Source organism: Pseudomonas sp. 3296 (assembly GCF_031456615.1).
Lineage (GTDB): Bacteria > Pseudomonadota > Gammaproteobacteria > Pseudomonadales > Pseudomonadaceae > Aquipseudomonas > Aquipseudomonas mucoides.
In genome coordinates, this window is record NZ_JAVDUY010000002.1 from 402,369 (window position 1) to 460,039 (window position 57,671).

Genomic DNA, 57,671 nt, shown 5'->3' on the forward strand with positions numbered 1-57,671 from the left:
AGGTCGCGTTGCACCTCACGCAGGCGCAGGTCGCCATCGAGCACGTAGTCGACCGCCAGGCGTTCGAGCGTCTCGATTTCCTGGCGCATGTGGGCGATGCGCCAGTCGGCCGGCAGGAAGCAGTCACCCGAGTCCGGGTGCAGTTCGCCCCGGATCAAGGCGAACAGGCTCGATTTGCCGGCGCCGTTGGCACCGATGAGGCCGGCTTTGTGGCCGGCGTGCAGGGTCAGCTCAGCGTCTTCTAGCAGACGTTGAGGGCCACGCTGTAAAGTCAGGTTCTGAAGTCGAATCATAATGGCGGCGGAGTCTACCAGCTTCGCTCGCAACTGGCGCGAGTAGCACTATGTCCTCTGACCTGTGGAGCTTTTCCCTGAACACTTACGCCCGTCCCGGCGTCGAACGCGCGTGCCTGCAGTTGCAGTCAGCCGGCGTCAATGTGTGTTTGCTGCTCTGTGGAGCGTGGCTTGGACAGCGTGGCGTCATCTGCAATGAACAGCGAATCAAGCTACTGCGCACCGTGGCGGAGCCTTGGGATGGAGACATTGTGCAACCGTTGCGCGCCTTGCGCATGCGATGGAAAGTCGTCGCGACTGACGATGCCGAGCTGAAAAAGCTGCGTGAACAAGTGAAGGCGCTGGAGCTGGAAGCCGAGCGGCATCTGTTGTTGCGGCTGGAGCGAACGGCGCAGAGCTGGCCGCAGGGTGAGGCGACCGATCTGAAGGCCTGGCTGGAAGGTGTGGCGGCAGGCGCCGCCAACCTGGACCGCGACGCGCTGCATCAGCTGCGCGTCGCGGTAACCGGCACTTAGGAAGCGCTGGTTGGGGTGGTGCTGGCGCTCGACGGTGCGGCTGGCGTTGGCGCAGCCGTGGCTGTCGAGGTGGTTGCTGCGGGTACAGCCGATGCTGCTGGCGCCGGAGTCACTGGCTTGGCAGCAGGCGCTGGAGTCGGCTTGGCAACGGCAGGTTTTGCAGCAGCTGGTTTTGCAGCCGGTTTTGCAGCGGCAGGTTTGGCGGCTGGTTTTGCAGCCGGTTTAGCAGCGGCAGGTTTAGCTGCTGGTTTGGCAGCGGCTGGCTTGGCGGCAGTAGCGGGTTTCGCGGCAGCCGTTTTGGCGGCTGGTTTAGCAGCCGGTTTGGCAGCAGCTTTTACAGCGGGTTTAGCAGCTGGTTTGGCAGCAGCTTTTACAGCCGGTTTAGCGGCAGGCTTGGCAGCAGCGGTTCGCGCAGCAGCTGGCTTGGCAGCAGGTTTTGCAGCAGCCGTTTTGGCGGCTGGTTTAGCAGCCGGTTTAGCGACTACGGCTCTTGCAGCAGCAGGTTTGGCAGCAGGCGATTTTGCAGCAGGCTTGGCAGCAGCGGTTCGCGCGGCGGCTGGCTTGGCGGCAGGTTTCGCAGCGGCTGTTTTAGCCGCCGGTTTGGCAGTGCTGGCAGCGGCTGGCTTTTTCGCAGCGGCAGGTTTTGCAGCAGTTTTCACCGCTGGCTTGGCAGCAGGCTTGGCCGGTGCTTTTGCAGCAGCTGGCTTGGCAGCGGCTTTCTTGGCCGGTACTGCAGCAGGTTTGGCTGCACGCAGGGACAACGCCTTGCCGACAGCCTCTTGTACACGACCGACGCCTTGGGCCAATTTCAGGCTTTCTTGAGCATCGCGTTTGAGTTGCAGAATGTAGGCACGAGTGTCGGACTGACGATCCTTGAGGGCGTCGAGCACGTCTTCGAGTTGCTGCACGCCGTCCTTCGCCTTGGCTTGTGCCTTGGCCTTGCCGGCCGACGCAGCGTCCTGCAATTTGGTACGGGACTTGTGTAATTTTTCCTGTGCTTTTCCGCGCTGTTTTTCCAGTTTGGCGAGCAGTTTTTCAGCATCAGCCAAGGCTTGGGAACAAGCGTTTTCCAAATGCTCGAGCAGGCTGCCCGAGAGTTGTTGGAGTAAGTGCAACGGGGTATTTACAGGCTTCTTGGTGGCCGACATGGTTTACCTCCTGGCTGACGTGGGTGCGGCTCATACTAGACCTCTGCTGCTACCGCCGCTAGGGCATGTTGACAGTATCGAAAGCGTTGCGTTGCAACGGATCGAAAAACTTCTGCGCTTGTGCAAAACCAGTTCACCTTTGTGCGCATTCTCACTGGCATAATCCACCGCATTCCAGGTCGGAGAGTGCCCATGTCGCGCTACCTTTTTTTATCGCTGTGCGTGTTTTTTTCAGTGGCTCAAGCCGACGAAAAAACCTCCGCAAATAACCCTCACGATCTTGCTTACAGCCTGGGCGCCAGCCTCGGTGAGCGCCTCCGTCAGGAGGTTCCAGATCTACAACTTCAGGCACTGCTGGAAGGACTGCAACAAGCGTATCAAGGCAAGCCACTGGCGTTGAAGGACGAGCAGATAGAGCAAATCCTGGCCGAGCATGAAGCCCAGCTCGCCGAGCAACCGGCGCTCGCGCAAAGCGAAGCCGCACTGGAAAAAGAGCAGCGATTTCTCACCGAAGAAAAAGCCAAACCGGGTGTTCGCGAATTGGCCGACGGCGTGTTGCTGACAGAGCTGACTCCCGGCACCGGCACCAAGGCCGGCCCAAATGGCAAGGTCCAGGTTTTGTATGTCGGGCGCCTGCCTGACGGCACGGTGTTCGATCAGAACAGTCAGCCGCAGTGGTTCAGTCTCGACAGCGTGATCAGCGGCTGGCGCAGCGCACTGCAAAACATGCCGGTGGGTGCGAAATGGCGCCTGGTGATTCCATCGTCTCAAGCCTATGGCGCGGACGGTGCCGGCGACCTGATCGCACCTTTCACCCCACTGGTTTTTGAAGTTGAATTGCGCGGCGCTACCAGCTGAAAAACAGGCATAAAAAAACGGCGCGCAGTGCGCACCGTTTTTAGCTTGCAGGGAGGGATTCAGACCTGAACCGAATCCTCCTCCTTGTGAGCGGTATGCAGCACTTCGATCAGGCAATCTTCCAGTTCGAAGCGTTCATGCAACAAGCCGCCCAACTCCTTGAATTTCTCCGCGACGCACTTGCCTGCATCACACAGGTCGTTGAACGCCAGCAGCTTCTCGGTGATGACATCGATACGCGGGTAGAGGGTCTCGGCCAGCTCCAGACCACGCTTGTCGTTGAAGGCCTTGGCCTCCCCCGTCAACTGCTCGTAGATCTCGAAGTGCCCGGCAGACACGTAATCGACCAACACTCCGCAGAACTCCTGCAAGGGTTTTCGGTCCTCGCTTAGTGCTTCAGGCTTTGCACCGAGCTTGTCGTAGGCATCAATCAGATCTTTGCGCTCCTGCAACCAGCGATCGATCAGCAGGTGCACTCCGCCCCAGCGTTCCTGAGCATTCTGACAACTTTCGAGCATGGTGATCTCTCTTCCCTTGTGGGTCAGCTGCTCTATGCCTGCTCGCCTCTTGTTACGTCAGTGGGCGGTCGGGCAGAGCGTCATCGAGCAACATAATTCCAATGACACGTGCGGGCCAGATTATGCCCGCGCGACTGTGGCTTCAAGGTACGCAGGAGATAAAGTTCATACAAGTGTTTAATCACCCATTTACACCCGGTGCGACGACACGCCGCTGAGCGGTCGCTCACACGCGAGCCAGACGACACGCAGCCACTGATAAACCCCCAGAATCGTCACCCCGACAAAGAACAGCAGGCTCCATTCCGGAATGCTCAGGTCGAACAACGTCCAGGAAATCTCGGCACAATCGGTGTTCCCCTTGAACATCTCCGTGACCCGGCACAACCAGGGCATGTTCTCGTACAAGCCTTCCAGGTCTGGCGGGCACGTCGACAGCACATGTGATGGATCACTTTGCAGCAAAATCTGCCGCCACGCCGTAACCATGCCCGCGAGGCTGCAGAAGAATCCAAGTAACCAATACAGGAACGATCCAAAGCGCCCGGGGCCCTGCACGGAGGCTGACAGGCTGATACCCGTGAGCAACGCCAGACAAACCCGCTGTAAAACGCACAGGCCGCAAGGTTTGAGTCCGACCGCATATTCCAGGTAATAGGAAACGCCCAAGGCCAGGGAACCTGTAATGAAAACCATGAAAAACAAGGAGCGTGAGCAGGCCAAAGACATGGCTTTTCCGTACCAGTAGAGACAAGTGGTTACGGTAGAGGAAAGCGCGTCAGCCTTTCAAGGCAGGCCGGCACGGACACTTCACCAGAAGTGTAGGGAATTCCCGACAGTGTCGAGAAGAATCGGTGTAGTCCTCTGTAGGACGTTGCCGATCAGGGACTACAAAGCCAAACACGCGACGGGTTTCGAGCCCAGAGAGGACCGCCCTGCCCTTGTGGCTGCTGCCGAAGACTGCGCAGCAGTCGTCGCAAAGACAACGCGGTCGACCTGATAAATCAGAGCGCCTGAGTTTACGACTGCTTCGCATCCGGACGCAGCCTTCGGCAGCTGCTACAGACCAGCCTCAGGCGTAAACGGGAGCGGGCAACGGTGCCGCCAGCAGGCGCTCATCGAGCATGCCCAGGCCTTCCTGGAACAACTGATTGCTGCGTTCCGTATCGCCCAGTTGCGCCAGCAACCGCGCCAACTCCGCACAGGCTTCCGGATTGCGCTGAACCCGCAGACTGCTTTCAAGATAGTCTCGCGCCTTGCCCCACAAGCTGTTTTGCAGGCACAAGCGGCCCAGTGTCAGCAACAGGCCTGGGTCAGCCGGATGATCCTTGAGCCAGCCCTCGGCAGCCTGCAGTTGCCGAGCCGGATCGCTGCCGCGAACCAATCCATACAGGCGCGCCAGATGGCTGTCGTAATTGCGCTTGAGGGCCGTGCGCAGAACCTCCTCCGCCTCGACCTGCGCCCCCAGCTGTCGTAGTTGCTCGGCATAGGCCAGCACCAATTGCGGTTCCTGACGCTGAGCCGACGTAAGCTGTTGCCAGGCGCGAGTGAGCGATTGCAAACCGACCTTGCCGTCTTCTTCCTGATGCGCCGCCAGCGACAGGTTTTCACCCCACGCGCGACGCTCCAGTTCGGCCAGTTCGGCGGGCGGCAGGACTTTATCCTTGCGTAGCTCGGGCAACAGGCGAATCACCGCCGACCAGTCGCCACGCTGCTGAAGCAGGCGCTGTAACTGGCGCAATGTCTGGGCGTTATGGGGATGACGCTCATGCATGGCCTCAAGGGTGGCCAAGGCTCCGTCCGTATCGCCACGGTCGGTCTGCAATTGTGCATGACTCAAGGCAATCGCCAGTTCAGCCTGCGGCTGGCGCTCGAGGGCACGCTCAAGCAAGTTGTCGCTTTCTTCGTAATGACCCTGCTCGTTGGCGGCACGTGCCGCGCCGAGGTAGTAGAGCAGTGGCTGGCGCTCGGCTTCGGCCGCCCGATGCAAATGACGCTGCGCACTGGCCCAGCGACCTTCCGCCAGATCCAGCTGACCGTGCTCGATCGCCACTTGCACCCGACGGCTGCGATTGCGCCGCGACCAGGGATTGACCACGCCACTAGAGGTCATCACCAGCTCAACCAGCACCTTGATGCCCCAGAACAGCAGCCACAACACCGCGACCAATGCGAGGGTCGCCCACAGGCTCGATTCGTAACGAAAACTCTTGTAGGCAATCAGCACGTATCCGGCATGCTCGGCAATCGCCAGTCCCAGTGCGGCAGCAGCGGCGATCACCAGGAACACGATCACATAGAGGCGTTTCATGGCGTGGGCTCCTGGGCGGTGCCTGCAGCAGGCTTGGCCATTGGCTTGATCGAGTCTTCAGCGTTGACATTACGCCGCTCCAGATACCCCTGGACCGCGCTCAGCGTACCCGTCAGATCCGGTGTCACGACCGTGACCCGTTGCTTGCTCAACTCGCCAACCTGCTCCAGCATCACCTTGCTCTGGGGGTTGTCCGGGTTGAAGTTGCCGGTCAACACGTCCCGCGCCTCCGCCAGCGCCTGGGTGTAAACCGCGGCCTGGCCATTGAGCGCGGCCCATTGCGCCTGTTCCAGCGCCAGGCTCAGGGCAAGGCGCACCTGGCTCAGGCTCTGTCCGGCCAACAGTGGACGGACATTTTTGTCAGCATTGAAGTCGATGCGGATGTAACGGGAGATCTGATCCCACCACTGCGACCAGCGACTGGCACCGTCGCCATCAGCGGTCAGGCCCAGCAGTGATTCACCCCGGTCCTTGTACTCGGGTGCCAGCTCGGTAAGGTCGATCACTTGATCACGCAATGCGCCCAGGCGCAGGAACAACCCGGTGCGATCCGGCTGCTCAGTGCTGCGCAATGCCACGAGGGTTTTGGCCACTTGCTCGCGAGCGGCGAAGGAACCCGGATCGTTCTGTTCACGGAGAATGTCGTCGGCACCCTGCACCAGCGCCTGCGCGCTGCTGATGTCCTGCAAGGCAGAGAGGCGCAGGCTGGCCAGACGCAGCAAGTGCTCGGCCTCGGCCAGGCGCCAGTCCTTGCGGCTGGCACCGAGGACGGTTTCCAGGCGCTGGTTCAAGCGTTGTTGATCACCCTGCAACTGCGTGACCAGACGGGCGCGCGCATCCAGTTCATCAACGGCGGGCAACTGCTCCAGACGTGCGTTGATGCGCTGCTCATTGAGCTTGAGGCTTTGCGCCTGGTCGTTCAGCGCTTGCACCTGAGCCAGTTGCTGCTGGTTATTGGCTTGCAGGTGTCGCACCTGCCAGACACCCCAACCGCCCACGGCAACACCGGCAGCGCCGAGCAGCAGCGCGACGATTGCCAGGCCGTTGCCTCGGCGCTGCACGTCAGCGGGTGTCGCGGTTTCAACCGGAGTTTCAACCGGCGCATCAAGCACTGGCTGGACGTCATCTTTAGGCAAGGCAGTTTCGCTCACGTATCCATCCTTTGCATTAGAGAACGGGTTCGGGATGCTCCCGTAACGCCGTCAGCAAAGCCGCGGCACTGGCGCCGCGACAATCCACAACTGTTTGAGCCCCGGCGGCACGTGCCAGCCCGGCGACCCTGGGGCTTGGAACAAACAACGGCAACCGCGCCAATTGTGGCCAGGCAACGCCAGCCAGTTGATGCAGGTGCTCAAAACCTTGTCCACTGCTGACCACCAGCCCGTTCAAGCGTTCCGCTTCAATCCGGTCAGGCAGTGCCGCCGGCGGGTAATGCGGCAAGCCGCGACGGTACAACTCCAGATACTCGACACTAGCACCAAGCTCGCGCAAACGCTCTGCCAGGAGTTCACGCCCGCCTTCCCCGCGCATGATCAACACGCGCGGATCGGGCCGGTTGATAGCCTCGCGCAACCCGGGAAGTTCCAGCAAGGCTTCGCTGTCATCACCCTCGGCCGGAAAGCTTACGTCCAACCCGCTGTCCTCAAGGATCTGCGCAGTGGCTGCGCCGACACTGAACCACTTCAACGCAGGTGACTGCGGCCAATACCGGCCAACCAGATCAACACCGATTCTGGCCGCGGGTTTGCTGACCACGATCACCGCACAGAAACAATCCAGTGTCTGAATCAGCGCGCGCATTGTGTCAGAGACCGGGACTGGCTCGATTTCCAAAAGCGGCAAGCTGCTGCTGAAAATCCCCGCTTGCGCCAGAACATCGCTCAGCGCTGAGGATTCATCCGCAGGGCGCGTCAGCAGCAAGCGCCAGCCAGTCACTCGTGACCTGCCTCGCCATACACCGCTTTCAGGATATCGTCGGCGCCCTGGCTCAAAAGGTCCTCGGCGACTTGCACGCCCAAGGTTTCAGCGTCAGCGCGTGGCGCACGGGCCTCTGCGCTGAGCAACAGGCCGCCATTTGGATCTCCGACCAGGCCACGCAACCAGATCTGCTCGCCTTCCAACACGGCGTAGCAGGCGATCGGCACTTGGCAGCCACCGTTCAAATGTTTGTTGAGCGCACGTTCGGCGGTCACGCGAGTGGCAGTGTCCAGATGGTGCAGCGGTGCCAACAAGGCATGTATTTCGCTGTCGGCGGTGCGGCATTCGATACCGACTGCGCCCTGGCCACCGGCCGGCAGGCTGTCGTCGACACTGATGGCCGAGGTGATGCGGTCTTCGAAGCCCAGGCGAATCAGGCCAGCGGCAGCGAGGATGATGGCGTCGTACTCACCCGCATCGAGCTTGGCCAGGCGCGTATTGACATTGCCACGCAGGAAGCGGATCTGCAGGTCCGGACGACGGGTCAGCAGTTGGGCCTGACGGCGCAGACTGGAAGTACCGACGACGCTGCCTTTCGGCAACTCGTCAAGGCTGGAGTAGGAGTTGGAGACGAACGCATCGCGCGGGTCTTCACGCTCGCAGATGCAAAACAGGCCAAGGCCTTCGGGAAAGTCCATCGGTACATCTTTCATCGAGTGCACGGCGATGTCGGCTTCATTTTCCAGCAACGCGGTTTCCAGCTCTTTGACGAACAGCCCCTTGCCGCCGATCTTCGACAGCGGCGAGTCCAGCAGCTTGTCGCCACGACTGACCATGGGCACCAGCGTCACGAGCAGACCGGGATGGGCCTCTTCCAGACGGGCTTTGACGTATTCGGCCTGCCATAAGGCCAGGGCGCTTTTGCGGGTGGCGATGCGGATTTCGCGAGAGGACATGGATCAATCCGTACTGAATAGATACGGCGATAATAACAGCTCAGCCAAATCCACTTTGACTTGAATCAGATACTGCGTGGCCTCCCTGGCCTGTATGTCCGGCAAGCGGGTGTGAAGTTCGCCCCGTGAACGGCGAATTAAAGCTGCTGCATCATCTTGCGCACGCCGGCCACATGGCGTCGGCTGACGATCAATGCGTCGCCGTTCAGACCTTTGAGGAACAGCTGAAAATGCCCCAGAGGTGTGCGCTGCAAGCGTTCGATACGCTCGCGGGCGACCAGGGCGTTGCGGTGGATCCGCACGAATCGGTCACCAAATTCGTCCTCAAGGGCCTTGAGCGGTTCATCCAGCAACACTTCGCCGCTTTCATGGCGCAAGGTCACGTATTTGTGATCGGCAATGAAGTAGACCACCTGATCCAGAGGGATCAGCTCGATACCTTTTCGGGTTCGCGCACTGATGTGGCTACGCGGGCCGCTACCACTTTCGGCGGCGGGACGCGTCAGGGCGGCGAGCTGGAGACGATTGGGTCGCTCGGCTTTCTTTAATGCATCGTGAAGATGTTCAGTACGCACAGGTTTCACCACATAGCCTACGGCGCTGGCCTGTAAGGCTTCCACGGCAAATTCATCGGGTCCTGCACAAAACACCACAGCGGGTGGCGTTTCGCGTTCGCACAACCGCGCAGCCACTTGCAGGCCGTCAAGGCCTGGCATGCGGATATCGAGCAGCACGATATCCGGTTTGTGGCTGTCGATCAGTGCCAACGCCTCTTCGCCGTTCGTGGCGCTGGGTTCCAGGACACTGTATCCCTCGAGTTCACCGACCATTCGGCTCAGGCGCTCGCGGGCCAGGGGTTCGTCATCAACGATCAGGACATTCATATTGCGCTGGATTCCTGCGTGAGTCTCGCACAAGGATAGCGTAGACAGGTGAAGTGACGTCCGTCACCGCGATCCACGCTAAGACTAGCGCGAGGGCCGAAAAGTGCCGCAAGATCGGCGGCTAAATTTTCAACTGCCGCGTGACTGGAGGCTCTGGCCCGCGTTGGCGAGGGATCGCCGTAGGGTTTGCCGATACACAATATGAACACCCCCCTGTTCTTATAGTCAGTAATCGCACCAGAAAGTGCACTGATCCTACTGTCCAACTGTAGACGGTTGCCGGGACGTTATTGCTCAAATGAAAAATATCGTTGCGCAATTTCCCGAACGCTCACCTTGAGTATGGACCGCGCTATAAGAAAAAAACGTATCGACCAGTGTCAGCGACAGGATTGGCAACCCTGTTATTATCCGCGACAGCTTTCAACGTCACTTTTCTCCAGCCGATACGAGCGAATTCATGAGCACTGACAAGACCAATCAGTCCTGGGGCGGCCGCTTCAGTGAACCCGTCGACGCCTTCGTCGCCCGCTTCACCGCCTCCGTCACTTTCGACCAGCGCCTGTATCGCCACGACATCATGGGCTCGATCGCCCACGCCACCATGCTGGCCAAGGTCGGCGTGCTGACCGATGCCGAGCGCGACAGCATCATCGATGGCCTGAACACCATCCAGGGTGAAATCGAGGCCGGCCAGTTCGACTGGCGCATCGACCTCGAAGACGTGCACATGAACATCGAGGCGCGCCTGACCGATCGCATCGGCGTCACCGGCAAGAAGCTGCACACCGGCCGCAGCCGTAACGACCAGGTCGCCACCGATATCCGCCTGTGGCTGCGTGACGAGATCGACCTGATCCTCGGTGAAATCACCCGCCTGCAAAAAGGCTTGCTGGAGCAGGCCGAGCGCGAAGCCGGCAGCATCATGCCCGGCTTCACTCACCTGCAAACCGCACAGCCCGTGACCTTCGGGCACCACATGCTGGCCTGGTTTGAAATGCTCAGCCGCGACTACGAGCGTCTGGTCGATTGCCGCAAGCGTACCAACCGCATGCCATTGGGCAGCGCCGCGCTGGCCGGCACCACCTACCCGATCGACCGCGAATACACCGCGCAGCTGCTGGGCTTCGACGCCGTCGGCGGCAACTCGCTGGACAACGTGTCCGATCGTGACTTCGCCATCGAGTTCTGCTCGGCGGCCAGCATCGCGATGATGCACCTGTCGCGCTTCTCCGAAGAGCTGGTGCTGTGGACCAGCGCGCAATTCCAGTTCATCGATCTGCCGGACCGTTTCTGCACCGGCAGCTCGATCATGCCGCAAAAGAAAAACCCGGACGTGCCGGAACTGGTTCGCGGCAAATCCGGCCGCGTCTTCGGCGCACTGATGGGCCTGCTGACCTTGATGAAGGGCCAGCCGTTGGCCTACAACAAGGACAATCAGGAAGACAAAGAGCCGCTGTTCGACGCCGCCGATACCCTGCGCGACTCGTTGCGAGCCTTTGCCGACATGATCCCGGCGATCAAACCCAAGCACGCGATGATGCGCGAAGCGGCGCTGCGCGGTTTCTCCACTGCCACCGACCTGGCCGACTACCTGGTGCGCCGTGGCCTGCCGTTCCGTGACTGCCACGAAATTGTTGGCCATGCGGTGAAGTACGGTGTGGAAAGCGGCAAGGACCTGGCGGAAATGAGCCTGGAAGAGCTGCGTAAATTCAGCGACCAGATCGATCAGGACGTGTTTGCCGTGCTGACCCTGGAAGGCTCGGTGAATGCCCGTGACCATATTGGCGGCACTGCGCCAGCACAGGTCAAGCAGGCAGTGGTTCGCGGTCAGGCGTTGCTCGCCAGCCGCTAAAAGCTTCGTCGCAACGCCGCCCGGAGCCGGCTCGCTCCCACAGTGGTCAGGTGTGTTCAGCACTTTCCACTGTGCTAGCTTGCTCCGGGCGGCGTTGCGACGATGACTGACTTCAGAACGCTACATATTTCATTTCTTGGACGCGATCATCGCCATAAACGCTGGCATCGCCGCTTCCTTGTCTGCAGCAATCCTCTGCACATTCGCATTGTTCCCCAGACGCTCAAGCAAGGCCTTGGCCGCCGGCATCTCCGCCAACAAATCCAGGCCAAACAACTTCTGCCCTACCGCAGCGGCTAACGGCACGCTATACAGGAAATACAGATCGGCAATGCTCAGAGTGTCGCCCGCGACATAAGGGGCGAACTTGCCGTGTCGCGCCAGCGAGGCGAACCCCAGCAGCAACTCGGACCTGGTCCTGTCCTTGATTGCCTCTGGCACTGGCGAGCCAAAAAACGCCTCGCCGTAGCACATGCGCCCCGGCAACTCGATGTACAGCTCGATTTCCTTGGCCAGCGCCAGCACGTTGGCGCGCTCGAAAGGATCGCTTGGCAACAGAGGAGTGCCTTTCTGGCTTTGTTCGATGTATTCGAGAATGACGGCGGTTTCATTAACGAAACCCTGTTCGACGCCCAGCACTGGCACCTTGCCGCGCGGACTGATGGTCAGCGCTTCCGGGCTCGGGCCAGGGTAAAACAGCACCTCTTCGAACGGCAGCCCCTTCTCCAGCAGGGCCAGTTTCACCATGTTGTAGTAGTTGCTGACGGAAAATCCATAAAGCTTGAGCATCACAAAGCCTCCAGGCCGTGCGGGGTTGGCAGTCCTGTTTTATAGATCGCCAAAGCGATTCTTGCCAGCAGCATCACAGCGCTGAATGCAGGTAAACTGGCCGCCTTAACTTGAGGAGCCTGCCATGAGCGAGCCAACCGACATCGAAATCGACGAAGAAGAATTCGCCGAAAACACCCTGATCGAAGCCATCGAAAACCAGATTGAAAGCGACAACCCGCCGGCTGCCAAGGCGACCTTCAACAAGTTGACGCTGGTCGGTTACGAACGAGAAGAAATCCTCAATTTGATGGCGCACGTGTTGGCGGTAGAAATCGACGCGATCCTCGAAGAAGACCGCGCGTTCAATACCGAATGGTACGAAACAGCATTGCGCGCGCTGCCGGAATTGCCGCCGGAAAAGAAGTAAGCGAACACCGTGCGGGAGCGGGCAATCCGCTCCTACACAAATTGTCACCCATCCGTCCTGCCTTCCCCCACACCCTGACTACACTGGTACGCACCCCGCTGCCGCACCAGCCGCCGGGGAATGCTTCCCGAGGTAAAAAAACCCTGATGCAGGCACTGGACATGCCGCACGAGTGAGCTCACCTTAGGGGCGCTATCGTCCAATTCCTAGAAAGTCTGGAGTCCTTATGTCGCTTACCCCTGAGTTGGTTGCCGAACTGGAAATCCTCGCACTCTTCAACCTGGACAGTTCCCAGGAAGGTTTGAAAATTCATCAGACCGCTGCCCCGAAAGCCATTGCCGCCGCCCAACGCCTGTTTGAAAAGGAACTGATCGACCAGCCCGATGGCGGTTACCTGACCAGCCTGGGGCGTGACGCCGCTCAAAATGTGCAAACAGTGCTGACTATCCTGAACGTCGAAGAAACTGCCTGAGATCACCGCATCGCCCACGGAAACCCCTGCTATGGGATTTCCGCGGGCAAAGCCGGTGACCCGCTGTCGCCACGCGATAAGAATCTGACGTCAAAAATACAAATTCAGCTTAAAAGTGGCAGGCCCGAGGCGCTAAACTGCCCCTCATTCGCCGCCCCCACGTCCGAGCCTCGCGAGCCGGTTTGAGCTGACATGACCCGCACCCATGAAATCCGCCCCGATCTGGACGAGGGAATCGACCGCAAGGTTCTCAGCCAACTGCGCGCACGTTTTCTAAAACTCAATGAAGGCCGCATGGCCCGAGCCATGGAAGGGTTGTCGACCCGCCAGCAAACGGTGCTGACGCTGCTACCGCTGTTTTTCCACGTCAATCATCCGTTGTTGCCGGGGTATGTGTCCGGCAGCACGCCGGCCGGACTGTCGAACTTCGAGCCGGATGCCAATGCCCTCGCTGAAGCCCAACGCCTGACCCGCTCGTTCTCTTACAAACCGCGCCACGGCAGCAACCCGCCGCGACCGATCCACGGCCTGTTCCTGATGGGCAGCCTGGGCACGCTGGCTCAAGCCGATCAAAGCGACATGGACGTTTGGGTCTGCCACGCGCCGGACCTCAGCGAAAGCGAGCTCGCGGAGCTGCGTAAAAAGTGCCAGTTGCTGGAGGTCTGGGCCGCGAGCCAAGGCGCCGAAGCGCATTTCTTCCTGATCGACCCGACGCGCTTCATGCTCGGTGAGCGCGACACCCAGTTGAGCTCCGAAGACTGCGGCACCACCCAGCACTACCTGCTGCTGGACGAGTTCTACCGCACCGCCATCTGGCTGGCCGGCCGCACGCCGATCTGGTGGCTGGTGCCGGTCTACGAAGAGTCCGCCTACGACCGCTACACCCACACGCTGCTGTCCAAACGCTTCATCCGTGCCGACGAAAGCCTGGACCTGGGCCATCTTGCATTCATACCGCCGGGGGAGTTCATCGGCGCCGGACTCTGGCAATTATTCAAGGGCATCGAGTCGCCCTACAAGTCCGTACTCAAGCTGCTGCTAACCGAGGTCTATGCCAGCGAGCACCCCAAGGTTCATTGCCTGAGCCTGCGCTTCAAGCAAGCCGTTTTCGCCAATCAGCTGGACCTCGACGAGCTGGACCCTTACATCGTGGTCTACCGGCGCATCGAGGAATACCTCAAGGCCCAGGGCGAGCCGGAACGGCTGGAATTGGTGCGCCGCGCGCTGTACCTGAAGGTCAATCGCAAACTTACCGGCAACACCCGCACCCAGAGCTGGCAGCGTTCATTGCTTGAGCGGCTGGCCCAGGAATGGGGCTGGGATCAGCGGCAACTTGCGCTGCTCGATAGCCGCAGCCAGTGGAAAGTCCGCCAGGTCAGCGCTGAACGTCGCGCCTTGGTCAACGAGTTGAACTACAGCTACCGCTTCCTGACCCAGTTCGCCCGCACCGAAGACACCGTCAGCCTGATCAACAAGCGCGACCTCAACGTGTTGGGTCGCCGGTTGTACGCGGCCTTCGAGCGCAAGGCTGACAAGGTCGAATTCATCAACCCGGGCATCGCCCCGGACCTGGCCGAAGACACGCTGACGCTGGTGCAGGCACCCAACAAAAAGGAACCGGGGCAAACCCAGTGGGGTCTGTACAACGGCAGCCTGGCCGCTCATGAATGGGAACATTTCGCGCCGATCAAGCGCAGCCGCCAATTGCTGGAACTCCTGACCTGGTGCCACCGTAATGGCGTGATCGACAGCAGCACGCGGCTGGCCCTGCACCCCGGCACCAGCGACCTGAGCGAGTTCGAACTGTTCAACCTGCTCGGCAGCCTGCAACAGAGCATTGCCCTGCCCCTGACCACCGTCGCGGAAGAACCCTTGCTGCGCGCCAGCGTTCCAAGCGAGGTGCTGATCCTGGTCAACGTTGGCGTCGATCCGCTCAAGCACCATCGCGATTTGAACATCCTGATGACCACCGAGCGCACCGACTCGCTGAGCTATGCCGGGGTTCGCGAGAACCTGGTGTTGACGCTGGACCAGGTCACGCTCAACAGCTGGAACGAAGTGCTGGTCAGCCGCTACGACGGCCCTCACGCCCTGCTCGACTGCCTGCGCGCCTACCTCAACAACCTGCCGAGCGGGCCACAGCAGCCCAAGCTGCGGGTTCGGTGCTTCTGCCATAACCGTGCGCAATTCATTGCCCGCCGGGTAGAAGAGGTGATCGACTCCGCGCAGAACCTGCTGTTAAGCAACCTCAATCACCGTTACCTGATCCAGGTCCAGCAGCACTACCACGTGCTGGAACTGGTGCCGGGCCAGGTCAATCACGTCGCCATCGCCACCTTGCCGGCGTTGATCGATTACCTGGGTGAGGAACTGACAGGCTACAGCCCGCTGCACCTGGACCCGATGGCGCTGGAAGACCACGACCTCGCGCTGATCCTGCCGATGGGCCAGCCCGAGTGCATTCAGGTGTTCTACCGAATCAATGAAGATCAGGCTGATCTCTACGTGCTGGATGAGTTCAATGCGCTGTGGCAACAACGCCTGCCCTATCACGACGAACAAAGCCTGTTGGTGCCGTTGCAACGCTTCCTGCAATCGATCCAGTACCGGCGCGATGCCTTGTTGCCAATGGATGCCGTTCAACCCGTGAGCATGGACACGTTGAACTACCAACTGCTGCCGTCAGGCCCCGGACGGGCGCGTCGGGTCGAAGCGCGGCCTGCGCCGCAAACGCCGGTCAACAAACCGTTCTACGACGTGCAGGCCATCATCGGCAAAGCCGGACCGGGCGAGGTGCAGGTGACGTTGTATTGCAATCAGCGAGAGTTTTCAGAGCTGGAACATGGCGACCAACTGTTCAGCGTGGTCGCGCAGGAGATCGTCGATCAGCGGCGCGAAACCGAACGCTATCGCTGCTACATCACCGACCTGGACCTCTCGGGCCTGCTCGGTGACGGTCAGAGTTCGAGCAATCTGTACCTGCGTTACAAGGCTGACCTGGAGCGCTCGTTGAACGAGGCGCTCGAACAGGTCTGAGGGGTTTATTCCGGAAAGTGGCCGCCTTCGGTCGGTTGCGATTCAACTTCCAGCAGGGTCAGTTTGAGCGTCTTGCCGCCCGGTGCCGGCCAGTCGATGTGCTGACCAACCTTCAGACCCAACAAAGCACTGCCCACCGGCGCCAGAATGGAAATCTTGCCTTCGTCGGCATTGGCATCCTTGGGATAAACCAGGGTCAGGTGATAGTCCTTGCCACTGCTTTCTTCACGGCAATGCACACGCGAATTCATGGTCACGACATCGGCAGGCACGTCTTCGTGACCGACCAGCGTATCGGCGCGGTCCAGCTCGGTTTGCAGCGCGATAACGCCCGGCAGCGTGTCATCCAGGCTGTCGATCAGGCGCTCCAGACGTTGCACGTCCAGACGAGTAAGGGTGATGGAAGGTGCGGTCATGATTGAGGCAGACTCCTTTCTTCTGCACAGAAAAAGCAAAACCCCGCCAGAAAAAGGCGGGGTTTTCACGAGCCTCGATGAGTTGAGGCGTTTCTGGACACTATCACAGCTCAATAAATATACAAGTCAGGTGCGACCAACACACTTTGTAGCAGGTCGGGTTATGGCTTCAGGCGGAGTTCTTGCGCTGAGAAGCCTGCGCGCAAATTACCCGCCGCCGCTCATCATCCGCCGAACGCCATTCGCGGATGTCTTCGACATGGCGAAAACACCCCAGGCACACCTTTTGTTCATCCAGCCGGCACACACCACTGCAGGGCGAAGGGACCGCCGGGCTGACATTGCTGTAGAGCGGCTTCGGTGGGCGAACGACGGCAGGCTCGGTCACAATCTCACAGACCTTCGAAGTCGAGTTCGACGTCCGCTTGCTGCTTGACGATGCGCTCGAGCATTTCGCCCAGCTGCTCTTCGCTCTTGTCGCACATCCAGCGCTCGCTCTCTTCGTCGTAGTCGAAGTGGAAACCACCGGAGACCGCCGCCAGCCACAGCTGACGCAGCGGTTCCTGACGACTGAAGATCAACTGGCTGCCGTTTTCGAACTTGACGGTGAGCACACCGGCCGAACTCTCCAGATCGATATCCAGGTCACACTCGTCAAAAATATCCTCCAGCGTCTGCTGGGTGGCATCGACCAGATCGTGGAAACGGGCTTCGGTCAAACTCATTGCGGCAACCTCAAAAAGTGTCTGTTCACGCTCAAGCGCCGCAAGATACGGGCGAGCCCCGGTGATTGCAAAGGATAACGACCCAAGGTGATCACGAAACCTGTGGGAGCGAGCCTGCTCGAGAAGGGCTCATCATATTCAACATCAATGTTGACTGACACTACGCCTTCGCGAACAGGCTCGCTCCCACGGGGATTGCGCCCGGCTGACCGGCATCGTGCCAAGCCCCGCCGGACGGGAGCCCCGTCGCATAGGCAAGCTGACGGGTGGCCGGTATACTCCGGCGCAATTAACGCATTTTCAAGGATTTCGCCATGAAGCGCCTGATCTCTTCCCTTGCTGCGCTCGCTTCGCTCGTCGCTTTTGCCAGCTTATTATCGGCCTGTGGTCAAAAAGGCCCGCTGTATCTGCCTGATGACAGCCAGGACCCTGCCGAGCAGGCCCAGTCCTCGCAAAAGCAGCCTGCCTCCAAAGCACACAAGCACGACGTCTACCAATAAGGGAACGCCATGGACGCTTTTAATTACCGTGGCGGGGAGCTGTTTGCCGAAGGTGTGGCTCTGTCGGCCATCGCCGAACGTTTCGGCACACCGACCTACGTCTACTCCCGCGCGCACATCGAAGCCCAATACCTGGCATACGCCGATGCGTTGGCGGGTATGCCGCACCTGGTCTGCTTTGCCGTCAAGGCCAACTCCAACCTGGGCGTACTGAATGTCCTGGCGCGTCTGGGCGCCGGTTTTGACATCGTCTCCCGTGGCGAGCTGGAGCGGGTGCTGGCCGCTGGCGGCAGCGCTGACAAGATCGTGTTCTCCGGTGTCGGCAAGACCCGTGATGACATGCGTCGCGCCCTCGAAGTTGGCGTGCATTGCTTCAATGTCGAATCCACCGATGAGCTGGAACGCCTGCAAGTGGTCGCCGCCGAGCTGGGCGTTCGCGCACCGATCTCGCTACGTGTGAACCCGGACGTTGATGCGGGCACGCACCCGTACATTTCCACCGGTCTTAAAGAGAACAAGTTCGGCATCGCCATTGCCGACGCCGAAGACGTGTACATCCGCGCTGCGCAACTGCAAAACCTGGAAATTGTCGGCGTCGATTGCCACATCGGGTCGCAACTGACCACCCTGCCGCCCTTCATCGATGCCCTCGACCGCTTGCTGGGCCTGGTCGACCGCCTCGGCGATTGCGGCATCTACCTGCGCCACATCGATCTCGGTGGTGGTTTGGGCGTGCGTTACCGCGATGAAGAGCCGCCATTGGCAGGCGATTACATCAAGGCTGTGCGCGAGCGTCTCGACGGCCGTGACTTGGCGCTGGTGTTCGAACCGGGCCGCTTCATTGTGGCCAACGCCGGCGTGCTGCTGACCCAGGTCGAGTACCTCAAGCACACCGAACATAAAGATTTCGCCATCGTCGATGCGGCCATGAACGACTTGATCCGCCCGGCGCTGTACCAGGCCTGGATGGACGTCACCGCCGTGCGCCCGCGTGATACCGCGGCGCGTGCCTACGACATCGTCGGCCCGATCTGCGAAACCGGCGACTTCCTGGCCAAGGATCGTCAGCTGGCCCTGGAAGAAGGCGACCTGCTGGCCGTGCATTCGGCTGGCGCCTACGGGTTTGTCATGAGTTCCAACTACAACACCCGCGGCCGCGCCGCTGAAGTGTTGGTGGACGGTGATCAGGCAATTGAAGTGCGTCGCCGTGAGACGGTAGCCGAGTTGTTTGCTGGCGAAAGCCTGCTGCCGGAGTAACCCCATGCTGCTGCGTTTTACCAAGATGCACGGCCTGGGCAATGACTTCATGGTCCTCGACCTGGTCAGCCAGCACGCGCACATCCTGCCCAAGCACGCCAAGCAATGGGGCGATCGGCACACTGGCATCGGTTTCGACCAGTTGCTGATCGTCGAGGCACCGAGCAATCCGGACGTGGATTTCCGTTATCGGATCTTCAACTCCGATGGCTCCGAAGTGGAACAGTGCGGCAACGGTGCGCGTTGTTTCGCCCGCTTCGTGCTCGACAAGCGCCTGACCGCAAAACGGCAGATTCGCGTCGAAACCAAAAGCGGCATTATCGAACTGGACGTGCGTAGCGACGGCCAGATCAGCGTCAACATGGGTGCACCGCGCCTGGTGCCGGCGGATATCCCGTTTGTGGCCCCGGAACAGGCGCAAAGCTATCCGGTCGACGTCGATGGTACGCCGGTCGAACTGGCCGCCGTGTCCATGGGCAATCCCCATGCCGTGCTGCGGGTCAGCGACATCAATAACGCACCGGTGCATGAACTGGGGCCGAAAATCGAAAACCACGCGCGCTTCCCGGCGCGGGTCAATGTCGGTTTTCTCCAGGTCATCGACCGCAGCCGTGCACAGTTGCGCGTCTGGGAACGTGGCGCCGGGGAAACCCAGGCCTGCGGCACCGGTGCCTGCGCAGCCGCAGTGGCCGCGATCAGCCAGGGGTGGATGGATTCGCCGCTATTGATCGACCTGCCTGGCGGGCGCTTGTCCATTGAGTGGGCAGGCCCTGGCCAACCGGTCATGATGACCGGCCCGGCAGTCCGCGTATACGAAGGACAAGTGCGTCTTTGAGTGAGCGAAATCCATGACCGACAAGCCCCAGGTTCCCGCCCTGCAGCCCGACGAATCCCCTTCCGAAAGCCTTGAGGCGGCGGCGATTGCCGCGTACCTGGAGGCTCATCCGGATTTCTTCATCGAGCACGAAGAACTGCTCCCGGCCATGCGCATTCCGCACCGTCGCGGCGACACCATTTCGCTGGTCGAACGCCAGATGACCATCCTGCGTGACCGCAACATCGAGCTGCGGCATCGCCTGTCGCACTTGATGGATGTCGCCCGCGACAACGACCGCCTCTTCGACAAGACCCGCCGCCTGATTCTCGCGCTGATGGACGCCACCAGCCTGGAAGACGTGGTGATCAGCATCGAAGATAGCTTGCGCCAGGATTTCCAGGTGCCCTTTGTCAGCCTGATCCTGCTGGGTGACAACCCGATGCCGGTGGGCCGCTGGGTGACTCACGCCGAGGCACAAACCGCCATCGGTGGCTTGCTCTCGGAAGACAAAAGCGTCAGCGGCAGCCTGCGCGAACACGAACTGGATTTCCTGTTCGGTGAAGAACAGCGCAAGCAAATCGGCTCCACCGCCGTCGTCGCGATCAGCCATCAAGGCATTCACGGCATCCTGGCCATCGCCAGCCGTGATCCGCAACACTACAAAAGCTCGGTCGGCACCCTGTTCCTGAGCTACATCGCCGAAGTCATGGGCCGCGTGCTGCCACGGGTCAACAGCTCCCTGCGCTCGGTCCGCTGAGCATGGAACGGCAACTGGACGCTTACTGCGAACACCTGCGCAGTGAGCGGCAGGTGTCACCTCATACGCTGTACGCCTACCGTCGCGACCTCGATAAGGTGCTGGGCTTCTGCGTCAAACAGAACATCGGCAGCTGGGCTGCACTGGACATCCAGCGCCTGCGCAGCCTGATCGCCCGCCTGCATTCACAGGGCCAATCGTCCCGCAGCCTCGCGAGACTGTTATCAGCGGTTCGCGGGCTCTATCACTATCTGAATCGCGAAGGCCTGTGCGACCACGACCCGGCCAATGGCCTGGCGCCGCCCAAAGGCGAACGCCGCCTGCCGAAAACCCTCGACACCGACCGCGCGCTGCAACTGCTGGAGGGCGCGGTGGAGGATGATTTCCTCGCGCGGCGGGATCAGGCAATTCTGGAGTTGTTCTACTCCTCAGGATTACGCCTTTCGGAACTGACCGGGCTCAATCTGGATCAGCTGGATCTGGCCGACGGTATGGTTCAAGTGCTGGGCAAGGGCAGCAAAACCCGTTTGTTGCCGGTCGGCAAGAAAGCCCGCGAAGCGCTGGAGCTGTGGTTGCCCCTGCGCGCGATGACCAACCCGGCGGACGACGCCGTGTTCGTCAGCCAGCAAGGCCGACGCCTCGGGCCTCGGGCGATTCAGGTGCGGGTCAAGGCTGCCGGCGAGCGCGAGCTGGGGCAAAACCTGCACCCGCACATGCTGCGACACTCCTTTGCCAGCCACTTGCTCGAGTCCTCGCAGGACCTGCGCGCGGTGCAGGAGCTGCTCGGCCACTCGGACATCAAGACCACCCAGATCTACACCCACCTGGACTTCCAGCACCTGGCCACGGTTTACGACAGCGCCCATCCACGGGCCAAACGCATTAAAGGCGATGACTCATGACCATTCAATTGATCACCTTCGACCTCGACGACACCCTCTGGGACACCGCCCCGGTGATCATCAGCGCCGAGGCCGTACTGCGCGAATGGCTGACCGAGCATGCGCCGAACCTTGGGGGCGTACCGGTAGAGCATTTGTGGGCGATTCGTGAGCGGATCCTCAGTAGTGAACCGGGGCTCAAGCACCGCATCAGCGCGTTGCGCCGTCGAGTGTTGTTCCACGCCCTGGAAGAAGCCGGTTACAACGATCGCCAGGCAAACGATCTCGCCGACCAAAGCTTTGAAGTGTTTTTGCATGCGCGGCATCAGATCGAGGTGTTCCCGGAAGTCGAGCCGACCCTGGAAACACTGGCCAAGCACTACGCCCTCGGCGTGGTCACCAATGGCAACGCCGATGTGCGTCGGTTAGGGCTGGCGGATTACTTCAAGTTTGCCTTGTGCGCCGAAGACATCGGCATCGCCAAACCGGATGCGCGCTTGTTTCATGAGGCGTTGCAACGTGGTGGGGCAACACCTGAAACGGCTGTGCACATTGGCGATCATCCAGGCGATGACATTGCCGGTGCGCAGCAGGCAGGGCTGCGGGCGATCTGGTTTAACCCGCAAGGTAAAGCGTGGGAAGCGCAGAAGGCTCCGGATGCCGAGATTCACAGTTTGACCGAATTGCCGGCGTTGCTAGCCCTGTGGAATTCCCGACACCCATCCTGAGATGACACATCGCCCGTGTAGGAGTTGCGTCAGGCCCTGGATATTTGTACCGCCCATGAAAAAGCCCGCAGCGACGGCGGGCTTTTTCAGCAAGCAAGGGCAGAGGCTTAGATAGGCCGGCTGCCGTACTTGTTGTCAGGCTTCTTGGGAGGATCGGCGACCACGTTGGCCTCCACTTCCTGCACCTTGCCGCCCTTGGCCAAAAACTCTTCCATGGCCCGCGCGAGAGCATCGCGTTCCTTGTTCTTGGCTTCGACACTGGGCAGCTCATCGACCGATACCGCTGCCTTGGCTTTGCCTTTGGCGGTCGGAACGGGCACGTCGCCACTGTCGTCTTCAGCGACGTCTTCGGCCGCTGTTTCCAGACCTTCTTCGGTCTCGTCGTCGTCGCCTACTTCGAGGTCGTCGTTTTCCAGATCATCGTCGCTCATGTTCTACCTCATGACTCTTGCGAAAAGCAGATTAGTTATAGCCCAGCTTTACCGTCTGTCGACAGCTGCCGGAAAAATTCAATAACCGCTGGTGACCAGCGGTTCATGCCTCTTCACCGTGCACGGTAGCGAGGACTTTACGGGCACCGCCAAAATCACGGTGCTCGCCCAGATAAACACCTTGCCAGGTCCCCAGCGCCAGTCGGCCTGCCGAGATCGGCAAACTGAGCTGACAGCCAAGCACGCTGGCCTTGAAGTGCGCCGGGAGGTCGTCCAGGCCTTCGTCGTTATGCTCATAGCCGTCTGTTCCTTGTGGGATCAGACGATTGAAAAATCGTTCGAAGTCGCGACGTACCGCCGGATCGGCGTTCTCGTTGATGGTCAACGACGCCGAGGTATGCTGTAGCCACAAATGCAACAGACCGACCCGACACGCCTTGAGTTCAGGCAAGCCGGCGAGTAACTCGTCCGTTACCAGATGAAAGCCCCGGGGCCGCGCCCGCAGGGTAATCAGAGTCTGTTGCCACATACAGTTCTCCGCACGTTCGGGGCGCATTCTAGCGCGCTCTGGGAAAAAACAAAGGCCCTAATATTCCTTCAATCATGTAAGCCATTGGCCGCAGAAAAACGCCCGTCGTAAACGCCCCTGAATGCGTACGAAAAAACCTTTCAGCAAGTCCTTCACGGACAAACGCCAGACAAAAAAATGCCCGGCAAGCCGGGCAAGTTTTTTATGCGCGTCTTACAAGTTGTAGCCGCGTTCGTTATGGAGTGCCAGGTCGATGCCGACAGCCTCTTCTTCTTCCGTGATCCGCAGGCCCATGACAGCGTCCAGGACCTTGAGAATGATGAAGGTGACGATCGCGGTGTAGATCACCGTGAAGCCCACGCCTTTGCACTGGATCCAGACTTGTGCGGCGATGTCGGTGACGGTGCCGAAGCCACCCAGCGACGGTGCAGCGAACACACCGGTCAGGATCGCGCCAAGGATACCGCCGATACCGTGCACACCGAAGGCGTCCAGGGAATCGTCATAACCGAGTTTGCGTTTCAGGGTGGTGGCGCAGAAGAAGCACACCACGCCCGCTGCCAGGCCGATCACCAGAGCACCCATCGGGCCCACGGTGCCAGCGGCTGGCGTAATGGCGACCAGGCCGGCGACCACACCCGAAGCAATACCCAGTGCACTTGGTTTGCCGTGAGTCATCCACTCGGCGAACATCCAGCCCAGTGCTGCCGCGGCGGTTGCGATCTGCGTTACCAGCATCGCCATGCCGGCGGTACCGTTGGCCGCCGCAGCGGAACCGGCGTTGAAGCCGAACCAGCCGACCCACAACATCGCGGCGCCCATCAGGGTGTAACCGAGGTTGTGCGGGGCCATCGGGGTGGTCGGGAAGCCTTTGCGCTTGCCCAGTACCAGGCAGGCAATCAGACCGGCCACACCGGCGTTGATGTGCACCACGGTGCCGCCGGCGAAGTCGAGTACGCCCCAGTCCCACAACAGGCCGCCGTTACCGGACCAGACCATGTGCGCAATCGGTGCGTAAACCAGGGTGAACCACACGCCCATGAAGATCAGCATGGCGGAGAACTTCATCCGCTCGGCGAAGGCACCGACGATCAGCGCAGGAGTGATGATGGCGAAGGTCATCTGGAAGGTGACGAACACCGCCTCAGGGAACAGCGCCGCAGGACCCGTCAGGCTGGCTGGCGTGATGCCGGCGAGGAAGGCCTTGTTCAGGCTACCGAAGAACGAGTTGAAATTGATGACGCCCTGTTCCATGCCGGTGGTGTCGAACGCGATGCTGTAGCCATAAATGACCCACAGGACGCTGATCAGGCCGGTAATGGCGAAGCACTGCATCATCACGGAAAGAATGTTTTTGGACCGAACCATGCCGCCGTAGAACAGCGCGAGGCCGGGAATGGTCATGAACAGCACGAGGGCTGTCGAGGTCATCATCCAGGCGGTGTCGCCAGAGTTGAGGACTGGGGCCGCCACTTCGTCTGCCGCCAAGGCCAGGCCGGGCATTACGAGGGACAACAGGGCTCCTAGCCCTGCGAATTTACGCAGAGTCATATTGTTTTCTCCTGGGGCGTTGGGTTTGTGGCGGCGTTTAAATCGCGTCGGTATCGGTTTCGCCGGTACGGATGCGAATCGCCTGTTCCAGATTGACCACGAAGATCTTGCCGTCACCGATCTTGCCGGTATTGGCTGCCTTGGTTATCGCCTCGATAACCCGGTCCAGATCCTTGTCGTCAATGGCGACATCGATCTTCACCTTGGGCAGAAAATCGACCACGTATTCCGCGCCGCGATACAGCTCGGTGTGACCCTTCTGCCGACCGAAGCCTTTGACTTCAGTAACGGTAATGCCCTGCACGCCGATCTCGGACAGCGACTCGCGCACGTCGTCCAGTTTGAACGGCTTGATGATGGCAGTGACTAGCTTCATGAAAACTCTCTCCCGAATTGGTGGACTTGCCCCAGGAAAACAAACCCGACTCAAGTCTAAGCGCAGTGCCTGGCTTTGTAACGCATCGTCGGCCTTGAATGCCCGTCCGACCCCAGCTAACCACCCCGTACGAAACACTTCCCCCGTTTCGCCTGGCGCACTGCATTCGTCACAGCGACTGCATCAGTGCATGGGTTGATAGTCACTAAGCAGAAAGCTTGCCATCTCGCCAAAACCCACTGAATTCAATCCCTTGGCTAATACCACGAGCCGGCGCCCTCCATTACCCGCGAACTAACGCACAACAACAGTGCGCTGCCGTCCGTCCGCATGCGCGAAAAGCGTGCGTCGGCGACCTGCCGGAATTGACTATAGACACTGCGTGATACACTGCCCGCCACTGTTTCCAGGACCTTTCCCATGCTCGCGCCCAAAGACCTCCTCGACGCCCTGACGGGCACCGCCTCCCGCCTCTTCAGCGGCGACACCCCGCTGCCGAAAAGCGAAATCGAAAGCCAGTTCAAGGCGTTGCTGCAAAGCGGCTTCAGCAAGCTGGATCTGGTGAGCCGGGAAGAGTTCGATAGCCAGATGGTTGTGCTGGCGCGGACCCGGGCACGGTTGGAGAGTCTTGAGTCGAAGGTGGCGGAGCTTGAAGCGAAGCTCAATCCGCCTGCCGAATCCGAGTAACTGAATGATCGTTCCCACGCTCTGCGTGGGAACGATCATTCGTCCTCCGCCCCGCCACCATCTCGGCAACGTCCTACAAAGATCACACCGCCGTCCGATAGCGCCGCGAAGCCCAGGTTCCTAAGCTCATCCCAGCTGAATAGTCAGCACTGGGTTTGGCGACCTGGATAGCATGTGACGCACCGCAACCACATTCGACTCTGGGCATTATTCCCCTTTCGAATTATGGCGGCTGGGCGTGGGAGACCTTCGGGTCTGCCGGTTTTTCGCATGCACCGGTTCGCCAACCCGCGCACAGCTGCCACCCTTTTCGTTTGGCGACGATCAGCGGCAGTTTCCTTCATGCGAGTTTGAGTGATGCTCTATGGACGACAACTATCTGATCCCACACACCTTCACCCGCCACAAACTCCACCTCCACGCCCTACTGTTGGAAAACCAAGCCTGGTTCAGCGCCCGAGACCTGGGTCGTCTGCTTCGCCTTTTCCTCGACGAACGCGCCGTCCGAAAACTCGATCCCGATCAACATCAAACCGCGCGAGTTCTCATCCACGGCACCCTCGAAAACACCCTGCTGATCAGCGAATCCGGCGTCTACGCCCTGCTCGTCTACCACTACTGCCCCGAATACCGAGGCCTGCGCGAATGGCTGACCCACGACGTAGTACCAGCCCTCAGAGACGCCCAACAACCCACCTCAACCGAACGCCCGATCCTGAGCCTGCTGAACTGGCCCGAGATGTCGTTGAGTTTGCTGCACTGGAATAACCAACCGTGGATTCGGTTGCAGGATGTTCCGCAGATGCTGGCGGATGGTGAACGGCCGCAGCGCTCGATCAATGCACCGTGGTGGAAGCGTGCTTCGCGGATGTTGCAATCGCTTTAAGTATTCAAAGCCCTACCACGTTCGATTTCGGCTTCCCGCAAATCGTAAGTCGCTTGCAGGCTCAACCAGAACTCGGGCGTGGTATTCAGGCAGCGAGATAACTTGCCCGCTAGATCAGCACTGACACAACGCTGGCACATGACGATTTCGTTTACCGTCTTCAACGACTCATCCAACGAATGGGCGAAAGCTGATTCTGAAATGCCTAACGGCTCAAGAAACTCCTCCTTGAGGATTTCGCCGGGATGAACCGACCGCATTTCATTCCTGTTCATTTTTCTCTCCGAAGGCAGCGATCAATTGACGATCATAAGCAGCCCTGCGAGCCAAACAAGATCGCTCACACCCTTTCGCCGCCGTCCTTCATCAATCCAGGCAACGTCCTACAACAACCTCATCCCGCGACTGATTACGTCGCAAATCCCCACTCCCTTACGCTTCCCCCATCAGAAAGACACTCGCAACATCCTGCGAAGATTTGGCACCTGCGCCATCACGCGCCCCCGACTACCCTTCAAAAAACCGCAGGAAGCGGTTCCCGTAAAACTCAAGGAACGACCATGTCCCTCTCCATCGTTCACAGCCGCGCCCAGATTGGCGTGGATGCGCCCGCCGTCACCGTAGAAGTTCATTTGGCCAACGGTTTGCCATCGCTGACGATGGTCGGTTTGCCTGAAGCGGCAGTGAAGGAAAGCAAGGATCGGGTGCGCAGCGCGATTATCAACTCAGGCCTGCAATTCCCTGCTCGGCGCATCACGCTGAATCTCGCGCCTGCGGACTTACCGAAGGACGGCGGACGTTTCGATCTGGCGATTGCCTTGGGGATTCTGTCAGCCAGTGTGCAGGTGCCGACGTTGACGCTGGATGACATTGAATGCCTGGGAGAGTTGGCGTTGTCCGGCGCGGTACGTGCCGTCAGAGGTGTGTTGCCGGCTGCACTGGCTGCACGCAAAGCCGGACGTTCGTTGATGGTGCCGCGGGCGAACGCCGAGGAGGCGTGCCTGGCATCCGGGTTGAAGGTGTTTGCCGTGGACCATCTGCTGGAAGCCGTTGCGCACTTCAACGGACATACGCCGGTCGAGCCCTACGTTTCCAATGGCTTGCTCTACGCCAGCAAACCCTATCCGGACTTGAATGAAGTGCAGGGGCAAATCTCGGCCAAGCGCGCATTGCTGATTGCGGCGGCTGGAGCTCACAATTTGCTGTTTAGCGGGCCGCCGGGGACTGGGAAAACGCTGTTGGCGAGTCGTTTGCCGGGTTTACTTCCTCCCTTGGCCGAAAACGAGGCGCTGGAAGTCGCAGCCATTCAATCCGTCACCAGTTGCGTGCCCTTGAGCCACTGGCCGCAAAGACCCTTCCGCCAGCCCCATCACTCCGCCTCGGGCCCGGCGTTGGTGGGCGGTGGTTCGAAGCCGCAACCCGGCGAAATCACCCTCGCCCATCATGGCGTGCTGTTCCTCGACGAACTAGGTTTTTTGCTTTTTACGTCTTTTTGTCTATACCTGCTATACGGTTGTAGAACAGCGGGCAGATGCAAATTCCTATGAGGGCTACGGCTTGACAATCATCAAGGACGTTTCAGCATACGCAAATTTTCCTTATGAAAACCTAAGCCATGCAGCCGTTGAAGGCTTAGCAGACGCATGCATTTCAACGACCGAGCGAAAGGGCGTTGTCAGCTTAACAAAGTCTTTAGAGTGCTTCCTCCAGATCACAGACCAAACGCTAAGCTGGGTGGAAATCACAAGCGGCAGATGTGATGAAATATTAACACTATTCAAAGGCGCTCTGTGTAGTGAACAGTTTCGTAAGTTAACACCCGCGCGCAGACCGATGCTGATACGGCATTTAGATAAGCTGATCTGCCGCATTAGAAATATGGACATCTGTAAGCCCAGTCCGAACGCAAGAAACATATTAGAAAATTATAGACCTGCTCAATCGAAATTTGAACAATTATCACTGAACGAGGAAAAAGTATGGCTATGGAATGCTTGGGGCTGTGAAAGTGCGTCTGGTATACAAGCAAACCTACCGCTACTACCATTTTATATTAAATTTGGACGCGCCTTCACTGAACAGCTATATAACATTTGCACAAGCTATCTATCAAATAGACGCACAGGACACATAATAGCAATAACAAAAATTAGCGAATTCGTAGAATCCAATGAGTGCGACTTCACTGCAGTGGACCTACTAACAAATCAAGGCTCGACGTCTTTTTTTAATAAATTTTTTATTTTTTATTATAAAACTGCTGTAACCAGAAACGCCAGTCATGCTAGCGCTGTTAATACTTGGCGCGGGCCGATTAATTTTTTTATTAAAAACTGGCTATTGACCAGCTCACTTTTTGCCGACCCTTATGATTTCCCGGAACCAGAGCCCGAGCATCCAACTGGCTCTGAGTCACATATGGTAGACGAAGATGGGACCGAATATAAAAATAAATTAGTCATTAAAATACCAATGCACATTTCCGACGACCATGCGTTCAACACTATAAAGCGTAGGACGTTTCGAAGCGCTGAAATAATTGAAGCATGGTGCGATAAAAAAATCGCGGACACAAGAGAACATATTAAAAACTTTGATCGCTTGCGGCTCACTGGAGTGCCGGTAAAGGTTGGAGTTTATCCGAGCACCCCAGGAGGAAACAAATGGCTACTATCACCCGAGAACCCACATTCCCTTAACAACTTAGCAGCCACCCTGCACACACATGGCTATGCTGAGTTGCTACAATCAATAAATAATTATCACGCAAGATCCACAGGAGTTGGAGAAAAACTTGGCCTCCCATCCACGGATGGTTTGCTCCCATTTTGCCTTAAACTAATAAAAAATGATCCCCGTATCACCCCAAGTTTTTTAGCGAGCGTTGAGCTATACGACAAACACGGTAACGCCCGAGGAGTCGAAAAAGGTGATACAACAACATATCTACATGGCTATAAAGATCGAAAGGGCGCTGAAAGAGCGGAAATGCGCTTAAAATTAAACGAAGAGGGAAACGGTTTAGTACAGACCATTGTTGCGATGACATCTCCTCTTAGAGACTACCTCAAGAACAAAGGAGATGACGCCTGGCGGCAACTATTATTAACAGCAAAACATGGAACTGGGATACCTCAGAGGTATCGATGCAAAACTAACAACATAGGCCCGAAGGTTAATGAGGCGCTGACCGAACTTAATGATTTATTTCCCGACGATGCCGACCTGAATAAAGAACTTGCGGCAACGATGATGAAGCCAACCGCGATGAGGGCAACGGCGGCTGTAATAATATTCCTTAAGACCGGAAGTGTACACGCGATGGCTGAAGCTCTGGGGCATACACGATACGAACCAGACTTACTGGAAAGATATCTCCCCAAAAGTATTCTCTATTTCTTTCGAGACCGCTGGGTTAGAAGATTTCAGACAGGTATCATTATCCAATCCATGCAAAACACCAAGCACCTGCTTAAATCGTCTGGATTCACCTCGATGGATGAGCTGGTTGAGTTTATGGAAAATTTCTCTCTGCATTTAAGCGAAAACGTTAAGCAAAATCCTAAAAGCCACTCTTGCTCGCCGAAACAATGCAAAGCGGTAATATCTATTAGTGTAGAGATCGCTAGAATTCTTATCACGCTCACGGAGGCCAAAGAGCAAAACCACAAAAAACTGCACGGACAAGCAGCTCACTGGGCGGAATTTGGAACACTTTTATTTTCATATTTAGAGGAAGACCCGGAAAACCAACTCGAAGCACTTGACCTCTTAAAGCAGGCGCGATCGCTTGGCCCGTTGCACACACTGGACGAGCTTATTTATGAAGCCTCTTAAGAAGAAAAAACCAGCCCATTTAGACTTCATTGCTCAGTACGAAAAAAAACAGGACAATAAATACACATCGGCGACTTTTTTACGCTCCGAATTTGATGCCGTTACTTGGGATCTAGACCTGGGAGACAAGCACATAACTTCTATAAATTTTGAGGTCAAAATGCCCGAAGGCGCCACCCTAACTGACCCAATATATAAGGAAACCCTCCGCTTATTTAAAATGTGGATTTGCACCGCAGACTGCTCGAGCCCTAACAAAGGATTGTATGCAAGTAAAATCCTCAAGGGAAACAAAGTAAAAAGAATTCTCAACCTAATCGATTACTTTATACTCCATAGCGACCATTTTAATCTTAGAGAACATGGACTGTCTCTTTTCAATGAAAATGATCGAAAGTATCTGCTTTCCACTTTAGCAGGCTACGCCCACATTTCATCTGGTATTTATGAGTGGCCCCGGCGATTGAATGAATTCCTGAAAGATTTGGTTAAAACAACCCCCAAAGAATCTATTAAAAACGCCTTAAAGAGCATCAGTTTTTTGGGAGAAAACATTGAGGCCTCATCATATGCCCAGTTAACAGGAGAGGGTGATATATCCAATGAAATAGAGGGCATGACGTCGCAAAACGTAGTCGAGTGTAGAGCAGCACTATGGGTCAATGGATTTTATAAATCCTGTGGCATGTCAAAATTTCGGTACGTACCCCACAGCCGTAAAATTATCGCAATAATTCTTCCACACACTCTATGGGGTAAATCACACTTCGTGAATCCTGCGCGCTTGTGCCTAGCACCTATCGAGAGGCGCCGAATCGAGAAGGAGCGCGCGCCGACTAGAAGCAAGCATCAGGCAATGGATACAAAACGACTCTCCGAATTTTCAATAGAGCTAGACAATCTAAAAAGGTTGATACCGCTCTCTAGACATGCGCCTCAAACTGCTCTTCCAGAGTTGCACGTAAGACATTTGGTGGAGCAATTTGGTTGCACGGCGAGCGGCAGATACGTATCAGCCCCTCCCAACACAGTACTTGATAGCCTGAAAAACGCCATAAGCTTTTATCTGGACTATGGAGAAGATATCGTTAAAGCGTTTCTCACCGTTGTCGCACAAGCAAATAGTACTCCCACAACATTGTACAAAACTTTTTCCGGAGTAAATATTCAGAAAATACTTCCTGCATCATTGAAGTCCCTAGGGGTTACCCATTGGACTAATGTGACGGCGGAGGAGAAATTCTCAGCCGGTCGAAAGAGCAAAGCTCAATACTTTACGGTCTTCAGATCAAACCCAGGGCTTTGGGAACTCTTACGAGTATTATACGGCGCCATCCAATTTACTGTTGGCACCTTGCAGGCAAGGCGCGAGTCTGAACTACGAGGGGCAAACGCTGAAAAATGCTTAAGTTCAGATTTAAAAAATCTAGTTACAATCAATCGCAAGACAGGTGCTTTGGGGATAAATGAAACAATTAAACGACCTATCCCTCAAATCGCCTCTGAAATGGTTCAAACCTTACAGCGACTACAAAGAGGGCTTGCTGCACTTGGGTTACTAGATCGTCCACGCCCGATTTTCAGCCACCCCAGTGTGTACGGCGGTATAATTACTATCTCACACACTTCGTATAATGCCAGCATAGACTATTTTTGCGACTATACTCAGTCGCAGTGTGATGATCAAGGCCGCCGATATTATTTCCGACAACATCAGCTTAGACGCTTCTTTGCTCAGATTTTCTTTTGGAGTCAAGAGGACGACAGCTTGGATGTACTCAGATGGGTGCTTGGGCATTCAGAAAGCGATATGGTCTATCATTACATTGCGGAGAATACTCCTGGGAAAGTACTTAGAGAAATCAAATCGGAATGGGGCACTGACGCGATCAAAAACTCGAAACCAGGAATCGAAAACTTAAGAAATTATGTTCGTCAAAAATATAACGTACAAGACTTTTCCATCATCCCAGCAGAAGCACTAGACACCCTCCTAGAGTATAGCTTAAGACTAGGAGAAGTATCCATTGAGCCTAGCTTTATCTATGGCCCGAATGGAACATCCTATAAAATAGTCGTAACTATTAAGGAGGTTTGACAATGAACGCAGAGCATGGCCTCCACGCGCAAGAAACATCTATACTAGCACTAATAGAATTATTAAACGAAATCAAGGTCAACCCAAGTACATATCAGACCATACCGAACTTTGACCTACACCTTAAAAACCAAGCAAGTCTTTGTCGACTAGCCATCCCAGACAGATCTATAATTCCCTCTTCGCTTAATACATTTAAACGCTACTGCGCTAAAGTAGCACCTGGAGGCTTTCAAGCAATTGACCAACTGAGGAATACAATACATCAGCTAATAATAAACGAATCTAACAAATCTATAAGAAATCCCAGAGCAACACAAAAACAAAAAATCACAAAACTTCAAGGCGACTGCGAGAGATTAAACATTGATCTACTCAGACTGACCAAAATACTCAAAATCTCAATGACACAGACAGCTTACTATGCACATCTGAACAAGGAACCAACGACTATAGCGCTATTTAGCAAAGAACGTAGAGAACTTGTCGACATGCTAAGCATGATAAGCTCCGACGTGAGCTATGACTCATGAAAAAGCTCTATAGACTGACTGTACCAGGCGACACATTGCCATTCGCTGTAGCTCCCGACCATTCAGTTACAATGACTGAGGCGTCGTTAATCCCAACACTAAGCTGGCCAAATGGTTCTTGGTGCATTGAAGCAAATTTTTGGATGCTCAAACTATATGAGCAAGGTCGTTCTCGTTCTCAGCGTGGGGGAACCCTATTGTCCTATGCAACCAATATTTCACACCTTTTGAGATATATTTACGCACAAAAAACCTCATTATTGAATATTACTGATAGCCAGTTTTGTTTTTTCATTACTACCTTATTAGGGGAGCGAGCGGATAATGGGACAAAAAAACGCGAGCAAAACCATGTGGTAAATATCGGTCGAAATTGCCTACAGCTAATTTCATATGCCTCGGAGATTTTTGCCACCCCCCCAAGATTATCCATTGGCGAAAAAAAAATAGTTATAACAGCACCTAATGGTAATCGAATTAAACGCATCGTCCAATCACACCCAGCTCTAGCGCTAACATCAAGGATATCTAGGCGATTCCCTATTAACGCAGAGAATATCAAAAAACTTCGTGTGGCTGCTCATCGAGATAAGGACTCTTCTTCATTTATCAAAGCGCGCCGCAGAGTCATGATCCGTGCCTTTGAAATGACAGGCGGGCGGCGCATGGAGCTCAGCCTGCTCACTATAGATGCAATAAATAGAGCTGAGCTTACTGGGTATTTACCTGTGAGGACGGTAAAACGAGGTCAATCCCAGTCTCAGATCAGTGGTGCTAGGTCTGAGCAGCCAAAGATAACCCGAGAGATTCCAATTTCTGTGCTTGACCTCAAGCTTCTAAAAGATTTTATCACAGATCATCGCGCACCGCTGGTCGGGAAATTTCTTTCCAAAGAGCATGATCATGGCTATCTTTTTGTAAGCGAGCGCACAGGATCTCCTTTACAACCAAATCACATGACTGCGGAGCTAAGCACTCTAAAACGACTTTCAGGAATCGAAGAGCCCATCAGCCCTCACTTATTTCGACACCGCTTTATAACAAAGATATTTGTAGCTGAACTTTTGAAAACAGAAATTAGCACTCTCAAAGACTTCAAAGCCGCAATGCTCTGCAATGAAAGCTTGAAACGAAAGGTGTGCGAGTTGACTGGGCACAAAAACTTAAGCTCGCTCGACGTCTACATTCATCTGGCATGGGATGAGGTTGATGATCTGAGAATGAGCCTGCCAAACATAGTTAAGCTTCAATCTATAGACGCAATCCGAGAGCAGCTTAACGAACTATTAGCCAAACTCAACGAAGACAAAATGACTCCCGAGCATTCGACCTTATTAAATCTCCTTGCGTCGTTCGAAGCATTATTATAAACAGCGTCAAATACTTAATTATAGTTTGATGGTGAGGCAGTTGCGCAATTACCGACGTCGTATTTGAACCGCGAATTGGTTGGTGCCGTCGGGGGGCGCGATTTCAAATGCTAGAACCTCGGGCGAGCATTAATCCGTTTTCAAAGCGGAGCATTCCTGGTGAGCGGGAACGGGCGCAGTAGTTGTCCTCTTGCGATAGCCGCTCGACTATCTGTAAGGACCTGCATGGATCGCCGTTGACCTGCAACCCATCAAGGCGAACCGAGATCTGGGGAGGGAACGGTTCACGCAAGGCATACGCCTGCAACTTGGCAGCGATGGGCTGAAGTTCGGTAGGCAAGGCAACGGCTGTGTATCCGGAACCGGATTGAACGCCCCCCTGACACGCCCCCCCAGCTCGCGCATGATCCGCAGATACACCAGGGGACAGTTCGCCGCGCACCTGGCGCTCGCTGGAAATGGCTGCGTACACCTGCTTTTCTGCCTGGGTGTCCCGCGTTCGGGACTGAGTCGGTACCGACCAGATGACAATGTCGAGCCCTGCAGGCGGTACAGATGGCAGCCAGTGGCGCGACACCTGATGGAAGTGCTGACGGGTACGGGGCCTGCTCGATGCGGTGATTGTGAAACACCAGGTAGCCGGGGCCATTGCCCGTGCGGCAGGACCAGCGACTAAAGGGAAGGAATAAGCAGGCAGCTAAATAAACGTCAGAAAATCAAAAGTCAGATGAAAAAACACCGGCGCAAGGCCGGTGTCAGAACATCTATCTCACGGTACAACCGGAGGGGAAACTACTCCTCGATCAATCCCAGCGTATCGCCCAGACTTTCCACAAACTCTGCCTGTTCACCGGAGTATTCCACTGCAATATTTTCAAACAGCGAACACAAAGATGATTTATTTTTTGAGTCCATCATTTGCAATGTCGAAGCTAATTGCTCAAGCATCTGCACGGCAGCATCCGGATTTATTGCCTCCTCCCCCGAAAACTCAAGGAATACAGCGACCTCAACAATAGCTCGTACAACCTGTTTATTGATTTCCTGGTTCATGAATCACCTTCACTGAAATGTTTTTAATTCCTAGCTCATCAAACATTTTCTGAGCTCTGGCTGCCTGAGCTTGAGTAGGTACTTCCCAGCGTGCAGTTAACCCATTTTGACTTAATACGTCAGACTGCCTGAGCGCCTGGTCTTTCGACTTGCTCGTTGTCACAACCGAAATTTTACGATCAACTAAAACGTCGCCATCTACACCATCGAACTTGACCAACCTCGTTGATCCATCAGGCATCGTTCTTTCTAGTGCAGGAGCTTGGCCAGATTGGGTTGCAGGATTTGAACGAGCGCCCGTGGCCGAATCATTGTAATCACGAGCACGCGAACTCATGCCAGCATTCTCATCGACCCACTTGACCTTACTTGAAGCAAGATCACCTGACGCACCAACTGCGTTTTTTACAGTCGCATCACTTTTTGTTTTTAAAGCGGCCAGCGCCTTTTTCGCAGCAATCGCGGCGAAACCACCCGCTGCGACCAGCACCAGATTCTCAGCAACAACTCTGGTTTCTTCGTCCGACAATCCCCATTTTTGCTGCATCGCCTCTGCGATTGACGCCGAAGTATGCCCGGCGGTGAAGGTCGCGAGCATGTCCTGAAAGCCCAGATTGGATTGCCGCAAGCTCTCCCATTCATGGCTCGGGCCGTCGCCGAGAATCTGGTAAATATCGTCCAGATTGGCCATGGTATTGGCCACTTCTTTGGAATAAGCAGCGCAGCTCGCCGGACTGGCTGAACACGCTGCTGCGGCTTCCAAGTCCTGAGCAAAACTCAGGTCCTTATAACGGGCAACCAGCTCTTCGCGACAGGCTGCGTCGTTACAAGCTCGCAGCTCCTTGGCCGCCTGCGCGAGTTGATCGTGATTCAGATAGTTGTATTGCGTGGCATTGTTCGCCACCCACGCACCGTTTTGCAGGCTGTCCGCCGTAACGTCGTGCTGGGTTGCCGCCGCCAGTACCCCAACGATCTGCGAACTCATCAACAGCAGATTCGGGTTGCCTTGTACCAGCGCATTGAGCTGAACGACCAATGCTTCGTTGGCCCCAGCGGCCAAGGCGCCAGTCGCAAAGTCCCCCCCGGCAATCTTGGCCAACAAGCCACCCACCATGGCGTGGATTGCAATTTTACCGAGTGAACCGTCAGCAAACAGGTTTTGACTGTAATCGCCTACTGCGTTGAAGCTGGCAGCTGCCAGGGTGTTCAACAACGTGGTGCGCAAGGCGTCGCCCAAGTCGCCACCTTGACCAAGGATTTTGCTGAGCGCTGTGGCAGAGGCGTTTTGGAGGCCCTGGTTCGCCGCAAATTGGCCGATGCCTTTAAGGCTACCAAGGTCAGTGGTGATTTTGCCTGTGTTCGGGTCCCACTTCGTGTCGGTCCATTCACTGAAATACTCGGCGGTAAACCCTGCTGTTACCCCCGCAATGACATAACCCTTCAGCGCATCTCGGGACGTTACGTCCTTGAACACCGCGCCGATATCACCACCGTTGTTAATAAAACTCACGGTAGCGTTGGTCGCCGCAGCAGTGGCGACCGCTGCGCCTGCCGCTGCCCACGCAGCACTCGCGCCTGCCGTACCCAAGGCCCCTAACGCTGCTGGACCGACAATGGCCGCCATCACGATGGCGATGATCAGCTGTGAGGCTGGCCCCAGCCCTGAAGTGTCGTACTTGAAAGAGTCGTGAATTTCCTGGACCAGCTGCCAATCAACATCGCCCCGCGCTTCGGCGTCTTTTAGCCAAGCCAGTTGCGGGTCGGCTTTGACCATCGCATCGATAGACTGAGTCACCGTGTTCTGATTGATCTGGTTCAGATCGATGTGTAGCCCTTCAACCGCTTTGATCGTGACGCTGCCGCCAGCCACCATTTGAGTTTGCCGCAACGTCTCGTCGGTACTGCCCTTGCCTTCGGAGGACACCCAGAACGCATCGTTATCGCTTTTGGTATGGCTCTCCTGATGCACGTCTTTGACGGCTTCAAAGGTGATGCTGCCGCCGCTGTCGAGGGTGATGTCCTTGCCGCTTTCAAGTCGAGCGCCCTGGTAGCGTTGGTCGCCGCCGCTGACCAATGTCAGGTTGCCCCCTGACTTGATCAGGCTGCCGATGTTTTTGATGTCGGTGACTTCGTCGTGCTGGGTTTTCTCGCTGCCGAAGCTGCCCTTTTTCTTCATGTCGTACAGCGAATAGTCGCTGTCCTGTGCGGCCAACAGTGCCAATTTATTTCCGGCAGACAGGTAGGCCTCGCCCCCGGCCTCGACATCGCTGGAGATCAGCGTCAGGTCGTTGCCGGCCTTGAGCGTCACATCGCCCCCGGCCTTCACGCCGCTGCCATTCTGGTGAACGTGATCTTCCTGTTCCGTGACCGACTTGGTCTTGCTGTAGCGGTGTTCCTCGTCCGCCGAAGAGGCGATGGTCAGGTCATTCCCCGCATCGAGGGCGGCATTGCCGCCAGCATTGAGTTGACTGCCGATCACGATCAGGTCACGCCCGGCCTGAATGCTCAGGTCCTGTCCTGCCGTCACCTCTGCACCGTAGTGCTTGATGCTGGAGTCGTTGAGATTGACGCCACGGTCGTTGCTGGCGATCTGCGCGGCCGTGGTGATGTTGACGTCGCGTCCGGCCCCAATGCTGAGATCGCGCCCGCTTTGCAACACCCCGCCGACGTTGTTGACATCGCGCCCGGCGCTGACCGTCAGGTCGTTCGCCGCTTCAATGCGTGCGGCGTTGTCAACGAAATCCCGTTGCAGGCTGAAACCGTTGCCGCTGTTCTGATAGGACGTGACGGTGCGTTCATTGATGATGTCGCCGCCAATCGCGCCGAGGCTTACGTCACGCCCGGCGATGATGCCGCCGGCCTTGTTGGTCAGGTCGTTGCCAGCCAACAGGTCGAGTCGCCCACCAGCATTCACCAAGCCGCTGTTGACCAGGTTGTTGCCCGCAGCGGCCGACAGGTTGCCGGTGGCTTTGAGGGTGCCGCTGTTATTCAGATCGTTACCGGCGATCAGGGTGACGTCGCTGCCCTGAATCAGCGCGCCGTTGGGCGCCAATCGGTTATTGGCGTTGGCCAGGTACAACACCGGCACCAGCACGGTCTGGCCGTCGATCACTTCGCTTTCCAGCCAGACGATGTCGTGGGTCAGCGCCGCGATCTGTTCGGCGGTAAGGCCGATACCGACCGACAAACTCAGCGCATCCTTGCTGGCGATGGCGTTGTCCATCAGGTAGCGGAACTGCGCCTCATCGGAGGTCATGCCTTCGATAAAACGTTGGCCTGTACGGGCGACGATGGCCTGTTGAATCAGACGTTGCTCGTAGAGCCCATCCCCCAGACGTCGGGCGCTGTCATCGGGGTCATAACCGAGTTTGCCCAGCAAATAATCCGAGCTCATAAACTGTTTGAGGTCGGTCAGGGCCGGGTTGGTTTCGATCAGGTATTTCTGTGGATGAGAACCGCCACTAGTGGTGGGCACACCTTGAACACGGGCCACGCTGGTGCCGGCATTCTGGTGCTGACCGGTCAACAGGCTGGCACCGCCCAGAGTCCAGCTCTGAGGGCCAGTGCTCCCGGTGGAGCTGTCTTGTCCGCTCAAGCGGAACAAGCCGTTTTGCCCGGTGGGCAGGCTAAAGCCCGGCAGCGTCGTCGGGTTGACCTGCTGTTGGGCCAAGTCCGCCGGCAGCTGAGCGTTGATCCGCACTTGTACGCGTGGGCCCTCACCGATCTGGGTGTCCTCGACCTTGCTCGAACTGCCGCTGAACGCGTAATCCTCGTGAATCACGCTGTTGATCAGGTCCTGCCTCGCCGTGATGTTGACCTTGCCTCCGGCTTGAATCACCGCGTTACGGATGGTGCCGGTGCTGGCACCGCCCGTGCTGTCCGTGGCGATTTCGATGTCGGTGATCGGCGCGAGGCTGGTTAACTGGCTGGGCAGAGCGACCAAATTGTTGGGGTCGTATTGAGAGGTGATATTTCCTTCAAAACCGTAGCTCAAGCCCGACAGCGGGAAACCCCAGCCATAGCGATCATTGATCACTAGGCCGGTTTCGGTGTCGGTCAGTTTGACGAAATAGTAAGCGCCGCCGTCGTGCCCAGGTTCGCGCCCGAGGTACGACGAAGCGATGGCCTTGCGAATCGCCCCGGTGCCATCGATATAGGACACCAGCGGAAAGTCAGGATTGTTGCGCTGGTTGTACGGGGTCATGACGTTGGCGAGGAAGTCATTCATCGCGTTGTCTTTCAAGCTGATTTCGTAGGTACGAATGCGCTCGATGGTGCCGGCCACAGAGCCGATGTTTTGCAGGCTGTCGGCCACAATGGTGATGTCGCCGCCAGCACTCACCGTGCTCTTGCTGTTGAGGAAGGTCCCACCCTCGAAATCAAAGTTCCTGCCCGCCGACAACGTGGCCGCTGCACTGGTGTCGCTGTCGTCGCTCTCAAACAGTTCATGCGCCGCCAGGGTAACGATCCAATCATCCCCTTGGCAGTCATTGCAGATGTTGGCGATAAATCCGGAGGTCAGCTTGCGCCCAGCCGAGTTTGTGGCCCCGTCGGTGCGGTTCTCGAACACCGCCGCCTTGAGGCTGAAGTCACCCACGCTTTCCAGGTTGCCGGCGATGTTGTACACGCTGGCCGCCCGCGCTGCGCCGCCATACCCGCCAATGCGCACGTTGCCCAGACCGTAGACATCGGCCAGATGGTTGGTAAAGGTGTTGACCCCCAATACTAGGTCGCCACCGGCAAAGATCAGCCCATGCTCATTGAGCAGCGTCGGGGTGTTTAGATACAGGTTCTGCGAACTGCCCAGGGTGCCGTAGTTACTGACGCTGCCGGCATTGACGATCAGGTCGCCACTGGAGGTCAGGCGACCGTAGTTGGTCAGCGCGCCGGCGACATTGAGGCGGGTCGTGCCGCCGCCGACGATGCTGGCGCTACTGCTCAACGACACCTGATCGCTGTTCAGGGTCAGGTCCCCCGAGGCACTCAGGCGCCCGTTGCCGGCATAAGCACCGCCCAGGGTCAGGTTGATACTGCCGTCACTGGCGATCAGCCCGTCGTTGTTCCAGTTGGACCCGCTGCCGACAAGACTGTCGGAAGCGAGCAACTGACCACTGGCAGTTTGATTGAAGTTGGTGAGGTTGAGGCTCAGGCGCCCGGCCTGGATCACGCTGCTGTTGCTCAAGCCATTGCCGCTGAGGCTCAGTGCCCCGCGTGTGACCAGACTGCCACCCGCCGCTAGGGCTTGGCGACTGTCGATGTCAAAGGTGCCGGTACCGACGTGCAACAGCGTACCGTTGGCGTTAAGAAAATTGCCGGTGGCGAGGATCAGGTCGGTGTTGGCGCTTTCCAGGGTGCCGTTCTGGTTGTCGAACAGGCCGCCGATCTGGAAACGGGTTTGCCCGCTGGTGCCCAAGGCACGCAGTTTGCCGCTCTGGTTATCCACGCTGGCGGCGGCCACGTTCAGGGTGCTGCCACTTTCGACAATGCCCAGGCGGTTACTGAGTGCGCCGCTCAGGGCCAGGTCGATTTGATCACCGGCAATCTGCCCGTTGTTGTTGTCTAGGTTGCTGCCGGTGAGATTGATCCCACCGGTGGCATACAGGCCGCCGTTAGTGTTGTTCAGGTTGCTGGTGTGAATCACAGCGTCGCCGGTTTGCGCCGCGAGTCGCCCGGCCGTGTTGTCGATGCCACCTTGTGCGGTCAGGTCCAGAGATTGGCCCTGCACCATGCCGCCCTGGCCGTTGTTCAGCCAGCCGGACAGCCAGGCAGTGACCGCCCCGGTCAAACTGGACAGAACACCGCCCCGGTTGTCGAGCATGCCCGCGCTGAGCACCAGATCGTGGTTTTGCGCGATCAGGCGCCCCATCCGGTTATCGAGATCACCGCTGAGGGTCAGCGCCAGGGCGCCCTGGCTTTGCACCGTGCCACTGGCATTGTTGAGGCTGGCGGCGCGCAATTGTACGTCCGCCGCTTGGCTGTAGATCAGGCCATCGTCGTTGTTCAACACCGCGCCGCTGGCGGTCAGTACCAAGGGCCCGCTGGCGGCGAGGGTACCGGCATGGCTGTTATCGAGGCCGCCGGTCAGCAGCGTCAGCAGGCCCTGGCTGACGATCTGCCCGCCCTGGTTGTTGATCTGACTGGTTTGAATCCAGAGCGGGCCGGCGCTGGCCAGCTTGCCTTGGGCGTTGGTCAGGCTGCTTAGCAGCGTGAGGGTGACTGCGCCGTTGCCAGCGAGCGTGCCGCTACTGTTATCCAACGAGGAACCATTGACGATAAGGGCTTGCTGGGCATTGATGACCCCACCGACGTTAGTCAGGGCCATGGTGTTGAGGGTCAACGCGCCGCCGCTGTCGATCAGGCCGTTCTGGCCGTTGTCCAGACCACCGCTGACGCTCAGGGTCTGATCAGTGCCGCTGGACAGAATGCCGCCCCGGTTGTCGAGACTGGCGGCGTTGACGGTCAGGGCTTTCTGGCTGACCAAGGCGCCGTTGGCGCTGTTGAGCAGGGCGCCAGTGACATCAACCGTTACGTCGCCGTAACGACTGGAAAGCGTGCCGGTGTTGCGGTTGTCGAGGCTGCCGGCGTTGACCTTAAGGCCGTACCAACCCGAGACCAAACCGTTCTGGTTGATCAGGGTGTCGGCATCGACGGTGAGCTGACCGTTGCTGATCAGGTCCCCCGCGCTGTTATCCAAGGTGCGGCCAGCGAGGGTGAAGCTCTGAGCGCTGGAGATTTCACCGCCCTGGTTATTCAGGTCACGCAGGTGAGCGATCGACAGTTGCCCGTCGGTGGTGATAAACCCACCCTGGTTGTTCAGGTCACCGGTGCCCGTACCGAAATCCACAGCGATGGCGCTGCCGAACAAGGTGCCGTTCTGGTTGTTCAGGCCAGCGCTGCTGATGTTGAGCAAGCCAGTTGCCGTGATCCGCCCCAGGTTCTGGTTGCTGAGCAGGCCGTCGACCTTGAGGTTGAGGGCGTCCTGACTGGTCAGGGTGCCGCCGCTGTTATCCAGGCTGCCGGCCTGCACGTCGAGTGCGGCGGCCGCGATCTGGCCTTTGAGGTTGGTCAATGCCTGGTTGATGCGCAGGGTCAGGGTTTGGTTGCTCAGCAGGTGACCGTTGCTGTTGTCGACACTATTGGCCGCTAGGGTAAAGGCCTGGGCGCTGGAGATTTCGCCGCCCTGGTTGACCACACCGTTGAGGTTGTTCAGCACCAGGATCGGCGCAGTGATCAGGCCGTTGCTGTTGTTGAGCTGGCCGTGATTCAGGTCCAGGGTCAGGCTGGTGGTGCTGAACAGCTTGCCGCCCTGTTGGTCGAGGCCGGTGACGCTGGCGCTCAACGCCCCTGCACTGGCAATGCGGCCGTTCTGGTTGGTGACGGGGCCGGCGTTGAGCGACAGGTTGCTGCCGCTGCTCAGGCTGCCGGCGTTGTTGTTGAAGGCGCCGGTGCTGACACTGACCGCACCTTTACCGCTGATGCTGCCGCCCTGGCTGTTATCCAGGCTGGTGCTGTACAGATTCAGGCCCGCGTCGGTGACCAGTTGCCCACCCTGGTTGTCGATCCATCCACTGCTGCCGATGCTCAATTGACCGGCGCTGGACAGGCTGCCCAAGCGGTTGGCCAAACTGGCGGCACTGACGCTGAGCAAGGCTTCGCTGCTGAGCAGGCCTTGCGTGTTGTTCAGACCGCCGCTCAGTTGCACCGTAAGGTTTTGCTGGCTGCGCAGGGTGCCCGCAACGTTGTTCAGGGTCGTGCCGCTGACGCTCAGATGGCGGCTGGCGATCACACTGTGACCGTTGTTGGTTAACGTCTGCGCGGCAACGTTGACGTCACCGGTACTGTTGCGGCTGTTGTCGGCATTGACCCCGGCCTCGATGATGCCGTTGTTGGTCAACTGGCCGCCGGCGCTCAGGTTGATGCTGTCGCGCGCCGCGAGGCTTTGCTGGTTGGTCAGGTCACCTTGGGTCTGCACGTTGAGCGAAGTACCGGCATACACCGGACCTTGCGTCTCCAGACTGGCCGCGTTGACGTTGATCGCGCCAGTGGCAGCGGTCTGCGCCAGACTCAGTTGGCCGTTGGCACTGATCTGAATGTCCCCAGCGCTGGCCGCCAGATTGCCGGCCAAACGGACACCGACCCCGGCCTCGGTACCGACCAGTTTGATCGCGCCAGCGTACATGCCGCCCAGCGCCGAGCTGTCGATAGCCAGTTGCGGTTTGGCGCTGCCGTCGTCGGCGCGTGCGGTGGCATTCAGGGTCTGCGCGTTGACGTCGTTGCGCCCGGTAATGATGCTCAGGTTGTTGGCCTGAAGCTTGGCGTTGATTTTGGCCGAGCGGGTGATGATTTCGAAACTGTCGACGTTGTTGGCATTCATCCCGACGCCGTCAATCGACACGCTGCCGCCGTCGACCTGATAGTGGTCAAGGCCGCCGGCTCCGTTCAATACTGGCTTACCGGTGGTCAGGGTGACCCGAGGGGTGTTGATGAAGCCGCAGCCGTTGCACGAAATGCCGTAGGGGTTGGCGACGATGACACGGGCGGATTGCCCGGCGACTTCCGTATAGCCATTGAGCTGGCTTGGGCGCCCGCCATTCACCTCGTTCAGAATAATTTGCGCAGCGGTGCCATGGAGGTTCGGGTTACCGAGGATGAGACCGCCGAGCTGCGTCGACTGCTCGCGCAGCGTGGCGTTGTTGAGGATGACCCCGTTGACGCCGACGTTGTAGTCCTGGAACTGGTTGTGCGACAGACCGCTGGCATTCGGAGCGGCGATGTTGACGATGGGCACGCCATTGCCGGCATGGTCCAAGGACGTTCCCGGTCCGCTGACAGCAATACCGTCGGCCTGGGCCCAGATGGGCTGCCAGAACATGACGTTCGCCAGCAGGAACGCCAGTCCCCGTTTGGGCATGCCCAGGAACTGCTCACGCGGCAATGCTGTGGCAGAGGGCTGGGATACCGGCAAGGTCAACTGGCGAACGTCCATGTGAATCTCTCAAAAAATAAGGTGCCACGCGTGGCCGCGAGGAAGGGCAGGAACCCAAGAAAAGCGTTAAAGGATGAAATTGGTCCGTGCGGGGGGCTCAATCAGCGCCTCCGGCGGACCGGGCAGATCGACGCGCTCGGCGTGCTCCACCGCCTTGGCGTTGTTCATCAGCTCGTTCATCTCAGCGGTCGACTCTGGAAAAGGGTCCTGTTCCGCCTTGAGCCGCTGGCGCATTTGCTCGGTTTTACCCAGGCTGAAATACAACAGGCCGAGCTGCGCGTAATAACCGGGCGGCACCACACCGCCTTGCGCCTTGATGTCCTCAACGTCCGCCTCCAGGGCCTCGATTTGCTCTTGTGTCGCGTCCTCCTGGTATTGCAGATGCGCAGGGGGGTAATAACTGTCCTCGGGGGAGCGCTCCGGTTTTTGTTTGCAGCCGGTCAGGGTCATACCCGTCAGCAGCACGACCCACGCGAGACACCAGGTTTTCGATGTATTGCCCATCATGTGAAGTGCCCTATCTCTCTCATTCTTATTGGGTTGCATGGCTTCAGGAATCGCGACCGCCGACCACCCTCAGCGACTTAGAAGGAGGCGCTGAGGCTGAAATAGATTGGCGCTTCGCGCTCGGTCAGCGCCTCGGGGCGTTCCAGGGAGTGAGCAAAGGTCACGCTGGCCGACAGGTGCTGCCCCCGCGCAAACAGCTCCACTGAATTGCTGGACAGGCGGCCATGTTGATCGCCGTTGTAGTGACCATGGCTGATTACGCCTTGGTCATAACCCAGACTGGTGCCGTATTCGGCGAACACCGGGTGCAACCATTCCAGCGTCACCGGGCGGCTCCAGCGCAGATCGTTGCGCCAGTAGCCCCCGCTGTCGCCGGACAAGGACTGGTCCTGGTAACCGCGAATCGACGACAGGCCGCCGAGGCTGGTGCGCTGGGGACTGAACAACACGTCGTCGCTGTGCTGGCCGGTCATCAGGCTGCTGAAACTGAACGACTCATCCCACAGCTTGAACGGTTGCAGGTAGCTCACCGTGGCGGTGTACTTGCGGTAGCGGGCGTCCGGTTCACCGGGGCCGGGATCGTGGTTGGCTTGCGCATCAAAGGCGCCAATACCCTCCTGCATCCCCACGTCGAAGTTGACGAAGGCACTGCCGATGCGCCGGCCGTGGTTGAGGCCCAACTGCGCTTCACTGATGCGGTTGCTGCTCAGGGCGAGCTTGCTGTCTTCGATGAAGTTGTTGCTGCGCAAGGTCGACACGCCGGCGTTGAGCGAGGTCTTGCTCAGCGCATCTCGATGGATCACCCGCTCGGCGCGCAGCGCATGCGTCTGGCTGTCGCCGGTTTGTTTGAAATCAAAGCCGTTGGCCTCAGCCAGCGAGCGGTACTCGCTCTGGCTGTAGCTGTAATTGAAATTCCACCAGCCCCACGGCAGGTTGTAATTCAAAAAAACGTTGTGGGAAGTGTGCTGGTGATCGCTCACCGCATCATGGCCGCCACGCAACAGCAATTGATCGGCCAGGCCCAACGGGCTGTCCCAATCGAAGGTCGTGCCCCATTGCTGCTGGCCGGTGCTTTTTTGCCCGTCGTTGCTGCGTGACAACCCGACGCGCCAAGGCTTTTGTGGGGTGTTCTTGACCAGGATTTCACTGCTGCCGACGTCTTTGCCTGGGGCCAACTCCATCTGCGCCTGATTCGACGGCAGGCGGTTCAGTTGATCGACCATCTGCTCGATTTGACGCAGGTTAACTAGGTCGCCGGTTTTGCCGGGAAAGGCCATGGCCAGTTCGCGCTCCGAGAGTTGGCTGCCGTCCGCGCCTTTCAATGCTTCGAGTTTGCCCTCGACCACCAGTACTTGCAGGTGCCCGGTGGACAGGTCCTGTTGCGGCAGGTACGCACGGCTGGTGATCAGGCCTTTATCGAGGTAGTGATCGGTGATGACCTTCAGCAATTCGTTGAGCTGGGTGACACCCAGGCACTGGCCGATGTAAGGCTTGAGTAGACGCTCGCGCTCGCTCGCGGACAGCCTGTCGGCGCCTTTGAGTTCGATGTCCTTGATCGGGAAACAGCGCGTGTCTGCAGGAGCCGTTGGCTGGGTGGGCTGAGCCGCTTTACCCGGCAGAGTTTTGAGTTCTTCGAGTCGGCGTTGCTGCTCCTCCAGCAAACGCTCCTGTCGTTCGCGGATCAAATCCTGAGCACCGGGATTCAACTCGGGGGCAGCTTGGGCTAAATCCAGCCCACTCAACCTAACCAGTAACGTCCACAACAACACCCTTGTCGCGAGGTGAATTGCCCGCCGACCAACTCCATCCATGATATGTACGCCGAGCATGATTGAGCCAAATGAGTGAGTGAGACCACGCGGTTATTGATTAAGCCGAGGCTCTTTAAAGGGCGAGTATTGGGACCAACCAAACAAATTGATGTAGGACTTTTCTGAAAAGCGCGCAGGGATTTCCCCCAAACATAACGCGCGCTTACGCGAGCGCGGCTCGTTTGAGTAATACCGGCACCAGATAACAGCCGGGCATGACAAGACCTCCACAGCTAGATAATTTTCGGGCTCCGTCCGCGTAACAGCCAGTGAAAAGAGATCAAAAGATGACTTTTGACAACTAGCGAAATTTAAAAAGTATCTACATCAGATGGCGTCAAAATAAAGATAGAGGTTCTACCTATGAGAAGATCGCCCAATTGCGCCAATCTTGTGACCGGATGCGCCAGCGACATCTGAACGGCACCGACCGAAAGAGGACGGTCGACAGGGTTACCTACGCTCACCTTTTTCTCACGGTTGGGTTAATGGCCAAATACCGAAGATTCAAGCTTAGTGCCATGTCACTGATAGAGTGCCTCGCGCAATTAGAGAAACGGAGAGTCGCATGAGCTTCGACATTATTATTTTGAGACCTACAGACCTGAGCATAAACGACTTGGCTGCCGTAGAGAGTGTGGAGGGTATTGGGTCTCCAGCCTCTGTCAGCACTTCTGTGGATTTAGTATTTCCAAGAGGTACTCAAGGTGCATTTGTCGCGGGTGATTGTTACTTCGTTGAGTCAGCGCTGAGCGGAGACCCAGTGACTTCCATACAGCTGACTCTCAGATATGGCAGTGACTGGTCTGAATCAGCCAACGGTGAGTTCTTAGCGTTGCTTTCCAGGCTATGCCAACGGCTCCAGTCGCAAGCGTATGCGGTGTCTGACAATTCACGGATCGCCTCTTTTCTATAAGGATGGTCGCTCATGCCGATTCCTGTCGTGATCTAACGTCCGCTATTGGCCGATTCTGTTGAAAAAGTCGGATTTTCAGATCGCCTGAACTCAGGCACGACCACCACTGGAGAACCTACTCACCATATTGAGTGGTTTTTCGGCCCTTCGGTGACCTTTGCTGCTCTGTTATTGGGTTAATTTGAGGTTTTTTGCTTGATGCAGGCGCCCCTATCCCGTGACTGGTGGCCCTTGAGATGAAAATTTGGCCAGCCGTCGCAGATTCTGCACCGCAGCGGCCAGCGTGAATTCATCCGTCGCGCCACTCATGCCACGTAGCCGCAGACGATCCAATTTCAGGATGCGCTTGAGGTGGGCAAACAACATTTCGACCTTTTTACGCTCGTGGCGAGAGCGCTGATATGCCGGCGTTGCTGCAATGCGCCGAGCCACATCGCGAGCGGCTCCATGGACGCTGCGAGCGATCTTGCGGAACGCTGTATTCGGGCAGCACTTGGCTTTCATCGGACACGTAGCGCAATCGGTCTGCCGGGATCGGAAGATGATGGTGTTGGCTTTGGTGACGCGTGAACGCTCATTCTTGAAGGCTCGCCATTCGCTGCGCAATGGGTTGCCGGCCTGGCAGCGGTATTCCTCTGCCTCTTCATTCCAGTGAAAATCGTTGCTCGAAAAACTGTCGTTCTTGCGCTCGGTTTTGTCCCATACCGGCACATGCGGTTCGATGTCTTTTTCCTCCACTATCCAGGCCAGCATCGGCGCGGTACCGTAAGCGGTGTCGCCAATGAGGCGCTCCGGCTTGATGTCGACTGCGCTTCGACCCGATCGATCATCGTCTTGGTGCTCTCGACTTCTGCGGTTCGATGAGCCGGTGTGGGTTCCACATCCATGATCACGCCGTGCTCGGTATCGATCAGATAATTCGTGGAGTAAGCGTAGAAAGCTGGGCCTCCTGTAGCAGCGGTCCAGCGGGCCTGAGGATCAGTCAGCGACAGGCGCTTCGGTAGCGTTTCGGCCAGAGCCTCTTCATCGAGTGCCTCAAGGTACTCACGCACGGCGCGGGTGCTCAGAGATGGATCGCTCCAGTTGACCTGTTCATCACCCGGTACGCCGCGCTGGCGACTCGCATCCGCTTTGATGATGCTGGCGTCCACGGCAAATCCTTCGCCTTTGACCAGGCCTGCGTCCATGCAGCGACGCAGCACCTCATTGAACAACCAGCGAAACAGATCACTGTCCCGGAAACGGCCGTGTCGATTTTTCGAAAAGGTTGAGTGGTTGGGGACTTCATCTTCAAGGCTCAACCGGCAGAACCAGCGATAGGCCAGGTTCAAATGGGCCTCTTCGCACAACCGCCGTTCGGAGCGGATGCCATAGCAGTAGCCGACGATCAGCATGCGGATCATCAGTTCAGGATCAATCGACGGACGCCCAATCGGGCTATAGAAATCGGCGAGGTAATGGCGCAGGTCGCTCAGATCAAGACACCGATCAATGCTGCGCAGAAGGTGATTGGCTGGAATGTGAACTTCAAGGTTGAACGAGTAAAACAGTCGCTCCTGCCCACTCGATAACTGTCCCATCATGCTGTGTGATCCCCCTCCGGCCAATGAAGAGATTTTGCCGCCGGCCAGTCAGGGGAGCTACTTTTTCAACAGAATCGGCCAAAAGCAGTCATAGGATGGCTTAGAATATCGGGGATGATTCACTTCTCATTCACAACCATGCATAGATTCTACTGATCTACAGTCAACCGCTCTCGATGATGTTGTTCCTGCGTTTATCTAAGGCCTCTTGGTGAGCCAAGATGATTTTCGCGCCCATCGAAGTGAAATCCGTATGGTCAACAAGCGCACCCGCATAGACACCCCATGCAAAACCCCGGGCGATTGAAACGTGCTCTAGAATGGCCAATTCCGTGCGGGCCTGAATGATGTTTTCCAGCGACGTCTCCCAAGCGCATTGCAGCGACTCCGTCGGCAAATCTACAGAGAGTGGGTCGAGCGAGTCTAAGGGGGATAATTCGTTTACACGCAGCATATGGGCGCTTCCCTATTCAAGTTGGGCCAGATACGAATAGAGCGTAGCGCGAGGCGAGGCGAGGCGAGGCGTCAGTATTATGATTTTTAGACGCCATTGGTGTTCCCTGCCAATCCGGCCACCCCTGTCGCCCCCCGAATGTATTGACATCCGATTGCAGCCTGGGGCCCAGGGCAGAAATCGGCCAGAGGCGGTCGTTCAGACGAGCCTAGGAAAACCGACAACGAGACACGAGTATCAAATGGACTTCATTTTAGATTTGGTAGCTCATCGCATTGGCGTTTATGTGCTGGGCTTGTTGAGTGGCGGCCGTTTCAAGGGAGAGAGTGGTTTTGCCTGGGGCTGGGCAATCGCCTTCGGCGGGCTGGTGCTATTCACTCCTTTCATGGCTTTCATAGCCTTGCTTATTTACACCACTTGAGGATGAGATGATGACTGCTATGGGGGGCGTTAGTTTTCCTCCGCGATAGGCAACTATGGGGCGTTCTCTGTCTGGGCGGGCCACCAAGCACGCGAGTGAAATCCGATTCAATCAGATCCTGTGCGACCTGATGCAAACTATGAGTACCCAGTAGGCCAGTCACACCCACGTCCCTAGACCGGCACCGAGTCCGGTGGATGCCATAGCCTTCGCAGAGAGCGGAGCAAAGGCCTTTACCTTAGTGCACAGCTAGAACCAATTATCAGTTGAACCAAAAGGCACTGGCTACCAAGGTTTCAACGGCAACAAAAAAGGGCGGTCCCAGTCATGAAATCGCCCTTTTTGTTTGATTGACACCATCACCCAGAATCAGGCGGCCTTGCTGTGGATGCTGACTTCCAGCTCAAGGTTTGCACCTGCCAACATATTTACCAGGGCATCCAAAGAAAATTTATCAATTTTCCCTTTCAGCAGATCGTTGAGCCGTGGTTGTGTCACATGCAGCCGGCTGGCTGCTTCGGTTTGCGATACATCCCAAGCCTTCACAACCCGGGTAATAGCTCGCATCAACTGGGATCGGACACGCAGGTTTTCTGCTTCTTCTGGCGTGTCAACCAACGCATCCCAGACACTGGTAGCGCGTTCGTTTGCCATACATTTTTCCCTCACGAGGAACATTTACTACTTAGGTTAGACCATTGGCTATTCGGAACTTCGAGTGGTGCTATAGGAAGCAGTTTACCCCTTCACCTAAAGATGAAGGGGAGCTGCCCCGGCCTAGATCAACCCAGCGACTTGTACCTGGCTTTCGCCAGGTCAATGTCGCGCTTTTCCGTCTTTTCAGTAGTTTTTCGAAAGGCATGCAATACGTAAATTGCTTCCGGTCGATTCACCACATAAAACACGCGAAAAGCCCCTTCCTCACATGCAATCCGGATTTCCTGTACACCCGGTCCGACAGACTTCATCGGCTTCCAGTCGTCAGGCTCATCGCCTTCTTGCAGACCTTGCAACTGGTAGCCTGCTCGCGTCACTGCAACCTTTGGGAAGTCCCGGAGGTCCTCCAAACTACTACCAACCCATTCGATTCTCTTCTCTGCTTGCCCGTTCATGTACACCCCATCGTCGATTCAATCGATCGTTAAAAACAATCACGTTCATGGTCTTTCTCCAGTTGAGTTTTTATAGCTGGGGTGCGTCGCTTCCGAAAATGTGGGATTTGCGCGACTGGTCTTCACACCAGCCATCTAACTCTATATCCAAATCAATATAATGACAAGGGCGGCCTGCTGGTGTCGCACACGAAAATCCCCGCGCCAAGAAAATCGAGGCAAGAAACGCACTTACCCCCCTCCCGCCGACGGGCTGTATGCTCCTTTTTTTGCAACCCCGGATTTGGTGCAAGCTGACTTCCCGCCCAGCGCTGTCGGGGGGGGTAGTATGGAAGTCTGCGATTGCACGAAATGCAAAGGTTTGAAAGGAAATGCAGAAACCCTGCACTGAGCTTGCGGCAAGCCGGATCAGGAAGCCCAGAGCTCAAAGCCTTTGTATACGGGGATCAACCCCCAAAAAAGATAGATTTGCGCAGTTTTCGAATTCGTAACGGGTGGATAATCATGCAATGAGTGGGTTTCCAAAAGCAGAGTCGACCTAGCCAGGAGTCACGGTGGCCGGGGCACACCTCGAATTTCGGACTTTGCACAGCTTTGAATCACCTGAACCTTGGATGGGGATAGATCAAATGTGGGATTTTTTCGCGACCGACGTAGGGAAGGTTGCAGTCGGCGGCTTCATCGCAACAATCGGTTCTTTGATCGTATTCGGTCTGGGATGGCTAAAGGAGTCGCAGCTCTCGTGGAAAAAGCAAAAAATCGAAGCACAGCACCTTGGCATTCGACTGGTACTTGTCCTAGATAAGCTGGTAGCCGACTGCTACAACGCGGTAAACGATCCACTTTTCACGGATGAACAGGGCTACACCCATAGCATGGTGCCAAACCCTGATTTCGCGCTTCCTGAAGGCGGCGACTATCGGGCACTACCGACCCAACAGATGTACGACATCATGTCGATGCCCAATCGACTCAACGCCATCAAAGAAGGCATGGATTCTGTCGGGGAACAGTCCTCCCCACCTGACTACGAAGAGTATTACCGGTACCGGGATGAAAACCTTTCAAAGCTTGGGTTAAGAGCAATCGGACAAATCGAATCTCTCTGTAAAAAATACAAAATCCCACCACCCGAACGGCCTAAGTATTACGACCCAAAGGAAGATTTACTGGCCAGATTGGAAAGAATCGAAGAAATTGACAGGATGCGCGCTCAAGCCTCCGTGGCGTTCGCGCCACCTGTTCCGTTATGAGCAACCCGATCATTAATCCGTCCAAAGCGCGTCCAACTAGGAAGATTTCATGCCTGCACATATACACAGGCATGATCTGAAGCCATTGATTTTGCTGACGACAACCAATGATTACGGCACTTTAACTCGGGCTCATAATCCTTTGGTCCACGGTCCACGTCCGTGTGGGTCCACCAATAAAATCAACAATTTAGGCCAGTCATTGCGATTGGCTTTTTTGTTTCTGATACCTTTGTAAGCACTTTGTAAGCATCCGACGCAAAAAGGGCCCGCTCAGCGGTCAGCTTGTTGATCTTGCGCGGTTGAATCAGAACGGCTGCTTAATTGCATGGATTTGACCACCCATTTGCATTCGACTTGACCAGTCGTTTGCATCGGATTTGACCAGCACACTGGGTGGTCTTGACCGGCAAAAAACTGCCAAAAGCAGCCTCTTTGGCGCGCCCGGGCGCGGCCGCAAACACGTCTGTTCAATCAAGAATGGGGCGAAGGAAACTGCGCTCGTAGCTCAGGATGAGTTTTTGCTCAGTAGCCTGCGTCACCAATTGAACGCACTCAGGATCTACTCCGGCTTCCCTACGGTACTGCTCATAATCTGCCAGGCTGGAAAAACTGAATAGGCAGTAAGCGATGTTGTTGGCGCCTTCGGCTGGTAGAAAGTAGCCGTGGTGGTTTCCTCCCATACGGGTCACCACACGAATCCAATGGCGAGAATAGCTTTCGAAAGCCGGGACCTGATATGGATCGATTACATACTTGACGTGGCAAGTGATCACTGGATCATTCCTTTGGAAATGGGAAAACCGCTATTCTACACATGCCATAAGCTGAGTCGTCGACGGCAGTTTTGGGTCGGTTACTGGCCCCTGACCTCAGGCAGAAATCGGCCAGTAACGGATGTTGGTGGCCCGATTTTATCGGCCATTAGCAGCCGCTTACGAAGCAAATAAAAAATTGTCCAGTCTGCCAGACTTATTTGCCTCATTAGCTTCCACACAGCTTGCTAATGTCACGCGAGTCGGGATAGATCGCTTCAAAACCTCAACTCATCATGTCTAGTCGCCAGGTCTATTTATGCCGCTGAGTTTTCATAAAATGCACGCCAATGGCGATGATTTCGTTATCGTGGACTCGCGAAACTCACCCAATTCAATCACAAGCAATTTGGCTCGGAGAATGGGAGATCGCAACCGAGGAATCGGCTTCAATCAACTCGCTGTGATGCTCGATTGCGATGATGCAGATGCGCGTTTGGTGTTCTGGAATGCGGATGGCTCACCGCTGGACGCTTGCGGCAGCGCAACGCGTGGGGCGGCAGATATGCTGATGCGCGAATCCAATATGACTTCGGTCGCACTGCGAACCAACCGTGGCCTACTGACTTGCGAACGTACTTCAACCGGCGCTATTTCCGTCAATTTGGGAAAGCCGCTTTTCAACTGGTCGGATATTCCTCTGGCTCTTGAAATGGATACTTCAGTGTTGCCACTTGCCGGTGAACCAACAGCATGCAGCATGGGCAATCCGCACTGCACCTACTTTGTGGATGACCTGACAGCCGTTGAAATAGCGACGATTGGACCAGCAATTGAAACCAACCCCTTGTTTCCCCTAAGGACGAACGTGCATTTCGTCCGGATCATTGACCGAGCGCGCATTCGGTTGCGTATTTGGGAGCGCGGCGGGGGTATACCGCTGGGTTCAGGCTCCTGCTCTTGTGGCGCCGCCGTTAATGGAATTCGTCGTGGCTTGTTAGACAGTTGCGTTGAGGTTGAATGTGACGGCGGAGCTGTGACGGTTCAATGGGATGGCGTGGGACCGGTCTTTCTCACCGGGCCGGTGGAGACGATTTATTCCGGAACAATCATGGATACTGTGTTGAAAGTTTGATTTTAGACATGCCAGCATGAAGGGCTGCAATGGGTCGATTCTGTTGAAAAAGTCGGCTGCGGTTTTCGGCTCAGGAAAGAACGCGTCTGAGATTGAAATCCGCACTACGCGCAGAAGGATCAGGGCTCAGATTTTACGTAGCAGCGTACAAAAATTACGTTTTCACCGCTCAATGCATTGCCCATTGGGCCGGGTCGACTTTTTCAACACAATCGGTCGTTTTCAGCCGGTCGCGACAGGCAGAAAACGGCCAAAAGCGGACTGTAGACAGATAGCTGCTGGCATCCCTACGCTGGCATTCTAGTAACCACACAATGCTAACAAGGAACATTCATGTTGGTCATTGAAATTGATCGTGATAGCGTGCATGCAGGGGATGATCTGGAAAGTCATAGGACATCAATCAGGCTTGATCGAGCAGTAACACTGCGCGCTTTGTTCGAATCGATCCAAGGTATGGGTTACCTGCCTGGCATCAGTGGAGGCAAGGCGACGTGGATTATTTGTTCGTCTGGCAAACACATAGGTGTTTTAGCTCAGCAATGGCCAGAAACTAAATTGCTAATCCCCGCCGAAAGCTTCCTGAGTCAGTATTTTGGGGATACCGAACCTCGCCTTCTGTTCAGATATTGGTGCCAGACAGATCCAGACCATGTCTTTTCACAGATCAAAGCTGGAAATGAACCGCCGTCTCGATTTTAGGACTGGCGGGGGCTGCCTACTGATCAAGAAGCTGAAATGTCTGCTTTGGGTGTGGCGGTCTGTTGCAAAGGTGGGCTACCGATCTATAGCTGCATCCTTTCGTTATCAGAATCAGGTCGAAAGCTCACACCGATAAGCTAAAGTTTTTCGTACACCACCTCGAATTCTTCACCCAATTCCTGTTGGATGGATTTCAGTAATTTAGCGGCGGCCTCGTCAAATCTTGCGTAATCGTCTGCACTCCAAGGGCCGGGATCAGGTGGATAGTCCCAGTTCAGCGAGGTGTCATGGCACTGTGAAAGCTCGTTAAGCATTGCCTGGACTTCGTTACTGAGTGGTAACCTCTCTTCAATAGGCCCTACAGAAAATTTATCCCGGGCAATATCGTTACCACACCAAAGGCAACCGCCGCCCCATTCGAACATTAAGCGAACTCGATAGCGTTCTGCCCTCATCATTGGGGCTCCATTTTTTTGTGGGTACAGTGCGCACAATAGCGCTGGCAAAGATATCCACGCTAGGCCGGCAACTGTTACGACAGGCAGCATCACGCCCTGAGGAAGTCAGTCAACCTAAATCGAGGTTCTTCAGCAGCGGTGAACCACGCTTCCTCAAGGCATTCAAATAGGTGGTTTCATCGTAGAGCGTCCTGGTCTGCCAGCACCGATACAGAATCCGAATCCACTTAAACGCGAGTGCGCGTACAGCAGCCTGGTAGGTGCTCCCTTTGGCGCGTTGCTGCCGGTAGAAAGCTCCAGCCCAAAAGGATTTATTGATGGTCTGACCCGCCCATTCCACGAAGGTCTGACGAAGGAACGTTGGACATTGCCAGCGCCAATGCACCCAGCTCTTCTTACCACTCCGTTCCGTCACCGGGGCAATGCCGGAGTACTTTTGCAGCTCGTCCGCGCCATGGAAACGCTCACGTTGCTCTCCGAAGGCTGCGAGTAAGCGTGGCGCCAGATGCTGGCCTGCGCCCGGCAAATTCCTAAACAATGTGTAATCCGGTAGTGCAGAAGCGACCCGCTCGATTTCCTTATCGAAGCGATCGATCACCGTGAGGACGGTGCGCAGCTGCTCCACCAACGCGAGGACGTGCAAGCGGCAAGGCTCGATAATGCCGGCATCTTCGGTGAGCGCAGATGCCGCACGGATCGATGCCAAACGCGCCTCGATCAATGTGGCGCGACGCCCGTTATGGGCATAAAAGAACGCCTCAAGCGTGGTTTTACGCGCCCGTTTGGCTGACAAGAGTGTCGGCCAGCGAGTGAGAAAATCGCAAAACAACTGAGTGTCTCGCTGCTCAAACCAGTCCAGTGCCTGCGGGTAATACTGCTTGAGGGTGTTGCATAAACGGTTGGTAAAACGCGTCTTGTCGTTGACCAGATCCCGACGCTGTTCGATCAGGCTAAGCAGCGAACGCATTGCCACACTCTGCGGCCTGAGCGCGGTGAACCGTTCAGGATGGCGAAGCAGTAGATCGAGTGCTAACTCCGCATCGGTGGGATCATCCTTGGCGCGACTCGGCTTGAACGCCACGCGATATTTGGCAAGCGTCGAGGGATTGATCGGGAACAGCACGAAAAAGTCATACTTAAGGAGAGCCGACACAATAGGCCCTTTGGCCAACTCCAGAGCTACAGCGATAGGGCCACCGAAGCGCAGGTGCAATGCCTTGGCCCACTCGTCAATGCGATCAACCTGGTGCGGAATACAGTCGAACTGACGATGATTGTCATCCCCAGCCTGTAGGCAAATATCATGTTTGGTATCTGCCCAATCAATGCCGACATAGGCTGTGAATTGCTGACTCAAGGACGCTGTCACGTGAACCTCCGCAAGCGATAAAATAGCTGCTAGGGACATGCATGCTTGCGTTCAGCGAAGGCAATATAGTGAGCCGGTGCGACGGCGAACCCTGAGTATTCGTTATCGAGCGCAAGCGCACCTGTAGACTCGGAACTAAAGCTGCAAACGTCATGCGTTTGGGTCGTTTTATTCGTAGTCTACAGGTGCATGTTCCACCCTCGCTGACAGCTACCTGCCAACCGTTACCATTATCGATGAAGGTGAGACGGACTATCTATAATGGGTCGTTCTTTGCCGATCATGGTCACGAAGCGTACTGGTCAAATCGGGTGCAAACGGTTGGTCAGATCGAATGCAAATGGCTGGTCAGTGGCAATGCAATTAGGTGGTCAAGTGAGATGCAATTACGCAACGGCCGCCCAAGGATTTAAAATTCACAAAGGAGCGTGGTAATTTCCACGCTCTTCTGAGTCGTGAATGGATAACGAGACTATGCGTTTAATCGGATTGCTGGCGATCTCTTCGATACTTCTGGCGGGTTGTTCAACCTCGCCCATTCCATCTGACCAGGCGGCCCCCGCTCCAGCAAGCAGGCTTACAGCATTTCAGAGCAAACCCACCGGCCAATATGGGACATTGATAGTCACTCGTGATAGTGGCTTCACAGGCTCAGCGTGCAACACCATCCTGTACATCGACGGGGAAAAATCGGCGGAGATAGGCTCAGGCGAAACCGCTAAATTCTATCTACCTATTGGTGAGAGGATCATTGGCGCGAACTCCACAACCATGTGTGGTGGCGGGCTGAAAGAGCGTTCCTTGATGATGGGGGCG

General features: G+C 56.7%; 50 protein-coding genes and 2 pseudogenes (2 of these 52 cut by a window edge). 23 read left to right on the top strand and 29 right to left on the bottom strand.

The window, feature by feature from the left end; all coding sequences use genetic code 11:
* Window positions 1–293 carry the 5' portion of an ATP-binding cassette domain-containing protein gene (locus J2X66_RS06345; protein WP_310262271.1) on the bottom strand. The gene continues 1,618 nt to the left of window position 1, outside the view, so only the first 293 of its 1,911 coding nucleotides appear in the window; its start codon is at window positions 291–293; its stop codon lies beyond the left edge, outside the window.
* Between the two features lie 50 nt (window positions 294–343).
* Here J2X66_RS06345 and J2X66_RS06350 point away from each other — a divergent pair, with 50 nt between their 5' ends.
* A complete protein-coding gene (locus J2X66_RS06350; protein WP_310262273.1) occupies window positions 344–808 on the top strand; it encodes a TIGR02444 family protein in 465 nt (154 codons plus the stop codon).
* On the opposite strand, the gene J2X66_RS06355 is transcribed toward J2X66_RS06350, so the two are convergent.
* Window positions 805–1,956, bottom strand: coding sequence for an AlgP family protein (locus J2X66_RS06355; RefSeq protein WP_310262275.1), 1,152 nt, complete (start codon window positions 1,954–1,956; stop codon window positions 805–807). The genes J2X66_RS06350 and J2X66_RS06355 overlap by 4 nt on opposite strands.
* 192 nt (window positions 1,957–2,148) lie before the next feature.
* Between J2X66_RS06355 and J2X66_RS06360 the strand changes: the two genes are divergently transcribed.
* Window positions 2,149–2,814: an FKBP-type peptidyl-prolyl cis-trans isomerase gene (locus J2X66_RS06360; RefSeq protein WP_310262278.1), complete on the top strand. Its 666-nt coding sequence runs from the start codon at window positions 2,149–2,151 to the stop codon at window positions 2,812–2,814.
* A gap of 59 nt (window positions 2,815–2,873) precedes the next feature.
* On the opposite strand, the gene rsd is transcribed toward J2X66_RS06360, so the two are convergent.
* The 7 genes from rsd to J2X66_RS06395 all read right to left on the bottom strand — a co-directional run bounded on the left by rsd (window position 2,874) and on the right by J2X66_RS06395 (window position 9,400).
* Window positions 2,874–3,332: a sigma D regulator gene (rsd, locus tag J2X66_RS06365; protein WP_310262281.1), complete on the bottom strand. Its 459-nt coding sequence runs from the start codon at window positions 3,330–3,332 to the stop codon at window positions 2,874–2,876.
* Window positions 3,333–3,521: 189 nt separating this feature from the next.
* Window positions 3,522–4,061 (bottom strand): disulfide bond formation protein B, encoded by a 540-nt coding sequence (locus tag J2X66_RS06370; RefSeq protein ID WP_310262283.1) that lies wholly within the window; start codon window positions 4,059–4,061, stop codon window positions 3,522–3,524.
* A gap of 343 nt (window positions 4,062–4,404) precedes the next feature.
* The gene (locus J2X66_RS06375) at window positions 4,405–5,643 is read right to left on the bottom strand and encodes a heme biosynthesis protein HemY (protein WP_310262285.1); all 1,239 of its coding nucleotides are present in this window, start codon (window positions 5,641–5,643) and stop codon (window positions 4,405–4,407) included.
* Window positions 5,640–6,794 (bottom strand): uroporphyrinogen-III C-methyltransferase, encoded by a 1,155-nt coding sequence (locus tag J2X66_RS06380; RefSeq protein WP_310262288.1) that lies wholly within the window; start codon window positions 6,792–6,794, stop codon window positions 5,640–5,642. The genes J2X66_RS06375 and J2X66_RS06380 overlap by 4 nt, the downstream gene beginning before the upstream one ends.
* 16 nt (window positions 6,795–6,810) lie before the next feature.
* Window positions 6,811–7,578, bottom strand: a complete 768-nt coding sequence (locus J2X66_RS06385) for a uroporphyrinogen-III synthase (RefSeq protein ID WP_310262291.1) — start codon at window positions 7,576–7,578, stop codon at window positions 6,811–6,813.
* A complete protein-coding gene (gene hemC, locus J2X66_RS06390) occupies window positions 7,575–8,516 on the bottom strand; it encodes a hydroxymethylbilane synthase (protein WP_310262293.1) in 942 nt (313 codons plus the stop codon). Before hemC ends, J2X66_RS06385 begins: the two co-directional genes overlap by 4 nt.
* Before the next feature lie 137 nt (window positions 8,517–8,653).
* Entirely contained in the window at window positions 8,654–9,400 is a 747-nt protein-coding gene (locus J2X66_RS06395) for a LytTR family DNA-binding domain-containing protein (protein ID WP_123434865.1), read from the bottom strand.
* 460 nt (window positions 9,401–9,860) lie between these two features.
* Between J2X66_RS06395 and argH the strand changes: the two genes are divergently transcribed.
* Window positions 9,861–11,255 (top strand): argininosuccinate lyase, encoded by a 1,395-nt coding sequence (gene argH, locus J2X66_RS06400; protein WP_310262298.1) that lies wholly within the window; start codon window positions 9,861–9,863, stop codon window positions 11,253–11,255.
* 129 nt (window positions 11,256–11,384) lie between these two features.
* Here the strand turns inward: argH and J2X66_RS06405 are convergent, their stop codons facing one another.
* On the bottom strand, window positions 11,385–12,044 hold the full coding sequence (locus J2X66_RS06405) for a glutathione S-transferase (RefSeq protein WP_310262301.1): 660 nt from the start codon (window positions 12,042–12,044) through the stop codon (window positions 11,385–11,387).
* Window positions 12,045–12,168: 124 nt separating this feature from the next.
* Here J2X66_RS06405 and J2X66_RS06410 point away from each other — a divergent pair, with 124 nt between their 5' ends.
* The 3 genes from J2X66_RS06410 to J2X66_RS06420 all read left to right on the top strand — a co-directional run bounded on the left by J2X66_RS06410 (window position 12,169) and on the right by J2X66_RS06420 (window position 15,961).
* On the top strand, window positions 12,169–12,453 hold the full coding sequence (locus tag J2X66_RS06410) for a hypothetical protein (RefSeq protein WP_007894899.1): 285 nt from the start codon (window positions 12,169–12,171) through the stop codon (window positions 12,451–12,453).
* 226 nt (window positions 12,454–12,679) lie between these two features.
* Window positions 12,680–12,925 (top strand): TIGR02647 family protein, encoded by a 246-nt coding sequence (locus J2X66_RS06415; RefSeq protein ID WP_310262306.1) that lies wholly within the window; start codon window positions 12,680–12,682, stop codon window positions 12,923–12,925.
* A gap of 192 nt (window positions 12,926–13,117) precedes the next feature.
* Window positions 13,118–15,961: a class I adenylate cyclase gene (locus J2X66_RS06420; RefSeq protein ID WP_310262309.1), complete on the top strand. Its 2,844-nt coding sequence runs from the start codon at window positions 13,118–13,120 to the stop codon at window positions 15,959–15,961.
* Between the two features lie 5 nt (window positions 15,962–15,966).
* Here the strand turns inward: J2X66_RS06420 and rnk are convergent, their stop codons facing one another.
* From rnk to cyaY, 3 genes are all read right to left on the bottom strand, one after another.
* Window positions 15,967–16,377 (bottom strand): nucleoside diphosphate kinase regulator, encoded by a 411-nt coding sequence (rnk, locus tag J2X66_RS06425; RefSeq protein WP_310262311.1) that lies wholly within the window; start codon window positions 16,375–16,377, stop codon window positions 15,967–15,969.
* Window positions 16,378–16,546: 169 nt separating this feature from the next.
* Window positions 16,547–16,765 (bottom strand): DUF1289 domain-containing protein, encoded by a 219-nt coding sequence (locus J2X66_RS06430; protein ID WP_310262314.1) that lies wholly within the window; start codon window positions 16,763–16,765, stop codon window positions 16,547–16,549.
* 4 nt (window positions 16,766–16,769) lie between these two features.
* Window positions 16,770–17,102: an iron donor protein CyaY gene (cyaY, locus tag J2X66_RS06435; protein ID WP_123434872.1), complete on the bottom strand. Its 333-nt coding sequence runs from the start codon at window positions 17,100–17,102 to the stop codon at window positions 16,770–16,772.
* 314 nt (window positions 17,103–17,416) lie between these two features.
* Here cyaY and J2X66_RS06440 point away from each other — a divergent pair, with 314 nt between their 5' ends.
* From J2X66_RS06440 to J2X66_RS06465, 6 genes are read left to right on the top strand one after another with little or no spacing between them, the layout of a single operon-like run.
* Entirely contained in the window at window positions 17,417–17,602 is a 186-nt protein-coding gene (locus J2X66_RS06440; protein WP_310262319.1) for an LPS translocon maturation chaperone LptM, read from the top strand.
* Between the two features lie 9 nt (window positions 17,603–17,611).
* Window positions 17,612–18,859 (top strand): diaminopimelate decarboxylase, encoded by a 1,248-nt coding sequence (gene lysA / locus J2X66_RS06445; RefSeq protein WP_027926406.1) that lies wholly within the window; start codon window positions 17,612–17,614, stop codon window positions 18,857–18,859.
* A 4-nt stretch (window positions 18,860–18,863) separates the two neighbouring features.
* Window positions 18,864–19,694, top strand: a complete 831-nt coding sequence (gene dapF / locus J2X66_RS06450; protein WP_310262322.1) for a diaminopimelate epimerase — start codon at window positions 18,864–18,866, stop codon at window positions 19,692–19,694.
* A gap of 13 nt (window positions 19,695–19,707) precedes the next feature.
* Window positions 19,708–20,433 carry a DUF484 family protein gene (locus J2X66_RS06455; RefSeq protein WP_310262323.1) on the top strand — a complete coding sequence of 242 codons (726 nt, stop codon included), beginning with the start codon at window positions 19,708–19,710 and terminating at the stop codon, window positions 20,431–20,433.
* A gap of 2 nt (window positions 20,434–20,435) precedes the next feature.
* On the top strand, window positions 20,436–21,335 hold the full coding sequence (gene xerC / locus J2X66_RS06460) for a tyrosine recombinase XerC (protein WP_008040629.1): 900 nt from the start codon (window positions 20,436–20,438) through the stop codon (window positions 21,333–21,335).
* The gene (locus J2X66_RS06465) at window positions 21,332–22,042 is read left to right on the top strand and encodes an HAD-IA family hydrolase (RefSeq protein WP_310262327.1); all 711 of its coding nucleotides are present in this window, start codon (window positions 21,332–21,334) and stop codon (window positions 22,040–22,042) included. The genes xerC and J2X66_RS06465 overlap by 4 nt, the downstream gene beginning before the upstream one ends.
* A gap of 107 nt (window positions 22,043–22,149) precedes the next feature.
* Here J2X66_RS06465 and sutA read toward each other — a convergent pair whose 3' ends face one another.
* The 4 genes from sutA to glnK form a co-directional block, all read right to left on the bottom strand.
* Window positions 22,150–22,473, bottom strand: a complete 324-nt coding sequence (gene sutA, locus J2X66_RS06470) for a transcriptional regulator SutA (RefSeq protein WP_310262329.1) — start codon at window positions 22,471–22,473, stop codon at window positions 22,150–22,152.
* Window positions 22,474–22,576: 103 nt separating this feature from the next.
* Complete coding sequence (locus J2X66_RS06475) at window positions 22,577–23,002, bottom strand: secondary thiamine-phosphate synthase enzyme YjbQ (RefSeq protein ID WP_008030499.1); 426 nt, start codon at window positions 23,000–23,002, stop codon at window positions 22,577–22,579.
* A 213-nt stretch (window positions 23,003–23,215) separates the two neighbouring features.
* Complete coding sequence (locus tag J2X66_RS06480) at window positions 23,216–24,553, bottom strand: ammonium transporter (protein WP_027926392.1); 1,338 nt, start codon at window positions 24,551–24,553, stop codon at window positions 23,216–23,218.
* Between the two features lie 37 nt (window positions 24,554–24,590).
* The gene (gene glnK / locus J2X66_RS06485) at window positions 24,591–24,929 is read right to left on the bottom strand and encodes a P-II family nitrogen regulator (protein ID WP_002555808.1); all 339 of its coding nucleotides are present in this window, start codon (window positions 24,927–24,929) and stop codon (window positions 24,591–24,593) included.
* 420 nt (window positions 24,930–25,349) lie between these two features.
* On the opposite strand from glnK, the gene J2X66_RS06490 reads away from it, so the two are divergent.
* Together J2X66_RS06490 and J2X66_RS06495 are read left to right on the top strand one after the other, a co-directional pair.
* On the top strand, window positions 25,350–25,616 hold the full coding sequence (locus J2X66_RS06490; protein ID WP_310262332.1) for an accessory factor UbiK family protein: 267 nt from the start codon (window positions 25,350–25,352) through the stop codon (window positions 25,614–25,616).
* A 364-nt stretch (window positions 25,617–25,980) separates the two neighbouring features.
* Window positions 25,981–26,502, top strand: coding sequence for a Bro-N domain-containing protein (locus tag J2X66_RS06495; protein ID WP_310262334.1), 522 nt, complete (start codon window positions 25,981–25,983; stop codon window positions 26,500–26,502).
* Here the strand turns inward: J2X66_RS06495 and J2X66_RS06500 are convergent.
* On the bottom strand, window positions 26,499–26,777 hold the full coding sequence (locus tag J2X66_RS06500; protein ID WP_310262336.1) for a HigA family addiction module antitoxin: 279 nt from the start codon (window positions 26,775–26,777) through the stop codon (window positions 26,499–26,501). The two genes, J2X66_RS06495 and J2X66_RS06500, sit on opposite strands and share 4 nt — an antisense overlap.
* 285 nt (window positions 26,778–27,062) lie before the next feature.
* Here J2X66_RS06500 and J2X66_RS06505 point away from each other — a divergent pair.
* The 4 genes and pseudogenes from J2X66_RS06505 to J2X66_RS06520 form a co-directional block, all read left to right on the top strand.
* A pseudogene (locus J2X66_RS06505) lies at window positions 27,063–27,971 on the top strand (YifB family Mg chelatase-like AAA ATPase); the annotation flags it as partial.
* Window positions 27,972–28,059: 88 nt separating this feature from the next.
* Window positions 28,060–30,339 carry a hypothetical protein gene (locus J2X66_RS06510; protein ID WP_310262338.1) on the top strand — a complete coding sequence of 760 codons (2,280 nt, stop codon included), beginning with the start codon at window positions 28,060–28,062 and terminating at the stop codon, window positions 30,337–30,339.
* Entirely contained in the window at window positions 30,326–32,437 is a 2,112-nt protein-coding gene (locus J2X66_RS06515; protein WP_310262341.1) for a hypothetical protein, read from the top strand. Before J2X66_RS06510 ends, J2X66_RS06515 begins: the two co-directional genes overlap by 14 nt.
* 529 nt (window positions 32,438–32,966) lie before the next feature.
* Window positions 32,967–34,340 carry a tyrosine-type recombinase/integrase gene (locus J2X66_RS06520; RefSeq protein ID WP_310262343.1) on the top strand — a complete coding sequence of 458 codons (1,374 nt, stop codon included), beginning with the start codon at window positions 32,967–32,969 and terminating at the stop codon, window positions 34,338–34,340.
* Between the two features lie 792 nt (window positions 34,341–35,132).
* Here J2X66_RS06520 and J2X66_RS06525 read toward each other — a convergent pair.
* From J2X66_RS06525 to J2X66_RS06550, 6 genes and pseudogenes are all read right to left on the bottom strand, one after another.
* Window positions 35,133–35,393, bottom strand: a complete 261-nt coding sequence (locus tag J2X66_RS06525) for a hypothetical protein (protein WP_310262346.1) — start codon at window positions 35,391–35,393, stop codon at window positions 35,133–35,135.
* Window positions 35,374–44,379: a hemagglutinin repeat-containing protein gene (locus J2X66_RS06530; RefSeq protein WP_310262349.1), complete on the bottom strand. Its 9,006-nt coding sequence runs from the start codon at window positions 44,377–44,379 to the stop codon at window positions 35,374–35,376. The genes J2X66_RS06525 and J2X66_RS06530 overlap by 20 nt, the downstream gene beginning before the upstream one ends.
* 66 nt (window positions 44,380–44,445) lie before the next feature.
* Window positions 44,446–44,886, bottom strand: coding sequence for a DUF4810 domain-containing protein (locus J2X66_RS06535; RefSeq protein WP_310262351.1), 441 nt, complete (start codon window positions 44,884–44,886; stop codon window positions 44,446–44,448).
* Between the two features lie 77 nt (window positions 44,887–44,963).
* Window positions 44,964–46,697 (bottom strand): ShlB/FhaC/HecB family hemolysin secretion/activation protein, encoded by a 1,734-nt coding sequence (locus tag J2X66_RS06540; RefSeq protein WP_310262354.1) that lies wholly within the window; start codon window positions 46,695–46,697, stop codon window positions 44,964–44,966.
* Window positions 46,698–47,823: 1,126 nt separating this feature from the next.
* Window positions 47,824–49,196, bottom strand: a pseudogene (locus J2X66_RS06545) (transposase).
* A gap of 163 nt (window positions 49,197–49,359) precedes the next feature.
* A complete protein-coding gene (locus J2X66_RS06550) occupies window positions 49,360–49,650 on the bottom strand; it encodes a hypothetical protein (protein WP_310262357.1) in 291 nt (96 codons plus the stop codon).
* Between the two features lie 241 nt (window positions 49,651–49,891).
* Between J2X66_RS06550 and J2X66_RS06555 the strand changes: the two genes are divergently transcribed.
* Window positions 49,892–50,071, top strand: coding sequence for a hypothetical protein (locus J2X66_RS06555; RefSeq protein ID WP_310262360.1), 180 nt, complete (start codon window positions 49,892–49,894; stop codon window positions 50,069–50,071).
* 369 nt (window positions 50,072–50,440) lie between these two features.
* On the opposite strand, the gene J2X66_RS06560 is transcribed toward J2X66_RS06555, so the two are convergent.
* The gene (locus tag J2X66_RS06560; protein WP_310262363.1) at window positions 50,441–50,725 is read right to left on the bottom strand and encodes an XRE family transcriptional regulator; all 285 of its coding nucleotides are present in this window, start codon (window positions 50,723–50,725) and stop codon (window positions 50,441–50,443) included.
* Between the two features lie 128 nt (window positions 50,726–50,853).
* On the bottom strand, window positions 50,854–51,183 hold the full coding sequence (locus J2X66_RS06565) for a type II toxin-antitoxin system RelE/ParE family toxin (RefSeq protein WP_310262365.1): 330 nt from the start codon (window positions 51,181–51,183) through the stop codon (window positions 50,854–50,856).
* Window positions 51,184–51,812: 629 nt separating this feature from the next.
* On the opposite strand from J2X66_RS06565, the gene J2X66_RS06570 reads away from it, so the two are divergent.
* The gene (locus tag J2X66_RS06570) at window positions 51,813–52,436 is read left to right on the top strand and encodes a hypothetical protein (protein ID WP_310262368.1); all 624 of its coding nucleotides are present in this window, start codon (window positions 51,813–51,815) and stop codon (window positions 52,434–52,436) included.
* 470 nt (window positions 52,437–52,906) lie between these two features.
* Here the strand turns inward: J2X66_RS06570 and J2X66_RS06575 are convergent, their stop codons facing one another.
* Complete coding sequence (locus J2X66_RS06575; RefSeq protein ID WP_310262370.1) at window positions 52,907–53,212, bottom strand: NIPSNAP family protein; 306 nt, start codon at window positions 53,210–53,212, stop codon at window positions 52,907–52,909.
* Window positions 53,213–53,510: 298 nt separating this feature from the next.
* Here J2X66_RS06575 and dapF (J2X66_RS06580) point away from each other — a divergent pair, with 298 nt between their 5' ends.
* Window positions 53,511–54,326 carry a diaminopimelate epimerase gene (dapF, locus tag J2X66_RS06580; protein ID WP_310262373.1) on the top strand — a complete coding sequence of 272 codons (816 nt, stop codon included), beginning with the start codon at window positions 53,511–53,513 and terminating at the stop codon, window positions 54,324–54,326.
* Window positions 54,327–54,659: 333 nt separating this feature from the next.
* Window positions 54,660–55,028 carry a hypothetical protein gene (locus J2X66_RS06585; RefSeq protein ID WP_310262376.1) on the top strand — a complete coding sequence of 123 codons (369 nt, stop codon included), beginning with the start codon at window positions 54,660–54,662 and terminating at the stop codon, window positions 55,026–55,028.
* 137 nt (window positions 55,029–55,165) lie between these two features.
* Here J2X66_RS06585 and J2X66_RS06590 read toward each other — a convergent pair whose 3' ends face one another.
* The gene (locus tag J2X66_RS06590) at window positions 55,166–55,483 is read right to left on the bottom strand and encodes a hypothetical protein (protein ID WP_310262380.1); all 318 of its coding nucleotides are present in this window, start codon (window positions 55,481–55,483) and stop codon (window positions 55,166–55,168) included.
* A gap of 112 nt (window positions 55,484–55,595) precedes the next feature.
* On the bottom strand, window positions 55,596–56,855 hold the full coding sequence (locus J2X66_RS06595) for an IS110 family transposase (protein ID WP_310262382.1): 1,260 nt from the start codon (window positions 56,853–56,855) through the stop codon (window positions 55,596–55,598).
* A 459-nt stretch (window positions 56,856–57,314) separates the two neighbouring features.
* Here J2X66_RS06595 and J2X66_RS06600 point away from each other — a divergent pair, with 459 nt between their 5' ends.
* Window positions 57,315–57,671 carry the 5' portion of a hypothetical protein gene (locus J2X66_RS06600; protein ID WP_310262387.1) on the top strand. 72 nt of this gene lie beyond the right edge of the window, so 357 of the gene's 429 nt are visible here — the first part of the coding sequence; its start codon is at window positions 57,315–57,317; the stop codon falls past the right edge of the window.

Bases quoted from the DNA above. Each gene is read 5' to 3' on its own strand.
- J2X66_RS06465 (WP_310262327.1), top strand. From the start codon at position 21,332: ATGACCATTCAATTGATCACCTTCGACCTCGACGACACCCTCTGGGAC.
- glnK (WP_002555808.1), bottom strand. From the start codon at position 24,929: ATGAAGCTAGTCACTGCCATCATCAAGCCGTTCAAACTGGACGACGTG.
- J2X66_RS06415 (WP_310262306.1), top strand. From the start codon at position 12,680: ATGTCGCTTACCCCTGAGTTGGTTGCCGAACTGGAAATCCTCGCACTC.
- J2X66_RS06455 (WP_310262323.1), top strand. From the start codon at position 19,708: ATGACCGACAAGCCCCAGGTTCCCGCCCTGCAGCCCGACGAATCCCCT.
- J2X66_RS06395 (WP_123434865.1), bottom strand. From the start codon at position 9,400: ATGAATGTCCTGATCGTTGATGACGAACCCCTGGCCCGCGAGCGCCTG.
- J2X66_RS06490 (WP_310262332.1), top strand. From the start codon at position 25,350: ATGCTCGCGCCCAAAGACCTCCTCGACGCCCTGACGGGCACCGCCTCC.
- hemC (WP_310262293.1), bottom strand. From the start codon at position 8,516: ATGTCCTCTCGCGAAATCCGCATCGCCACCCGCAAAAGCGCCCTGGCC.
- cyaY (WP_123434872.1), bottom strand. From the start codon at position 17,102: ATGAGTTTGACCGAAGCCCGTTTCCACGATCTGGTCGATGCCACCCAG.
- J2X66_RS06475 (WP_008030499.1), bottom strand. From the start codon at position 23,002: ATGTGGCAACAGACTCTGATTACCCTGCGGGCGCGGCCCCGGGGCTTT.
- dapF (WP_310262322.1), top strand. From the start codon at position 18,864: ATGCTGCTGCGTTTTACCAAGATGCACGGCCTGGGCAATGACTTCATG.
- J2X66_RS06405 (WP_310262301.1), bottom strand. From the start codon at position 12,044: ATGCTCAAGCTTTATGGATTTTCCGTCAGCAACTACTACAACATGGTG.
- J2X66_RS06360 (WP_310262278.1), top strand. From the start codon at position 2,149: ATGTCGCGCTACCTTTTTTTATCGCTGTGCGTGTTTTTTTCAGTGGCT.
- J2X66_RS06570 (WP_310262368.1), top strand. From the start codon at position 51,813: ATGTGGGATTTTTTCGCGACCGACGTAGGGAAGGTTGCAGTCGGCGGC.
- J2X66_RS06495 (WP_310262334.1), top strand. From the start codon at position 25,981: ATGGACGACAACTATCTGATCCCACACACCTTCACCCGCCACAAACTC.
- J2X66_RS06410 (WP_007894899.1), top strand. From the start codon at position 12,169: ATGAGCGAGCCAACCGACATCGAAATCGACGAAGAAGAATTCGCCGAA.
- J2X66_RS06375 (WP_310262285.1), bottom strand. From the start codon at position 5,643: ATGAAACGCCTCTATGTGATCGTGTTCCTGGTGATCGCCGCTGCTGCC.
- J2X66_RS06585 (WP_310262376.1), top strand. From the start codon at position 54,660: ATGTTGGTCATTGAAATTGATCGTGATAGCGTGCATGCAGGGGATGAT.
- J2X66_RS06355 (WP_310262275.1), bottom strand. From the start codon at position 1,956: ATGTCGGCCACCAAGAAGCCTGTAAATACCCCGTTGCACTTACTCCAA.
- J2X66_RS06540 (WP_310262354.1), bottom strand. From the start codon at position 46,697: ATGGATGGAGTTGGTCGGCGGGCAATTCACCTCGCGACAAGGGTGTTG.
- J2X66_RS06535 (WP_310262351.1), bottom strand. From the start codon at position 44,886: ATGATGGGCAATACATCGAAAACCTGGTGTCTCGCGTGGGTCGTGCTG.
- J2X66_RS06530 (WP_310262349.1), bottom strand. From the start codon at position 44,379: ATGGACGTTCGCCAGTTGACCTTGCCGGTATCCCAGCCCTCTGCCACA.
- J2X66_RS06520 (WP_310262343.1), top strand. From the start codon at position 32,967: ATGAAAAAGCTCTATAGACTGACTGTACCAGGCGACACATTGCCATTC.
- J2X66_RS06565 (WP_310262365.1), bottom strand. From the start codon at position 51,183: ATGAACGGGCAAGCAGAGAAGAGAATCGAATGGGTTGGTAGTAGTTTG.
- rsd (WP_310262281.1), bottom strand. From the start codon at position 3,332: ATGCTCGAAAGTTGTCAGAATGCTCAGGAACGCTGGGGCGGAGTGCAC.
- xerC (WP_008040629.1), top strand. From the start codon at position 20,436: ATGGAACGGCAACTGGACGCTTACTGCGAACACCTGCGCAGTGAGCGG.
- J2X66_RS06560 (WP_310262363.1), bottom strand. From the start codon at position 50,725: ATGGCAAACGAACGCGCTACCAGTGTCTGGGATGCGTTGGTTGACACG.
- J2X66_RS06440 (WP_310262319.1), top strand. From the start codon at position 17,417: ATGAAGCGCCTGATCTCTTCCCTTGCTGCGCTCGCTTCGCTCGTCGCT.
- J2X66_RS06350 (WP_310262273.1), top strand. From the start codon at position 344: ATGTCCTCTGACCTGTGGAGCTTTTCCCTGAACACTTACGCCCGTCCC.
- rnk (WP_310262311.1), bottom strand. From the start codon at position 16,377: ATGACCGCACCTTCCATCACCCTTACTCGTCTGGACGTGCAACGTCTG.
- dapF (WP_310262373.1), top strand. From the start codon at position 53,511: ATGCCGCTGAGTTTTCATAAAATGCACGCCAATGGCGATGATTTCGTT.
- lysA (WP_027926406.1), top strand. From the start codon at position 17,612: ATGGACGCTTTTAATTACCGTGGCGGGGAGCTGTTTGCCGAAGGTGTG.
- argH (WP_310262298.1), top strand. From the start codon at position 9,861: ATGAGCACTGACAAGACCAATCAGTCCTGGGGCGGCCGCTTCAGTGAA.
- J2X66_RS06500 (WP_310262336.1), bottom strand. From the start codon at position 26,777: ATGAACAGGAATGAAATGCGGTCGGTTCATCCCGGCGAAATCCTCAAG.
- J2X66_RS06370 (WP_310262283.1), bottom strand. From the start codon at position 4,061: ATGTCTTTGGCCTGCTCACGCTCCTTGTTTTTCATGGTTTTCATTACA.
- J2X66_RS06525 (WP_310262346.1), bottom strand. From the start codon at position 35,393: ATGAACCAGGAAATCAATAAACAGGTTGTACGAGCTATTGTTGAGGTC.
- sutA (WP_310262329.1), bottom strand. From the start codon at position 22,473: ATGAGCGACGATGATCTGGAAAACGACGACCTCGAAGTAGGCGACGAC.
- J2X66_RS06420 (WP_310262309.1), top strand. From the start codon at position 13,118: ATGACCCGCACCCATGAAATCCGCCCCGATCTGGACGAGGGAATCGAC.
- J2X66_RS06555 (WP_310262360.1), top strand. From the start codon at position 49,892: ATGGACTTCATTTTAGATTTGGTAGCTCATCGCATTGGCGTTTATGTG.
- J2X66_RS06590 (WP_310262380.1), bottom strand. From the start codon at position 55,483: ATGAGGGCAGAACGCTATCGAGTTCGCTTAATGTTCGAATGGGGCGGC.
- J2X66_RS06480 (WP_027926392.1), bottom strand. From the start codon at position 24,553: ATGACTCTGCGTAAATTCGCAGGGCTAGGAGCCCTGTTGTCCCTCGTA.
- J2X66_RS06515 (WP_310262341.1), top strand. From the start codon at position 30,326: ATGAAGCCTCTTAAGAAGAAAAAACCAGCCCATTTAGACTTCATTGCT.
- J2X66_RS06550 (WP_310262357.1), bottom strand. From the start codon at position 49,650: ATGCTGCGTGTAAACGAATTATCCCCCTTAGACTCGCTCGACCCACTC.